General features: G+C 75.3%; 52 protein-coding genes, 2 tRNA genes and 1 other RNA gene (1 of these 55 cut by a window edge). 29 read left to right on the plus strand and 26 right to left on the minus strand.

Going from position 1 to position 55524, the window contains the following annotated elements; genetic code table 11:
• Positions 1-212 precede the first annotated feature (212 nt).
• Positions 213-1010 (plus strand): VOC family protein, encoded by a 798-nt coding sequence (locus ACIRS1_RS08990; protein ID WP_396317014.1) that lies wholly within the window; start codon positions 213-215, stop codon positions 1008-1010.
• Positions 1011-1100: 90 nt separating this feature from the next.
• On the opposite strand, the gene ACIRS1_RS08995 is transcribed toward ACIRS1_RS08990, so the two are convergent.
• The gene (locus ACIRS1_RS08995; RefSeq protein WP_402838039.1) at positions 1101-2108 is read right to left on the minus strand and encodes a MerR family transcriptional regulator; all 1008 of its coding nucleotides are present in this window, start codon (positions 2106-2108) and stop codon (positions 1101-1103) included.
• A 94-nt stretch (positions 2109-2202) separates the two neighbouring features.
• On the opposite strand from ACIRS1_RS08995, the gene ACIRS1_RS09000 reads away from it, so the two are divergent.
• The gene (locus tag ACIRS1_RS09000) at positions 2203-3711 is read left to right on the plus strand and encodes an alpha/beta fold hydrolase (protein WP_402838041.1); all 1509 of its coding nucleotides are present in this window, start codon (positions 2203-2205) and stop codon (positions 3709-3711) included.
• A gap of 175 nt (positions 3712-3886) precedes the next feature.
• Positions 3887-4609: a helix-turn-helix domain-containing protein gene (locus tag ACIRS1_RS09005; RefSeq protein ID WP_402838043.1), complete on the plus strand. Its 723-nt coding sequence runs from the start codon at positions 3887-3889 to the stop codon at positions 4607-4609.
• A 36-nt stretch (positions 4610-4645) separates the two neighbouring features.
• Here ACIRS1_RS09005 and ACIRS1_RS09010 read toward each other — a convergent pair whose 3' ends face one another.
• The 4 genes from ACIRS1_RS09010 to ACIRS1_RS09025 form a co-directional block, all read right to left on the minus strand.
• Positions 4646-5092 (minus strand): VOC family protein, encoded by a 447-nt coding sequence (locus ACIRS1_RS09010; protein WP_396317019.1) that lies wholly within the window; start codon positions 5090-5092, stop codon positions 4646-4648.
• Positions 5093-5211: 119 nt separating this feature from the next.
• Positions 5212-5658, minus strand: coding sequence for a DUF1772 domain-containing protein (locus ACIRS1_RS09015; RefSeq protein WP_360205617.1), 447 nt, complete (start codon positions 5656-5658; stop codon positions 5212-5214).
• Positions 5659-5957: 299 nt separating this feature from the next.
• Entirely contained in the window at positions 5958-8429 is a 2472-nt protein-coding gene (locus ACIRS1_RS09020; RefSeq protein WP_402838046.1) for an FtsX-like permease family protein, read from the minus strand.
• Positions 8426-9160 (minus strand): ABC transporter ATP-binding protein, encoded by a 735-nt coding sequence (locus tag ACIRS1_RS09025; protein ID WP_387900647.1) that lies wholly within the window; start codon positions 9158-9160, stop codon positions 8426-8428. The genes ACIRS1_RS09020 and ACIRS1_RS09025 overlap by 4 nt, the downstream gene beginning before the upstream one ends.
• Before the next feature lie 86 nt (positions 9161-9246).
• Between ACIRS1_RS09025 and ACIRS1_RS09030 the strand changes: the two genes are divergently transcribed.
• Entirely contained in the window at positions 9247-9855 is a 609-nt protein-coding gene (locus ACIRS1_RS09030) for a response regulator transcription factor (protein ID WP_360205612.1), read from the plus strand.
• Between the two features lie 63 nt (positions 9856-9918).
• Here ACIRS1_RS09030 and ACIRS1_RS09035 read toward each other — a convergent pair whose 3' ends face one another.
• The 3 genes from ACIRS1_RS09035 to ACIRS1_RS09045 form a co-directional block, all read right to left on the minus strand.
• A complete protein-coding gene (locus ACIRS1_RS09035) occupies positions 9919-11973 on the minus strand; it encodes a histidine kinase (RefSeq protein WP_402838049.1) in 2055 nt (684 codons plus the stop codon).
• Between the two features lie 220 nt (positions 11974-12193).
• Positions 12194-12598, minus strand: coding sequence for a carboxymuconolactone decarboxylase family protein (locus ACIRS1_RS09040; RefSeq protein ID WP_402838051.1), 405 nt, complete (start codon positions 12596-12598; stop codon positions 12194-12196).
• Entirely contained in the window at positions 12595-13260 is a 666-nt protein-coding gene (locus tag ACIRS1_RS09045) for a class II aldolase/adducin family protein (protein WP_402838052.1), read from the minus strand. Before ACIRS1_RS09045 ends, ACIRS1_RS09040 begins: the two co-directional genes overlap by 4 nt.
• A 146-nt stretch (positions 13261-13406) precedes the next feature.
• Between ACIRS1_RS09045 and ACIRS1_RS09050 the strand changes: the two genes are divergently transcribed.
• Entirely contained in the window at positions 13407-13784 is a 378-nt protein-coding gene (locus ACIRS1_RS09050; protein ID WP_402838208.1) for a MerR family transcriptional regulator, read from the plus strand.
• Between the two features lie 84 nt (positions 13785-13868).
• Here ACIRS1_RS09050 and ACIRS1_RS09055 read toward each other — a convergent pair.
• Positions 13869-13953 (minus strand) — tRNA-Ser (locus ACIRS1_RS09055).
• A gap of 110 nt (positions 13954-14063) precedes the next feature.
• Between ACIRS1_RS09055 and ffs the strand changes: the two genes are divergently transcribed.
• The 10 genes from ffs (at position 14064) to ACIRS1_RS09105 (ending at position 24186) form a co-directional block, all read left to right on the plus strand.
• Positions 14064-14154, plus strand: an RNA gene (gene ffs, locus ACIRS1_RS09060) — signal recognition particle sRNA small type.
• 71 nt (positions 14155-14225) lie between these two features.
• Positions 14226-16403: a DNA polymerase III subunit gamma and tau gene (locus ACIRS1_RS09065; RefSeq protein ID WP_402838054.1), complete on the plus strand. Its 2178-nt coding sequence runs from the start codon at positions 14226-14228 to the stop codon at positions 16401-16403.
• Positions 16404-16559: 156 nt separating this feature from the next.
• A complete protein-coding gene (locus ACIRS1_RS09070; protein ID WP_148644036.1) occupies positions 16560-16898 on the plus strand; it encodes a YbaB/EbfC family nucleoid-associated protein in 339 nt (112 codons plus the stop codon).
• Between the two features lie 168 nt (positions 16899-17066).
• Complete coding sequence (recR, locus tag ACIRS1_RS09075; RefSeq protein WP_218198914.1) at positions 17067-17666, plus strand: recombination mediator RecR; 600 nt, start codon at positions 17067-17069, stop codon at positions 17664-17666.
• Positions 17659-18375 (plus strand): DUF5063 domain-containing protein, encoded by a 717-nt coding sequence (locus ACIRS1_RS09080; RefSeq protein ID WP_360205576.1) that lies wholly within the window; start codon positions 17659-17661, stop codon positions 18373-18375. The genes recR and ACIRS1_RS09080 overlap by 8 nt, the downstream gene beginning before the upstream one ends.
• Before the next feature lie 327 nt (positions 18376-18702).
• Positions 18703-19983, plus strand: a complete 1281-nt coding sequence (locus tag ACIRS1_RS09085; RefSeq protein ID WP_360205574.1) for an aspartate kinase — start codon at positions 18703-18705, stop codon at positions 19981-19983.
• Positions 19980-21050 (plus strand): aspartate-semialdehyde dehydrogenase, encoded by a 1071-nt coding sequence (locus ACIRS1_RS09090; protein ID WP_402838057.1) that lies wholly within the window; start codon positions 19980-19982, stop codon positions 21048-21050. Before ACIRS1_RS09085 ends, ACIRS1_RS09090 begins: the two co-directional genes overlap by 4 nt.
• A 355-nt stretch (positions 21051-21405) precedes the next feature.
• Positions 21406-22044 (plus strand): SigE family RNA polymerase sigma factor, encoded by a 639-nt coding sequence (locus tag ACIRS1_RS09095; protein ID WP_387900768.1) that lies wholly within the window; start codon positions 21406-21408, stop codon positions 22042-22044.
• Complete coding sequence (locus ACIRS1_RS09100) at positions 22037-23227, plus strand: hypothetical protein (RefSeq protein ID WP_402838059.1); 1191 nt, start codon at positions 22037-22039, stop codon at positions 23225-23227. Before ACIRS1_RS09095 ends, ACIRS1_RS09100 begins: the two co-directional genes overlap by 8 nt.
• Before the next feature lie 167 nt (positions 23228-23394).
• The gene (locus ACIRS1_RS09105) at positions 23395-24186 is read left to right on the plus strand and encodes an SURF1 family protein (protein ID WP_402838060.1); all 792 of its coding nucleotides are present in this window, start codon (positions 23395-23397) and stop codon (positions 24184-24186) included.
• An 80-nt stretch (positions 24187-24266) separates the two neighbouring features.
• On the opposite strand, the gene ACIRS1_RS09110 is transcribed toward ACIRS1_RS09105, so the two are convergent.
• The 4 genes from ACIRS1_RS09110 to ACIRS1_RS09125 all read right to left on the minus strand — a co-directional run bounded on the left by ACIRS1_RS09110 (position 24267) and on the right by ACIRS1_RS09125 (position 28882).
• Positions 24267-24923 carry a hypothetical protein gene (locus tag ACIRS1_RS09110; RefSeq protein WP_402838062.1) on the minus strand — a complete coding sequence of 219 codons (657 nt, stop codon included), beginning with the start codon at positions 24921-24923 and terminating at the stop codon, positions 24267-24269.
• On the minus strand, positions 24920-26749 hold the full coding sequence (locus tag ACIRS1_RS09115; protein WP_402838064.1) for a prolyl oligopeptidase family serine peptidase: 1830 nt from the start codon (positions 26747-26749) through the stop codon (positions 24920-24922). The genes ACIRS1_RS09110 and ACIRS1_RS09115 overlap by 4 nt, the downstream gene beginning before the upstream one ends.
• Positions 26750-26863: 114 nt before the next feature.
• A complete protein-coding gene (locus tag ACIRS1_RS09120; RefSeq protein WP_402838066.1) occupies positions 26864-28318 on the minus strand; it encodes an MFS transporter in 1455 nt (484 codons plus the stop codon).
• 186 nt (positions 28319-28504) lie between these two features.
• Positions 28505-28882: a nuclear transport factor 2 family protein gene (locus ACIRS1_RS09125; protein ID WP_402838068.1), complete on the minus strand. Its 378-nt coding sequence runs from the start codon at positions 28880-28882 to the stop codon at positions 28505-28507.
• 267 nt (positions 28883-29149) lie between these two features.
• On the opposite strand from ACIRS1_RS09125, the gene ACIRS1_RS09130 reads away from it, so the two are divergent.
• Positions 29150-31924, plus strand: coding sequence for an ATP-binding protein (locus ACIRS1_RS09130; protein WP_402838070.1), 2775 nt, complete (start codon positions 29150-29152; stop codon positions 31922-31924).
• A gap of 131 nt (positions 31925-32055) precedes the next feature.
• Here the strand turns inward: ACIRS1_RS09130 and ACIRS1_RS09135 are convergent.
• The 3 genes from ACIRS1_RS09135 to ACIRS1_RS09145 form a co-directional block, all read right to left on the minus strand.
• A tRNA-Pro gene (locus ACIRS1_RS09135) sits at positions 32056-32129 on the minus strand.
• Positions 32130-32229: 100 nt separating this feature from the next.
• On the minus strand, positions 32230-33174 hold the full coding sequence (locus tag ACIRS1_RS09140; protein WP_402838072.1) for a metallophosphoesterase: 945 nt from the start codon (positions 33172-33174) through the stop codon (positions 32230-32232).
• Positions 33175-33256: 82 nt separating this feature from the next.
• A complete protein-coding gene (locus ACIRS1_RS09145; protein ID WP_402838074.1) occupies positions 33257-33868 on the minus strand; it encodes a CGNR zinc finger domain-containing protein in 612 nt (203 codons plus the stop codon).
• 122 nt (positions 33869-33990) lie between these two features.
• Between ACIRS1_RS09145 and ACIRS1_RS09150 the strand changes: the two genes are divergently transcribed.
• The gene (locus ACIRS1_RS09150) at positions 33991-34446 is read left to right on the plus strand and encodes a GatB/YqeY domain-containing protein (protein WP_360205537.1); all 456 of its coding nucleotides are present in this window, start codon (positions 33991-33993) and stop codon (positions 34444-34446) included.
• A 147-nt stretch (positions 34447-34593) separates the two neighbouring features.
• Here the strand turns inward: ACIRS1_RS09150 and ACIRS1_RS09155 are convergent, their stop codons facing one another.
• Complete coding sequence (locus ACIRS1_RS09155; RefSeq protein WP_402838076.1) at positions 34594-36978, minus strand: transglycosylase domain-containing protein; 2385 nt, start codon at positions 36976-36978, stop codon at positions 34594-34596.
• Between the two features lie 424 nt (positions 36979-37402).
• Here ACIRS1_RS09155 and ACIRS1_RS09160 point away from each other — a divergent pair, with 424 nt between their 5' ends.
• A complete protein-coding gene (locus ACIRS1_RS09160) occupies positions 37403-37726 on the plus strand; it encodes a WhiB family transcriptional regulator (RefSeq protein WP_030240986.1) in 324 nt (107 codons plus the stop codon).
• 46 nt (positions 37727-37772) lie between these two features.
• Here the strand turns inward: ACIRS1_RS09160 and ACIRS1_RS09165 are convergent, their stop codons facing one another.
• Entirely contained in the window at positions 37773-39023 is a 1251-nt protein-coding gene (locus tag ACIRS1_RS09165) for an ArsA family ATPase (protein WP_396317036.1), read from the minus strand.
• Entirely contained in the window at positions 39020-40090 is a 1071-nt protein-coding gene (locus ACIRS1_RS09170) for an ArsA-related P-loop ATPase (protein ID WP_360205532.1), read from the minus strand. The genes ACIRS1_RS09165 and ACIRS1_RS09170 overlap by 4 nt, the downstream gene beginning before the upstream one ends.
• Before the next feature lie 240 nt (positions 40091-40330).
• On the opposite strand from ACIRS1_RS09170, the gene ACIRS1_RS09175 reads away from it, so the two are divergent.
• From ACIRS1_RS09175 to ACIRS1_RS09195, 5 genes are all read left to right on the plus strand, one after another.
• Positions 40331-40489, plus strand: coding sequence for a hypothetical protein (locus ACIRS1_RS09175; protein WP_360205529.1), 159 nt, complete (start codon positions 40331-40333; stop codon positions 40487-40489).
• Entirely contained in the window at positions 40486-40953 is a 468-nt protein-coding gene (locus ACIRS1_RS09180) for a RidA family protein (protein WP_360205526.1), read from the plus strand. Before ACIRS1_RS09175 ends, ACIRS1_RS09180 begins: the two co-directional genes overlap by 4 nt.
• A gap of 63 nt (positions 40954-41016) precedes the next feature.
• Entirely contained in the window at positions 41017-41883 is an 867-nt protein-coding gene (locus tag ACIRS1_RS09185; protein WP_360205524.1) for an NUDIX hydrolase, read from the plus strand.
• 180 nt (positions 41884-42063) lie between these two features.
• On the plus strand, positions 42064-42237 hold the full coding sequence (locus ACIRS1_RS09190; protein WP_360205521.1) for a hypothetical protein: 174 nt from the start codon (positions 42064-42066) through the stop codon (positions 42235-42237).
• Positions 42234-43067 carry an MBL fold metallo-hydrolase gene (locus tag ACIRS1_RS09195; RefSeq protein ID WP_360205519.1) on the plus strand — a complete coding sequence of 278 codons (834 nt, stop codon included), beginning with the start codon at positions 42234-42236 and terminating at the stop codon, positions 43065-43067. Before ACIRS1_RS09190 ends, ACIRS1_RS09195 begins: the two co-directional genes overlap by 4 nt.
• A gap of 168 nt (positions 43068-43235) precedes the next feature.
• Here ACIRS1_RS09195 and ACIRS1_RS09200 read toward each other — a convergent pair whose 3' ends face one another.
• Both ACIRS1_RS09200 and ACIRS1_RS09205 read right to left on the minus strand, forming a co-directional pair.
• On the minus strand, positions 43236-43910 hold the full coding sequence (locus ACIRS1_RS09200) for a Crp/Fnr family transcriptional regulator (RefSeq protein ID WP_030240972.1): 675 nt from the start codon (positions 43908-43910) through the stop codon (positions 43236-43238).
• Between the two features lie 152 nt (positions 43911-44062).
• The gene (locus ACIRS1_RS09205; protein WP_402838080.1) at positions 44063-45121 is read right to left on the minus strand and encodes an ArsR/SmtB family transcription factor; all 1059 of its coding nucleotides are present in this window, start codon (positions 45119-45121) and stop codon (positions 44063-44065) included.
• Positions 45122-45242: 121 nt separating this feature from the next.
• Here ACIRS1_RS09205 and ACIRS1_RS09210 point away from each other — a divergent pair, with 121 nt between their 5' ends.
• A complete protein-coding gene (locus ACIRS1_RS09210) occupies positions 45243-46082 on the plus strand; it encodes an isocitrate lyase/phosphoenolpyruvate mutase family protein (protein WP_402838082.1) in 840 nt (279 codons plus the stop codon).
• Between the two features lie 63 nt (positions 46083-46145).
• Here the strand turns inward: ACIRS1_RS09210 and ACIRS1_RS09215 are convergent, their stop codons facing one another.
• Positions 46146-46763 (minus strand): RraA family protein, encoded by a 618-nt coding sequence (locus ACIRS1_RS09215; RefSeq protein WP_402838084.1) that lies wholly within the window; start codon positions 46761-46763, stop codon positions 46146-46148.
• A gap of 171 nt (positions 46764-46934) precedes the next feature.
• Here ACIRS1_RS09215 and nth point away from each other — a divergent pair, with 171 nt between their 5' ends.
• From nth to ACIRS1_RS09235, 4 genes are all read left to right on the plus strand, one after another.
• On the plus strand, positions 46935-47804 hold the full coding sequence (nth, locus tag ACIRS1_RS09220; RefSeq protein ID WP_360205508.1) for an endonuclease III: 870 nt from the start codon (positions 46935-46937) through the stop codon (positions 47802-47804).
• A 17-nt stretch (positions 47805-47821) separates the two neighbouring features.
• Positions 47822-48568 carry an NUDIX hydrolase gene (locus tag ACIRS1_RS09225; RefSeq protein ID WP_387900685.1) on the plus strand — a complete coding sequence of 249 codons (747 nt, stop codon included), beginning with the start codon at positions 47822-47824 and terminating at the stop codon, positions 48566-48568.
• Between the two features lie 46 nt (positions 48569-48614).
• On the plus strand, positions 48615-49799 hold the full coding sequence (locus ACIRS1_RS09230; protein ID WP_360205502.1) for a MarP family serine protease: 1185 nt from the start codon (positions 48615-48617) through the stop codon (positions 49797-49799).
• A 219-nt stretch (positions 49800-50018) separates the two neighbouring features.
• Complete coding sequence (locus ACIRS1_RS09235) at positions 50019-50720, plus strand: metal-dependent hydrolase (RefSeq protein ID WP_402838087.1); 702 nt, start codon at positions 50019-50021, stop codon at positions 50718-50720.
• 72 nt (positions 50721-50792) lie between these two features.
• Here the strand turns inward: ACIRS1_RS09235 and ACIRS1_RS09240 are convergent, their stop codons facing one another.
• The 4 genes from ACIRS1_RS09240 to nhaA form a co-directional block, all read right to left on the minus strand.
• Complete coding sequence (locus tag ACIRS1_RS09240) at positions 50793-51002, minus strand: hypothetical protein (protein WP_360205496.1); 210 nt, start codon at positions 51000-51002, stop codon at positions 50793-50795.
• Between the two features lie 144 nt (positions 51003-51146).
• Positions 51147-52166, minus strand: coding sequence for an alpha/beta hydrolase (locus ACIRS1_RS09245; RefSeq protein WP_360205493.1), 1020 nt, complete (start codon positions 52164-52166; stop codon positions 51147-51149).
• A gap of 163 nt (positions 52167-52329) precedes the next feature.
• A complete protein-coding gene (locus tag ACIRS1_RS09250; RefSeq protein WP_360205490.1) occupies positions 52330-52806 on the minus strand; it encodes a phage holin family protein in 477 nt (158 codons plus the stop codon).
• Positions 52807-52995: 189 nt separating this feature from the next.
• A complete protein-coding gene (nhaA, locus tag ACIRS1_RS09255) occupies positions 52996-54369 on the minus strand; it encodes a Na+/H+ antiporter NhaA (protein ID WP_396317040.1) in 1374 nt (457 codons plus the stop codon).
• Between the two features lie 404 nt (positions 54370-54773).
• On the opposite strand from nhaA, the gene ACIRS1_RS09260 reads away from it, so the two are divergent.
• Positions 54774-55524, plus strand: partial view of a serine hydrolase domain-containing protein gene (locus ACIRS1_RS09260; RefSeq protein WP_396317041.1) — the 5' portion only. The gene runs 500 nt beyond the window's last position; the window shows 751 of its 1251 coding nt (coding positions 1-751); the start codon lies at positions 54774-54776; the stop codon falls past the right edge of the window.

Here is a 55524-nt window from a genome sequence, read left to right on the forward strand (position 1 = left end):
GCGGGGCCCCACCGGCCTGGGCCGGGCCGGGTGGCGGCCGCCGCGGGCCGCGGGGGTGCCGGCCGGGGGCTGCCCGGGCCCGCCGGGGCTGGGCGGCGCCCCCGCGCGGACGCCCCCGCGGGGGTGCGCCGCCTTCTGGCTAGGGTGGCCCGGTGGGGGGCCGGTGCGCCGCACGCCGCGGGCGCACGTCTCCGCGTGAGAGGGCTGGAACGATGGCCGGATTCCCCGAGGGCGCCCCCTGCTGGGCCGACGCGATGTTCACCGACCTGGAGGGCGCCAAGGCGTTCTACGGCGACGTGCTGGGCTGGACCTTCGGCGAGAGCGCGTCGGAGTACGGCAACTACACGCAGGCGTACTCGGACGGCAAGGCGGTCGCCGCGATCGTGCCGCCGATGCCCGGGCAGCAGGCGCAGTCCGCCTGGTGCCTGTACCTCGCCTCGCCCGACGCCGCGGCCACCGCGCAGCGGATCGGCGCCAACGGCGGGGAGCTGGTGATGGGCCCGATGCAGGTCGGCGACTTCGGCACCATGGTGATCGCCAGGGACCCGGGCGGCGTGGTGTTCGGGGTCTGGCAGGCCGGTGCCCACCAGGGCTTCGAGAAGCAGGGCGAGCCCGGCGCGTACAGCTGGGCCGAGGTGGTGACCCGCGAGCCGGCGAAGGCGGACGCGTTCTTCCCCGCCGTCTTCCCGTACGGGGTCAGGAAGATGGACACCGAACAGGTCGACTACCGGATGTTCCGGGTCGGCGACCTGCCGGTGCTGGGCCGGATGGCGGCGGAGGGCGACTTCCTGCCGCCCGGGGTCCCTTCGTACGTGAGCGTCTACTTCGCGGTGGACGACACCGACGCGGCGATCGAGCGGCTGCGGGCGCGCGGCGGCACGGTGCACTTCGGGCCGATGGACAGCCCGTTCGGCCGGTTCGCGGCGGTCGGCGACCAGCAGGGGGCGGCCTTCGGGATCATCGACCTGGGCCGGACGGAGGGGGAGCAGCCGCCGACGGTGGAGGTCTGATCCGGCCGGTGGTCCGGTCTGCCCCGGGGGCCGGGCGTGCTCGGTGCCCCTGGCCGGCCCGGCCGGGCCCGGCTCACCCGCCGGGCCCGTTCACCCGGCCGGGCCCGCCTCCGCGGTCGCGGCCACCAGGGCGGGCGGCAACGGCATCCAGGACTCCGGGGCGGTCGGCCCCTCGCTGGTCACCTGCTCGTCCAGCGCCGTGCGCAGCCAGGTGTGGGCCGCGCCGAGCGTGGTCTCGCCGGGCCCGGTCAGCTCGCCCGCCAGCTCCCAGTAGCGGCCGATGACCGGATCGTCGGTGATGGTCAGCAGCGCGCTGAGCCGGGTGCGGAAGGCCGGGGTGTCCCGGGTGCTCCAGGAGGCGGCGTGGGCGTCGACGAAGCCGTCCAGCGCCTCGCCCCGGTGCGGCGCCCGCCCGGCCGACAGCTCAGCCGAGGCCAGCGCGTACGCCCCCTCGAGGCCCTGGTAGAGCACCGTCGGCCGGTGGTCCCGGTTCGTCCTGGCCTTCTCGTTCGGGCCGTGGCCCCGGCCCGAGCAGCCCCCGAGGGAGAGCGCGTGCAGCCGGGCGAAGGCCAGCACCTGGCCGGGCGTCGGGTCGGCCGGCGGCTGCGGGACGGCCGCGTCCAGGATCGACGCGGTCAGCCCGGCCGGCATCCGGGGCGGCAGCATCCGGCGCCAGAAGCGCGCCAGCGCGGTCGTGTCGGGCGGCGTGCTCAGCCCGCCGATCAGCGCCAACCGGTCGGCGCGCTCCTCCGGCGGGCAGTCGTGCAGCAGCCGCAGCGCCGCCTCCCGCCAGCGCAGCGCGGTCAGCTGCGAACCCAGCTCGCGCAGCTGCCGGGCCACCGCGTCCTCCAGGGCGTCCCCCAGCACCTCGTCCTGCTCCAGCAGCCGGCCGACCTCCGGGACGGGCAGGTCCAGCGTGCGCAGCGAACGGATCAGCCGCAGCCGTTCCAGCGCCTCCGGCCCGTACCTGCGGTGGCCGCCCGAACTGCGGCCGGCCTCCGGGAGCAGGCCGCGGTCGGAGTAGAAGCGCACGGTCTTGACGGTGACGCCCGCGTGCTCGGCGAGCTCACCGATGCTCCAGAACTCGGCTGGTGACACGACTTGAACCTCCCTCAGGGGGAGTTCCTACGGTACCGACGAACCCGGACGGCCGGTCGGCCGCCCCGGAGGCACTGACCGCGAGGAGTCGACCATGACCGCGTTCGTACTGGTACCGGGCCACTTCACCGGAGGCTGGATCTGGGGGGCGGTGGCCGACCGGCTGCGGGCGGCCGGAGCCGAGGTCCACGCGGCCACGCTCACCGGGCTGGGGGAGCGGCCCGCCCCGCACGCCTCCCTGGACACCCACGTCGCGGACGTGCTCGGCCTGATCGACGCCGTCGCCGACCCCGACCTCGTCCTGGTCGGCCACGACTACGGCATCCACCCGGTGCTCGGCGCCGCCGACCTCCGCGCCGACCGGATCGCCCGGATCGTCTACCTCGACGCGGGCCTGCCCACGGACGGCGACCGGGCCGTCCAGCTGGTCCCCGACCAGGCCGCCCGCGAACTGCTGCTCGACCCGGCTGCCATCCCCGCCGACGGGCTGCTCCCGGCCCCCGGACGCGGTGACTGGCACCGCTGGGGCAGCCCGGCCGGCCTCACCGACCAGGACCTCGACCGGCTCACCGCGCACGCCGCCGGCCAGCCGGTGGCCACCCTCACCGAACCGCTGCGGCTCACCGGCGCCGTCGCCGCCGTAGCGACCACCGGCGTCTTCGGCACCGCGGGCGGCATCAGCACCGCCACCGTCGAGGCCATGGTCGCGACCGGCATGCCGCAGTTCCGCCCGCTCGCCGACCCCCGGGTGACCTTCTTCGACCTGGACACCGGCCACTGGCCGATGCTCTCCCGCGCCGACGACCTCGCCGACGTGCTGCTGCGGGCCGCCGCCGGCGAGGGCCACCGGATCAGCCCGCCCGACACCGACGGGACGCCCGCCTTCCACCGCCCGCACGTCCTCGACACCCCCGAGCACCCGCTGCCGGACTGCCCGCGCGAGCGCATCGGCAACCTCGACCTCTACCTGCCGCGGGCCGACGGGCCGCAGCCCGCCGTCCTGTTCGTCCACGGCGGCCCCGTCCCCGCCGACGAGCGGCCGCAGGACTGGCCGATCTACACCGGCTACGGCCGCTGGGCGGCGAGCCTCGGCGTCGTCGGGGCCGTCGTCGGCCACGGGCTGCACGACCTCCTCGGATACCCGCAGGCCGCCGCGGAGATCGCCGCCGCCGTCGACGCGCTGCGCGCCGACCCCCGGGTCGACGGCGACCGGATCGCCCTCTGGTTCTTCTCCGGCGGCGGTCTGCTCACCACCGACTGGCTTGCCGCGCCGCCCGCCTGGCTGCGCTGCCTGGCCGCCAACTATCCGGTGCTGGCGCCGCTGCCCGGCTGGGAGGCCGTCGACCGGCGCTTCCGCCCGGCCGAGGCGGTCGCGGGCGCCGGCCGGCTGCCCGTCGTGCTCACCCGGGCCGGACTGGAGGGCGAGGCCATCGCGGCGACCGTCGAGCGCTTCGTCGTGGCGGCGCAGGACGCGAAGGTCGACCTGCAGCTGATCGACGTCCCGCACGGGCAGCACGGCTTCGAGGTCACGGACCACATCGACGAGGTCAGGGACGCGCTGGTCACGGCGGCCGGATCCGTCATCGGCCACCTGCGGGCCTGATCCCGCCGGGGGCCGATCCCGCCGGAGCGGCTCCGGGCGGGGGCGGAGCCGCTCGGGTTCCGTCCACGCCCGGCGGCCCGGGGACCGTTCCCCGCCGGAGCGGCTAGGGCCGCGCGCGGGAGCCCGTCCGGCAGCCACGGGGGTGTCGCCGGACGGGCCCGCGTAGCCTCGTGACATGGCCCCCGAGTACGCGGAGCGGACGTCCCGGCTGTCCGGCGCGGTGGTGTGGACGCGGCAGGCCGTCGGGCCGGACACGGCCGACGGCCCGGCCGGCCTGGTGCTGCCCGACGGTTGCATGGACCTGCTCTGGACCCCGGGCCGGCTCCTCGTCGCCGGCCCGGACAGCCACGCCTTCCGCCCCGGCCCCGGCCTGGCCGGCCCCTGGGCCGGCATCCGCCTCCCGCCCGGCGCGGCCCCCGCCCTGCTCGGCGTCCCCGCGCACGAACTGCGCGACCGGAGGGTCGAGTTGTCCGACGTCCTGGACGGCCCCAGGGTGCGCCGCCTCACCGGGCGGATCGACGCCGCGCCCGACCCGGCGGCCGTCCTGGAGGACCTCGCGCTGCGCCTGGCCGCCGATGCCGCACCCGTCGACCCGCTCGTCCGGGCCGTCGCCACCGCCCTCGCCGCCGGCCGGCCCGTCGCGGCGACGGCCGCCGCCGTCGGCCTCGGAGCCCGGCAGCTCCACCGGCGCTCGCTGACCGCCTTCGGGTACGGCCCCAAGACCCTCGCCCGGATCCTCCGGCTGCAGCGCGCCCTCGCGCTGGCCCGCGCCGGCGCTCCGCTCGCCGACACCGCCACCCGTGCGGGCTACGCCGACCAGGCCCACCTGGCCCGCGACGTCCGGGAGTTGGCCGGCACCCCGCTGACCGCGCTGCTGCCCCGCCGGGAGGCCCGTTGACCCGGCGGAGCACGGCCGGGCCGATCCCCGCCCGGGTCACTCCCCGGCGGGCGGCTCCCCGGCGGGTGGCTCCCCGGCCGACGGGAGGGGCGCGAGCAGGTCGACGCCGTTCCCGTCCGGATCGTGCACCACCGCGTAGCGCTGCCCCCAGAAGGCGTCCCACGGCTTCAACTCCCCGTGGTACCCGGCCCCGACCAGCTCCTCGTACACCGCGTCCACCTGCGCCGGGCTCGCGCACCGGAACGCCAGCGAGACGCGGCCGCCGCCCGACGGTGGCCGCCACTGCGGATGGAACGAGCGGATGGTCGACTCCGGATCGAGCGCCAGGAGCAACCCGCCCGGCAACTCGGCCTCCACGTGGGGCAGTTCCTCGGCCCCGTCGGGGAACTCCAGTCCGAGCCGCCGGTAGAACGCGATCGAGGCGGCCAGATCGGAGACGGCGAGACCCACGAACCCGAACCGCGGCGTTGATGTCCTCTTCATGCCCGCCACGGTAGGCACCCCCGGCGCGCCCGGTCTTGAACGAATCGGACACCGTCGTGCCGGTGCCGGTGCCGGTGCCGGTGCCGGTGCCGGTGTCGCGCACCGCGTCCGGACCGGCCTCACACGAGGGCGACGACGAGCAGCACGAACGCGGTCACGATGACGGCCACCCGGCCGTAGTGCAGGCGGTCCCAGCGGCCGAGCTGCTCCCGCCAGTCCGCGGGGGCGTTCTCCGGGGTCCACTGCGCGGCCCGGGAGTTGATCGGGACGAGCAGGGCGACGGACATCAGCACGCTGAGGACGAGCAGTCCGGCGGCGGTGGCGACCAGGCCCGCCCCGGTGCCGCCCCAGGACACCGCGGACCAGGCCACCCCGAGCACCAGCGAGCCGATGTACCAGAAGGGCATCACCCGCCCGAGCAGCCGGGCCCCGTTGCTGCGGGCCGCGAGGCCGCCGTTGTGCGGCAGCCCGTCGACGATCGGGTTGACGAAGACCGCCACCGCGAACTCCACGCCCACCAGCAGGCCGACGACCACGACGGTGACGACGGCGAGTGCGTTCTGCATGTCCCCTCCCAGGGTTCCGGTGCGGCGCGCGAGCTTGTCTAGCGCCGCTAGGTTCTGGCGCAATGCTAGATGTGTCGCCGCTTGAATGTCTAGCGGCGCTAGAAAGTCCTCGGCTCGGCTCGGCTCGGCCCGGCCCGGTCGGGGGGTGCGGGGCGCGGGCCGCGGGGCGCTCACGGCGAAGGCCCGGACCGCTCAGCGGTCCGGGCCTTCGGCCGGTGGAGGGCGCGCCCCGGGTGGGGCGCCGGCCGGGCGGTGCCGCCGACAGGCGGCGGTGGGGGCGGCGGGGGTGGCGGGAGCGGTCACGCCGGGCGGCGGAGGCCGCGCAGGGTGGTGCGGGCGGGGAGCCAGGTGCCGAGGGCGGCGAGCCCGGCGGCACCCAGCAGGACCAGGGCGAGTTCGCTGACGGGCACGGCGGCCCCCGCGGTGCCGCGGGTGATGCCCTCTGCGTAGGTGGTGAGCACCGCGAAGGCGACGGCGAGACCGAGCACACCGGCGAGGGCGACGGAGACCACGGTCTCCCAGCCGAGCATCCGCCGGATCTGACGGCGGGTGGCGCCGGTCAGGGCGAGCGCGGCGAACTCGTGGCGGCGGGCGGAGATGCTCATGGCCAGGGTGTTGAGGACGGCGATGGCCACGAAGGCGATGATCAGCCCGAGGGTGACGTAGCCGATCTGGACGCCGGTCCGGTTCTCCGAGGCCGCCGCGGCGGCGTGGTCGAGCACCCCGAGCCCGGGGTCGCCGTGCAGGGCGGCGGTGAGGGCCTGCCGGGTGAGGCCGTCGCCGCGGACCAGCAGTTCGTCGTCGAGCGGCACGTCGACGTGGGCGGCGACCAGGTGGTGCGCGAGGGTGAGGTCGCCGAATCCGAGGCCGCGGCCGTAGAGGGCGACCACCGTGACCTCGGTCGGGGTGCCGTCGGCGAGGGTGAGGCGGACGCGCTGGCCCAGCCGGTAGCCCAGCCCGTCGGCGGCCGCGGCGGTGTCGTCCTTCAGCGCGCCGAGGTCACCGGCGGTGACACCGAGGTCGAGGGTGTCGGTCAGGCGCTCGGGGGTGACCGCCTGCACGCTGCGCTTGGTCAGTCCGTCGCGGACCTGGCTGTGCAGGACGCGGGTCACGGTCCGGACGCCCGGGACGGCGGCGAGCGACCCGGCGGCGCCGGCCGGGGCGTGCGGGCCGACGACGAAGTCGGCGGTGTTGCCGCGCTCCCGCTGGGCGGCGGCCGCCTGCCCGGTGGTGGTCTGGGTGAACAGGATGGTGCAGGCCATGGCGATCAGCAGGGTCAGCGGGGTCACCACCGAGGCCAGCCGGTGCGCCCCGGCCCGGAGGTTGTGGACGGCGAGGTAGCCGCCGACCCGGGACGCCCTCAGCGGCAGACCGAGGAGGGCCGTGCCGACCCTGGCCACCAGGGGGCCCAGCAGGGAGAACGCGGTGCACCAGAGCAGGACGGCGATGAAGCAGGTCGGGGTCGAGGCCTGGTCGGAGTGCAGGACGGTCAGCAGGGCGGTGAGCACGACGGCCGCGGCGGTGGCGAGCACGCCGAACCCGATCCGGGTCCAGGCCGGCCGGGGCGGCTTGATCTCCGCCTCGCCGAGGGCCTCGACCGGCTTGATGGCGGTGGCGCGCCGGGCCGAGATCCGGGCCGCGCCCCAGCCGGCCAGCAGGGTGGCCGCGGCGGCGGCCAGCACCGGGAAGGGCGAGAGCACGACCGGCAGGTTCGCCGGGATCACGTCCAGGGCGACGAAGCGTCCGTGCAGCCAGCCGCCGAGGGGAAGGCCGGCGGCGGCACCGAGGGCTCCGGCGGCCAGGCCGACGACGAGCGCCTCACCGCCGATCATCCTGCGGACCTGCCGCCCGGTGGCGGCCACGGCCCGCAGGACGGCGATCTCCCGCTGCCGCTGCTGGATCGACAGGCCGAAGGTGCCGACCACGATCAGCAGCGCGACCAGCAGCGAGGTGCCGGCCAGGACGGCGCCCATGCTGACCAGGCGGACCTGGGCGCTGGCGGCGTCCGGGAACTCCACCAGCCCGCGGTCGTCGCCGGTGCGGGCCACGGCGGCCGGGACGGCGGGTGCGGCGGCGAGCAGCGCCCGGACGTCCGCCGCCGCGGAGGGGGCGGCCGGGAAGACGCCGATCGCGCTGACCAGGCCGTCGTGGCCGGCGAGCAGTCGGGCCCGGTCGGACGCGAAGAAGACCGCCGCCTGGCTGTCGAACCCCTGGGCGGTGACGCCGACGACGCGGAGGTTCAGCGTCCCCGCGGCCGTCCGGGCCGCCGTGGTGGCACCGGGCACCAGCCCGGCCCGGGCGGCGGTGGCCGCGTCGACGACGACCTCGTCGGGGGCGGCGGGCGCACGGCCGGCCGCGAGGGTGAGTCCGGCCAGCGGGGCGGACTCCCAACCGTGGCCCCAGGAGTTGCCGGTGGGCCCGGCGGGCAGCAGCACCGGGAAGGTCACCTCGGCGGCGACGGCCCGCACCGACGGCAGCGCGGCGATGCGGTCGGCGAGGGCGGCCGGCACCCAGGCGTGGTCGGCGATCGGCTTGGCCTTCTCCTTGACCTTCCCCTTGCCCTTGTCCACGAAGGAGTGCACGTCCTGGTCCCCGGACACGACGATCGGCGCGGCCGCGTAGCGTTCGGGCCGGACGGTGCCGGTCAGGCCGGTGACCAGGAGGGTCCCGCAGCCGCAGACCAGGGCCGCGGCGCAGAACAGGGCGACGAAGGCTCCGACGAACCCGGCCCGGCGGTGCCGGAGGGTGGTGAGGGCGAGGCTCAGCATCATCGGTTCCACGCTCCCAGGCGGATCATGCGGTCGGCGACCTTGGCGGCGGTCGGCCCGGACATGGTGTCGGCGACCCGGCCGTCGGCCAGGAACAGCACCTCGTCGGCGTAGGACGCGGCGACCGGGTCGTGGGTGACCATGACGATGGTCTGACCGAGCTCGTCGACGGTCTGCCGCAGCAGCGTCAGGACCTCGCGGGCCGTCATGGTGTCCAGCGCGCCGGTGGGTTCGTCGGCGAAGACCACCTCGGGGTTCGAGATCAACGCCCGGGCGATGGCCACGCGTTGCTGCTGGCCGCCGGAGAGCTGCCCGGGCCGGTGCCCGGTGCGCTCCTGCAGGCCCACCCGGCGGACCAGGTCGGCGAGGCGCCCGGCGTCGGCCCGGCGCCCGGCCAGCCGCAGCGGCAGCGTGACGTTCTGCTCGACCGTCAGCGAGGAGATCAGGTTGAACGACTGGAACACGAAACCGGCGCGCTCCCGCCGCAGTTCGGTCAGCTTGGTCTCGCTCAGCCGGGACAGGTCGGTGTCCCCGAGCCGGACGGTGCCGGCGGTCGGGCGGTCCAGCCCCGCCGCGCAGTGCAGGAAGGTGCTCTTGCCCGAACCGGACGGCCCCATCACGGCGGTGAAGCCGCCCTTGGGCAGCCGCACCGTCACCTCGCGCAGCGCGGCGACCGCACCCCGCCCCTTGCCGTAGACCTTGCTCACGGCGTCCAAAGTGATCGCTTCGCTCATGTGCTCCAGCCTGCCGACCCGTGAACCCCCCTCCCAGGGACGCGATCACGCGGCACCCGTGACATCGTCACGGGTAGGGTCGGGACATGATCAGACTCCTGTTGGCCGAGGACCAGCACGTGGTACGCGGGGCGTTGGTGGCGCTCCTCGAACTGGAGCCCGACCTGGAGGTCGTGGCGGAGACCGACTCGGCCGACGAGGTGGTGCCCCGGGCGATGGTCTTCCTGCCCGACGTGGCGGTGCTGGACATCGAGATGCCGGGCCGGCTGGACGGCCTGCAGGCGGCCGCGGCGCTGAAGGAGAAGCTGCCGGACTGCCGGACGCTGATGCTGACCTCGCTCGGCCGCCCCGGGCTGCTCCGCAAGGCCCTGGACGCCAAGGTGGACGGCTTCCTGCTGAAGACCGTCCCGCCGGCGGAGCTGGTCGCGGCCATCCGTCAGGTGGCCGCGGGCGGAAGGGTGTTGGACCCGGGGCTGGCCGTCGCCGCCTGGGACCTGGCGGACAACCCGCTCACCCCGCGCGAGAACCACGTGCTGCGGGAGCTCGCCGAGGGCGCCGAGCCGCCCGAGATCGCCACCCGGCTGCACCTGTCGACCGGCACCGTGCGCAACGTGCTGACCGCGGTCGTCGGCAAGCTGAACGCCCGCAACCGGACGGACGCGGTGCGGATCGCCCGGGAGGCCGGCTGGCTGTGACGGGGGCCGCCCGCCGGCGGTGATACCGGGCCGGCCGCGGGCGGTGCTCCGGGGCCCGGCGGGTCAGTCCAGCGGTACCTCGGCGCGCAGCAGGTACCACCCGTCGTCCGGCCCGGCGGCCAGGGTGCCGCCCGCCTCGGCGAGGCGGACCGTCAGACCGCCGATCCCGGAACCCGGCACGGTGACACCGTCCGGGACGCCGTCGTTCTCCACCTCCAGGCGCGCCGAGCCGCCGGCCACCGAGGTGGCGATCCGGGCGTGCCGGGCGCGACTGTGCCGCAGGATGTTGGTCACGGCCTCCCGCAGGACCACGCCCAGCACGGCGCCCGCCGCGGCCGGCACCGGTTCGTCGTCCAGCTCCACCGTGATGGCGGCGGCTTCCAGGACACCTGCCGCCGAGGCCAGTTCGGTGGTGAAGGACAGCCTGGGGCTGTCGTCGGCCAGCGCCCCGAGCTCGACCTGCCCGCGCCCGGCCAGGTGCACGATGTCCGCCAGCTCGGCCCGGCAGCGGTCGGGGTCGGCGTCCGTCAGACGCCGGGCGAGTTCGGCCTTGAGCAGGATCGCGGCCAGGCCGTGCCCGAGCAGGTCGTGCAGGTCCCGGGCGGCGCGCAGGCGCTCGGTGACGACGACGGCCCGGGCCAGCCCGGCCGCCGCCCGTTGCAGCTCCCGCACCAACCGGACCAGGCGCAGTACCGCGTACACCACCACGCAGGTGATCAGCACGTTGACGGCGGTCATCAGCACGGCCGCCGGACCGGAGCCGCCGATCGCCCCGGCGGCCACCACCAGCGCGCCGGCCAGGGCCGCGCCCGCGCGCAGCGGCAGGGCGATCAGCAGCGAGCCCGCGAGGATGCCGGCCGCGCCGATCCAGTTCCGGCCCAGCCAGGGCAGCGGCAGCAGGGCGAGCACCGCCGACGCGAGCAGGGCGCGGCGGGCGTGGCGGGTCGCGTCCTGGATGGAGAACCGGACCTGGAAGGCGCAGAAGGCCGCCGCGCACCCCACCCCGAGGGCGAGCCGGGGCGTGGGGACGAACAGCAGCGCCTTGGCGCAGAACACGGCGAGCAGGAAGTAGTACAGGCCGAGCGCGGTGCGCAGCTCGGGCGGATCGGCGGCGGGCGGGGCGGCGGCGGCCGCCACCGACGCCTCCACGGCGAAGCGCCCGTCCGGCTCCAGCCCCGCGGTCAGGCTGCCGCCGGCCTCGCGGACCCGGTCGGCGAGGCCGGCCAGGACGTCCGCGCCGAGCGCCGCCGTCCGCACGCCGTCGCTGACCACGCGCAGCTTCACCGTCCCGGCCCGCTCGTCGGTGGAGACCTCGCACCGGCGGGCGTCGCCCACCCGGACCACGCCGGTGACCGCCTCGCGCAGCACCGTCGCCAGCACCGTCCCGGCCGGTCCGAGCGGCTCGCGGTGCCCGATCCGGATGTCGGCCGCGACCCCGGCCGAGGCCAGCAGGGCGCGGGCGCTCGCCGCCTCCGGGGCCAGCGAGAGGTTGCGCAGCTCGGCGGCGGTGGCCCGGGCGGCCGCCAGCGTCCGGCGGGCCGCCGCGATCAGGGCGTCCAGGGCGGACGGCTCCCGCCGGGCGGCCAGGTCGTGGATCTCGGCCAGCCCCGCGGACAGCCCGCTGCCCAGGCGGGACGCGATGCGCAGCCGCTCGTCGGTGACCGCCGAGGCCGCGAGGGTGAGCCGTGCGGCGTGGACCCGGGTCGCCAGCAGGGCGAGCGTGGTGACGGCGTAGAGCATGGTGCCGCCGAGCGCGACGGTCAGCAGCATGTCGACGGTGTCCCGGACCCCGGCGGCCCGGGTCGCCTCGACCAGCACCGCACCGGCCGCCAGCAGGGGCAGCAGCAGTCGGCGGCGCTCCAGCAGCAGCGAGGCGGCGGGCAGGCAGAGCAGGCCGATCGAGACGTCGAGCGCGCCCACCGCCACGAAGGCGACCGCCAGCTCCACGGCCGTCCAGCACGCCCGGGCCGGGTCCCGTACGGGGTCGGGCCGGGTGTGCCGGAGCTGGAGGGCCACCAGCGCGAGGCAGCCGACCACGATCGCCACCCCCGCGACCGGCTCCGCCGGCACCCGCCCGAACCCCTTCAGCAGGTGCGCCGCGGCCAGCGCCGCAGCCACCGAAACCACCAACGCCCGCGCCGTGCGCGGCCCGACACCCCGCCCCCGTGCTGCCTCCACGCGCGCATCGTACGCCGGGACGATCACCGGCCCCGGCCCGTCCGCGACCCCGGAGAACGACGAAGGCCCGGACCGCTTCGCAGCGGTCCGGGCCTTCGATCACGGCGGAGGACACGGAGGACGGCGACTTCGCGCGCCCTGCGTCACCCGCGTTCGGTGGTCAGCGGGCCTTGCCGTCCTCGTCCTGCCGGAGTTCGGCGATGATCTCGATGCCGAGCGCGTAGGCCGGCGTGCCCGAGGTGATGAGCGCGGTCTCGGCGACCCCGATGAGGTCGGCGATGCCGGCGCCCGCGTGGAGTGCTCCCCGGGCGTGGATCCGGGCCGGTTCCGCCCGCCCGAGAGCCAGCAGCTGCCCGAAGTGGACCAACTGTTGCACTCGACCACCGAGCGGGCTGTCGGCCAGCACGATGTGGCGCAGGGCCGCGAACGCCTCCTCCGTGGGGAGCCGGTCGAAGGCCTGGGCCACCCGCAGACGGTCCTCCACCGCGCCCGGGACGGCTCCGAGCGTCGTGCGGTAGCGGTCCCGCAGGGCTTCGGAACGCTCGGCGAAGGTGTGGTCGGTCATGACGAGACCCGTGCGACCGAGGCCCGGACGGCCTCCAGAGCGCCCTCGGGGAAGTCCACGGCCCCGCCGATCGCCGCGGCGGCGATCTCGGCCTCGGCGCTCTCCTCGATCGCCACCACGAGGTGGCCGGCGGCCGCCGCGTCAGGGCCGAACACCAGCAGCCCGTGGTTGGCCAGGAGGACCGCGGCCGTCGTCGGGCGCCGTTCCAGGACGTCGGCGATGCCCCGGACGGACACGTCCGACCCGCGCGGCCCCCAGGGCACCACCGGTACGTCCTCGGGCTGTCCGAAGCGGAGCATCGGTTCGGTGCGGCACGGCAGCGGCCGGTGGGCCACCGCGAAGGCCGTCGCGGCGGGGGAGTGGGTGTGGATGATCGCGCCCACGTCCGGGCGGGCGCGGTAGACGGCGCTGTGCATGGTGATGATCTCGACGCTGACGGAGCGCAATTCTCCTTCCAGGACCTGCCCGTCGAGACCGACGGTCGCCAGCTGGTGGGGTTCCAGGTCGCGGACGAACCCCGGGGTCAGCAGGAAGCGGTCGGCGTCGAGCCTGACGCTCAGATTGGCGTGTCCGGAGTGCGACATCACCCCCGCCACGAAGAGCTGCCGGGCAGCCTCGACGAGCTGGTGGGCCCGGCTCGTCACTTCAGGTGCGGCTGTCATCTCTTCATCTCCCAATTCTCTGTCGGCGGCGGCCGGTTCGCCGCCGCTGCACGTGCCGGCCACTCTGCGACTTGAACTAAGGTTCAAGTCAAGCGTCGGGCCGGTCCGACGGGATGACAGGAGAAAGGGGAGGGCGAAGCGTGCTCATGACGATCGGTCAGCTAGCCGAGATCGCCGACGTTCCCGCGTCGGCCATCCGGTTCTGGGAACGCCAGGGCCTGCTGCCTCCGCCCGAACGGCGGAGTGGGCAGCGGCGCTATCCGCCGCAGGCCGCGGAGCGGATCGTGCTGTTGCGCAAGTTCCAGCAGGCCGGGCTGAGCCTGGCCGAGGTCGGGGAGTTCCAGCAGGACCAGCCGCGCAGGCAGGCGATGATCCGCGCCAAGGTCGCCGAGATCGAGCAGCGCATGGTCGATCTCGACCACGCCCACCAGCTCCTGACCCATGCCCTCCGGTGCAGCAGGACGGACATCGTCAGCTGCCCGACCTTCCGGGAACAGATGGCGACGTGGAGCCGGTCCGGCTGACGGCAAGGACCGCGACCACGAAACGACGAAGGCCCGGACCGCGTGACGCGGTCCGGGCCTTCGTGCTGCCCTGGCGGGCAGAGGCGGAGGATACGAGATTCGAACTCGTGAGGGGTTGCCCCCAACACGCTTTCCAAGCGTGCGCCCTAGGCCTCTAGGCGAATCCTCCGTGGGAGAGCTTAGTACATGTTTTGGGGTGGTCGCGACCAGCTATCCCGGAGGCTCGGAGGCGGGGTGGCCTGTGGATCGTCGGGGCGGGGATCCGGTACTGTGGGTGTCAGCCCCTCGTGTGGCGTTATCTCTCTGAACCCCCCCAGGGCCGGAAGGCAGCAAGGGTAGGAGGGCTCTGGCGGGTGCACGGGGGGTCTTTGCGTTCCCGGGGCCGGTGGGCGGGGGCGAGGGGCGACGCGTTTGTCCGTGCGTCCCGATATCGTCGGGGGTGTGTCCCTAGCCCTGTACCGCCGCTACCGCCCCGAGACCTTCGCGGAGGTCATCGGGCAGGAGCACGTGACCGCTCCGCTCCAGCAGGCCCTGCGCAACAACAGGGTCAACCACGCGTACCTGTTCAGCGGGCCGCGCGGCTGTGGCAAGACCACGAGCGCACGCATCCTGGCCCGCTGTCTGAACTGTGAGCAGGGGCCGACGCCGACGCCCTGCGGCGAGTGCCAGTCCTGTCGCGACCTCGCGACCGGCGGGCCCGGCTCGATCGACGTGATCGAGATCGACGCGGCCTCGCACGGTGGCGTCGACGACGCGCGCGAGCTGCGGGAGCGGGCCTTCTTCGCGCCGGTGCACAGCCGGTACAAGATCTTCATCCTGGACGAGGCCCACATGGTGACCTCGGCGGGGTTCAACGCGCTGCTCAAGGTGGTGGAGGAGCCGCCGGAGCACCTGAAGTTCATCTTCGCGACCACCGAGCCGGAGAAGGTCATCGGGACGATCCGGTCCCGGACGCACCACTACCCGTTCCGGCTGGTGCCGCCGGGCACCCTGCGCGATTACCTGGCGGAGGTCTGCGGCCGGGAGGGCATCCAGGTCGAGGACTCGGTGTTTCCGCTGGTGGTCCGCGCCGGCGCGGGTTCGGTGCGTGACTCGATGTCCGTCATGGACCAGCTGCTGGCCGGTGCCGCCGAGGGCGGCGTGACGTACCAGATGGCGACGGCGCTGCTCGGGTACACCGACTCGGCGCTGCTGGACGAGGTGGTGGACGCCTTCGCCGCGCAGGACGGGGCGACGGTGTTCCAGGTGATCGACCGGGTGGTCGAGGGCGGGCACGATCCGCGGCGCTTCGTCACCGACCTGCTGGAGCGGCTGCGCGACCTGGTCATCCTCGCCACCGTTCCGGAGGCGGGGGAGAAGGGGCTGATCGACGCCCCGGCGGACCGGGTCGCGGTCATGCAGGCGCAGGCGGACGCCTTCGGTGCGGCCGAGCTGAGCCGCGCGGCGGACCTCGTCAACACCGGGCTGACCGAGATGCGCGGCAACGCGGCGCCCCGGCTGCAGCTGGAGCTGATCTGCGCCCGGGTGATGCTGCCGGGCGCGTACAGCGACGAGCTGTCGCTGCAGGCGCGGCTGGACAAGCTGGAGCGCCGGGCGGCCGCCGGCGGGTTCGCCGCTCCGGCGGGCCTGGTACCGGCGGGCCTGGTACCGGCGGGCCCGGCCCCCGTGGCGGCTCCCGCGGCCGTTCCGGTCGCGGCCCCCGCGGCCGCGCCCGTCCCGGGGCCCGCCCCGGTGGCGGAGGCCGCTCCGGTGCAGGCCCCGCCCGTCCAGGCGGCCCCGGCTTCGGTGCCGGTGGCGCCCGCGCCCGCCGGGCCGGCGCCCGGTGCCTGGCCGATCCCGCGCAGCTTCCCCCCGGCCGGTGCCCCCGCGCCGCAGGCGCCGGCTCCGGCGGCGGAGGCCGCCCCGGCGCCCGCCCCCGCCGCGCCCGCCCCCGTGGCCGCCCCCGCGCCCCCGGCCCCCGCGTCCGCGCCCGGCGCGCAGCCGTCGGCCGCGGCGCAGCAGGGTGCCGCGCAGGTCCGGCAGCTGTGGCCGCAGATCCTGGAGGCGGTGAAGAACCGCCGCCGTTTCACCTGGATCCTGCTCAGCCAGAACGGTCAGGTGGCCGGGTTCGACGGCAGCGTGCTCCAGGTGTCGTTCATCAACGCCGGTGCCCGGGACAGCTTCGTCGGCAGCAACAGCGACGACGTGCTGCGCCAGGCGCTGGGCGACGCGCTGGGCGTGGACTGGCGGATCGAGTGCATCGTCGACCCGTCCGGCGGCGGCAGCCTCGGTGGCGGTGGCGGCGTCCCGGCCGGTGGCGGTGCCCCGGCCGGGGGCGGCTGGGGGGCTCCGGCCCGTCCGGCGGCCGCCGCGCCGCCGGTGGCGGCCCCGGTGCCCGCGCCGGTGCAGCCGCAGTCCTCGCCGCAGCCGCAGGCCGCCCCGGTGGCGTCCCCGCCGGTCCAGGCCGCGCCGCCGGTGGCGGCCGTGCCGGCCCGCCCGGTGCAGTCCGTGCGGCCGGAGGACGACGTCCCGGAGGAGGACGACCCGGACCTCAACGAGGACGCGTTCTCCGGTCAGGACCTGATCATCCGCGAGCTGGGGGCGACGGTCCTGGAGGAGATCCACCACCGCGGCAACTGAGCGACGGGCCGCCCCGGCAGCACGTAGGCTCGGCCGTGACGACGCGAGCTGGACCGCGGACGGGCGACGCGCCCCGTCCCGCACGCCGATGGCGCGAGCGGGGCGGGCACGTGGACGACGGGGCGGGCCAGCAGGCACGACAGCGAGGAGTGAGCCGTGTTTCCCGGTGGTGGCCAGCCCAACATGCAGCAGCTGCTGAAGCAGGCGCAGAAGATGCAGCAGGATCTCGCGAAGGCGCAGCAGGAGCTGGCCGAGGCGAAGGTGAACGGTTCGGCGGGCGGTGGCCTGGTCGAGGCCACGGTGACCGGTGCCGGTGAGCTGGTGGCGCTGACCATCGCCCCGGCCGCCGTCGACCCGGAGGACACCGAGACCCTGGCCGACCTGATCCTGGCGGCCGTGCGGGACGCCAACCAGACGGCGCAGAAGATGCAGGCCGAGCGCATGGGCCCGCTGACCCAGGGCCTGGGCGGCGGGATCCCCGGTCTGCCGTTCTGACCCTTCCGGACCCGCCGGCCCCGGAGGCCCGGAGCCCGGGATTCTGGAGTTCAGACAGCGGACCCATGTGATTTATGTGGGAGTCGGGCGTCGGGCGGTGTGTCCGGCGCCCGATTCGTTGGATGATGGCACCGGAGCACCACCGACCATCCGAAGGAAGGCGCGACGTTGTACGAGGGCGTGGTTCAGGACCTGATCGACGAGCTGGGCAGGCTGCCCGGTGTCGGTCCCAAGAGCGCCCAGCGGATCGCCTTCCACGTCCTGCAGGCCGACCCGACCGACGTGCGCCGTCTCGCGCACGCGCTGCTGGAGGTCAAGGACAAGGTCCGTTTCTGCGCGGTCTGCGGGAACGTCGCGGAGGCCGAGCAGTGCCGGGTCTGTCTGGACCCGCGCCGCGACCTCGCCGTCATCTGCGTGGTGGAGGAGCCCAAGGACGTCGTCGCCATCGAGCGCACCCGTGAGTTCCGCGGCCGCTACCACGTGCTGGGCGGCGCGATCAGCCCCATCGAGGGCGTCGGCCCGGACGACCTGCGGATCCGCGAGCTGCTGTCGCGCCTCGCGGACGGCACGGTCACCGAGCTGATCCTGGCCACCGACCCCAACCTGGAGGGGGAGGCGACCGCCACCTATCTGGCCCGGCTCTGCAAGCCGATGGGCCTGAAGGTGACCCGGCTGGCGAGCGGTCTGCCCGTCGGCGGGGATCTGGAGTACGCGGACGAGGTCACCCTCGGCCGCGCCTTCGAAGGGAGACGACTGCTCGATGTCTGACCGGACGCTCAACCAGCAGCCCCACACGCCCCACCAGCCGTCCCACGGACAGCCGCACGGGGACCACGCGCCGCACACCCACGCGCACGGCTCGGAGCCGGACGACTTCGCCGTGCAGATCGCCGACTCGGTGGAGAGCTTCGTGCTCGCCGTCACCGAGGTCGCCAAGGGCGACGAGCCGGGCAGCGCGGTCTCGCTGCTGCTCCTGGAGGTCTCGCAGCTGCTGCTGGCCGGCGGCCGGCTGGGCGCCATCGAGGACGTCGTCCCCGAGGACCGCTTCGAGCCCGACGCGGGGCCCGAGCCGGACGGCGAGCAGCTCCGCGAGCGGCTGGCCGTGCTGCTCGCCCCGATCGACGTGTACCACGAGGTCTTCGACCCGTACGGGCCGCCGGAGAAGCCGAACGCCTTCCGGATCTCGGACGACCTGGCGGGGGTGGTCAGCGAGCTGCAGCACGGGCTGACGCACTACCGCGAGGGCCGGGTCAGCGAGGCACTGTGGTGGTGGCAGTTCTCGTACCTCTCCAACTGGGGCACGACCTGCACGGCGGTGCTGCGCGCGCTGCAGTCGCTGATCGCGCACGTGCGGCTGGACAGCCCGATCGGGGCGGTGCCGGACGGCGCCGACACGGACGACGACGGGCTCACCGACGAGCAGCTGGAGCAGCAGGCCGGCGACCTGATGGCGGCCGAGCTGGGGCTCGGGCGGTAGCGGCGCCCGGCGCGGCCGGCCGTGGCGGACGGTGACCGGCTCCGGCGGAGTGTGACGGATGCCTCAGCGGTCCGGGCGGGGAGGGAAACCCGCCGGATCGCCGTCCGTCCGTCCGCCGATTCTTCGGGGCACCGCCGGATCGCCCGCAGACCTGCCGGTGGCGCGGCCCGGCGGGCCGACCACCTGGTGAAACAGTCGTCTCATCATGTGGAAGGCGCCGGTCGGGGCACCCCTGCTCGGTAGACTGGCGCCGACCGCATGCCCCCGTTCCCCCGGGGGTGCGGGGGCCCGGAGCCCCCGGAAGACGACACAAGTCGAGGAGCGCACGTGGGCCTTGTCGTGCAGAAGTACGGCGGCTCATCCGTTGCGGATGCCGAGGGCATCAAGCGCGTGGCCCGCCGAATCGTTGACGCCAAGAAGGCCGGCCATGAGGTCGTCGTCGTGGTGTCCGCGATGGGCGACACGACGGACGAGCTCATCGAACTCGCGGAGCAGGTGTCACCGCTCCCTGCCGGCCGTGAGTTCGACATGCTGCTGACCGCTGGAGAGCGCATCTCCATGGCGCTGCTGGCCATGGCGATCAAATCCCTGGGTCACGAGGCCCAGTCCTTCACGGGCAGCCAGGCCGGTGTCATCACCGACTCCGTCCACAACAAGGCGCGCATCATCGACGTGACGCCGGGCCGCATCCGCACCGCCCTGGACGAGGGCAACATCGCGATCGTGGCCGGGTTCCAGGGCGTCTCGCAGAGCAGCAAGGACATCACCACGCTGGGCCGCGGAGGGTCGGACACCACCGCCGTCGCGCTCGCCGCCGCGCTCAAGGCCGAGGTCTGCGAGATCTACACCGACGTGGACGGCGTCTTCACCGCCGACCCGCGCGTGGTGAAGAAGGCCCGCAAGATCGACTGGATCGCGTACGAGGACATGCTGGAGCTGGCGTCGTCCGGCTCCAAGGTGCTGCTCGACCGCTGCGTGGAGTACGCGCGGCGCTACAACATCCCGATTCACGTACGCTCGTCCTTCTCGGGTCTCCCCGGGACGATCGTCAGCAACGACAACCCGAACAAGCCCGAAGGGGGCGAGATGGAGCAGGCCATCATCTCCGGAGTCGCCCACGACACCTCGGAGGCCAAGGTCACGGTCGTCGGGGTGCCCGACAAGCCGGGCGAGGCGGCCCGCATCTTCCGCGCCATCGCGGACGCCGAGGTCAACATCGACATGGTGGTGCAGAACGTCTCCGCCGCGTCGACCGGGCTGACCGACATCTCCTTCACCCTGCCGAAGACCGAGGGCCAGAAGGCCATCGACGCGCTCGGCCGGGTCAAGGAGGGCATCGGCTTCGAGTCGCTCCGCTACGACGACGCGATCGGCAAGATCTCCCTGGTCGGCGCCGGCATGCGCTCCAACCCGGGCGTCACGGCGACCTTCTTCGAGGCGCTCTCGGCGGCCGGCGTCAACATCGAGCTGATCTCCACCTCGGAGATCCGCATCTCGGTCGTCACCCGCGCCGACGACGTGCCGGAGGCCGTCCGCGCCGTGCACAGCGCCTTCGGACTGGACAGCGAGTCGGACGAGGCCGTCGTCTACGGGGGCACCGGGCGATGACCCGGCGGCCGAACCTCGCCGTCGTCGGCGCCACCGGCGCGGTCGGCGAGGTGCTGCTCGGCCTGCTCTCGCTCCGCCAGGACGTCTGGGGCGAGGTCCGACTCGTCGCCTCCCCGCGCTCGGCCGGCCGCAAGCCGGTCGTGCGCGGGGAGCCCGTCGAGGTCGTGCCGCTGACGGAGGAGGCCTTCGCGGGGATCGACGTCGCCGTGTTCGCCGTCCCCGACGCGGTCTCCGCCCAGTGGGCGCCGATCGCCGCGGCCAAGGGCGTCGTGGTGGTCGACGACTCCGCGGCCTTCCGCACGGCCGGGGACGTGCCGCTGGTCGTCCCCGAGGTCAACGCGGCCGCGCTGCGGATGCGGGCCCGCGGCATCGTCGCCAGCCCCGCCAGCACCACCCTCGCGATGATCGCCGCCGTCGGCGCCCTGCACGCCGAGTACGGGCTGGTGCAGCTCGTCGTCGCCTCCTACCAGGCCGCCTCCGGCGAGGGCCGCGACGGCGAGGCGGCGCTGCGCGAACAGATCGTCCTGGTGGCCGGCGCGGAGCTCGGCCGGCAGACCGGCGACCTGCGCGCGGTGATCGCCGACAACGGGCCGTTCGCGGCCCCGCTCGCCCTCAACGCGGTGCCCTGGACGGGCTTCCTGCGGGACGGCGGGTGGTCCTCGGAGGAGATGGGCATCCGCGACGAGGCCCGCAAGATCCTCGGCCTGCCCGCCCTCAAGGTCTCGGCGACCTGCGTCCGCATCCCCGTCGTGCGCACGCACGCGCTGGCCGTGCACGCGCTGTTCGAACGCGAGGTCACCCAGGAGCACGCGCAGCAGATCCTCCGGGACGCCCCCGGCGTGGTGCTCTACGACGATCCGGCGGCCGGGGAGTTCCCCACCCCCAACGACGTGGTCGGCACCGACCCGGTCTGGGTCGGCCGGGTGCGCCGGGCCCTGGACGAGCCGGACGCGCTCGACCTCTTCCTCTGCGGCGACAACCTGCGCAAGGGCGCGGCGCTGAACCTGCTGCAGATCGCGGAACTGGTGGCCGGTGAGCTGACGGCCGGACAGGCCGCCGAGGACTGACCGGGGCTCAGCGGGGGGTGGCGGAACCGCAACCCCCGCCGGGCGGTGGCGGGAACCGCAACCCCGGCCCGGAGCGGCGGAACCCTCGCCGGAGCGGTGGAGCCCTCGCCGGAGCGGCGGAACCCTCGCCGGAGCGCGCCGGCCTCCGCCGCGTCCGGTCCTCCCCGCCCGCCCGGCACAGCACCTGACGGTCCGGACGGCATCCGGAAGGCGGGCGCGTGTCCGCTCCTCGACACAATCTGTCCGGAATCCCGCTGGAATCCCCTGGAGGCCTCTTCGGCCGATGCGGAAGAATGGCCCCCGGGCTGGGCAACCATGACAGGGGATCGAGTGTCCAACGGGCGTGGCGAACGTGATGGTGGGAGCAGGGGCGGGCATCCCGGCGAGGGCCGTGGTGACCTTCCCCTCGCGTACCCCGCGGCCGGCGAGTAGGCCGGAAGACGACCAGATGACCGCGGTCGCACCCGGTGCGGCGGGCTCCGGCGCAGGCACCGACGCCGGTACCAGCGAGGACCTGCTCACCGAGACCTACCAAGCCCACTACCGCTCCCTGCTGCGGCTCGCCGCCCTGCTCCTGGACGACCTGTCGACCTGTGAGGACGTCGTCCAGGAGGCGTTCATCCGGGTGCACGCCGCCCGCCGCCGGGTCCGCGAACCGGAGAAGACCCTCGCCTACCTGCGGCAGACCGTCGTCAACCTGTCGCGCTCCACGCTGCGCCGGCGGATCCTCGGTCTGCGGCTCCTGCCAAAGCCCATGCCTGACATGGCCAGTGCAGAAGAAGGCGCCTACGATGCGCTGGAGCGCGACCAGTTGAAGGCCGCGCTGCGTGGTCTGCAACGCCGTCAGCGGGAGGTTCTGGTGCTGCGTTACTTCGTGGACATGACGGAGGCGCAGGTCGCTGACACCCTCGGCATCTCGCTCGGGTCCGTGAAGGCCTACGGCTCCCGCGGACTCGCCGCCCTGCGGTCCCAGATGGAGGCCGGACATGGCTGACGGTGCCAGGCAACGGCCCTCCGGCGGCGCCGACGACGGGTTCTCCGCCGAGGAGCGGGCCGTCCGGGACCTGATGCGGCGGGCCGTCGCGGACATCCAGCCCGAACCCGGCGGCCTGCCGCGGATCCGGTACGCCGTACCCCGCCGGCGCGCCGCCCGGCGCGGAGCCTGGACCGGCGCCGCCGCCCTCGCCCTCGCCGTCGCGATCGCCCTGCCCGCCCTGCACGACGGGGAACACCTCGGCCTCTCCGGCGGCCCCGGCTCCGCCGACGCCAAGAGTCCGGCCGCCACCGCCCCCACCGGCACCAGGACCGGCGGCACCACCGGCTCCGGCACACCCCCGCGCACCGGCCCCGGCAGCGGCACCAGCGACACCGCACCACCGTCCGGGACCCCCACCGCCTCGCCCAGCCCCGGCAGCAGCACCACCCGCGCCGACGGCACCACCGCCGCCCCGGCCCCCGCCACCAGCACCGGCGACAGCCCGATCACCCCGCTCTGCACCCGTGCCGACCTCGGCCAGGGCAGCGCCCAGACCGGCCCCGCCGACGCCGACGGCCGGATCACCGGCTCCTTCACCGTGCTCAACGTCTCCGACCACAGCTGCCGGCTCGGCGGCCCCGGCGCCGTCGCCGTCACCTCCGTGACCGGGATCGACCGCGGCCGGGTCCGCACCGCCGACCGCACCGCCGGCGACCCGGCCGTGACCCTCCCCGCGATGGACGCCGAGCCGCCCGTGCTCGCCCCGCAGGCCGGCTACCGGGTGCCCTTCACCTGGATCCCCGACCGGACCGGCTGCCCCACCCGTGGGAGCGGCACCGCCACCACCACGCCCGCCGGCCAGGGCGGCGCCAACCCCGTCGCCGCCGGCACCCCGGCCCCCGCCGCCACCGGGGCGGCACCCGGCTCCGGCGCCTCGGGGGCCCCCAGCGTCGGGCCCCCGGCCAGTTCGTCCCCCAGTGCCGGGCCGACCACCGTGCCCAGCCCCACCGCCACCCCGACGGCCGGTCCGACCACGGCGCCCGCCGGCGCCACCATCGCCCACACCCCCGCCCCCGGCAGCCCCGCCGCCGCCACCGTCACCCTCCCGGTCGGCTGTGGGGGGACGTTCTACCGCGGCGGGGTGCAGGCGGCGGGCGGCGCGGCCGCCCCGCAGCCCTCGGGATCGCCCGCGGCGGGGTGAACCGGCGGCGGCCCGGGGCCGCCGCCTCCGCGCCGTCGGTCCGGGCGCGGCACGCCCCCGCCGTGGCCCCGCCCGTCCGGTCGCCGGGGCCGGCTCCGCCCCGCCGCGGTCCGTGCCGCGGACCCCTGTGGTCGGAGCGGGTGTGAGGACTGGTTACCGTGGGGGGTGTGTACCGGTTCCTCCTGACCCCGCGCTGGCTCGGCGGCACCGCGCTGGCCGTGGCGGCCGTGGCGGTGTGCGTCTGGCTGGGCTCCTGGCAGCTCGGCCGGTTCGAGGACCGGTTCTCCTCCCACCGGGAGGCCGAGCGGACCGTCGCCGCCGCTGGTGATCCCAGGCCGATCGGGACCCTGCTCAACCAGGCCGCCCCGCAGGTGACCACCGAGACCGTCGGCCAGCCCGTCACGCTGACCGGCGACTACGACCCGGAGCACCAACTGCTCGTCCCGGACCGGGTGGTGGACGGCAAGCAGGGCTACTACGTGCTCACCCCGCTGCGCACCGCCGACGGCCACGTCGCCGCGGTGGTCCGCGGCTGGGCCCCCGGCGAGCCCGCCGGGGGCGCGTCCGCGATCGCGCCGCCGCCGGCCGGGCAGGTGACCGTCACCGGCCGGCTCCAGGCCGGCGAGACCAGCGGCAGCAACGGTGCGGTGGCCGGCGGCCTGCCGGCCGGCCAGCTCGGCACCGTCAACCGGGCGGCACTGCTGAACGCGCTGGCGTACGACGGCTGGTACGACGGCTGGGTGGCGGCGGACGCCGCACCGGCCGGGCTGACCCCGGTGCCCACCGTCCAGCCGCAGGGCGGCGACGGGCTCAGCCTGCGGGCCTTCCAGAACCTGGGCTACACCCTGGAGTGGTTCGTCTTCGGCGGGTTCGTGGTCTTCATGTGGTTCCGCCTGCTGCGTCGCGAGGCGGAGGCGGAGCAGGACCGGGCCCTCGGTTTGGACCCGGTCCTGGACTGACCGCCGCGATCGGCCGCGGGCCGGCCGGTTCGGCGCTCCGACGCGCTCGATGCATCGGCCGGCTCGGCGCTCCGGCCCGCTCAGCGCTTCGGCGCTCCCGGCACGGTGGGTGCTCCCGGCACGGCCGGCGCCGTCGGCACGGGCACGGCGGGGGCGCTGCCCGGCTTGGCCGGGACGCCCGGCACCGCCCCGGGGGAGCCCGGCACCGCACTCGGGGACTCGGTGAACGCCGGCGCGACGTCGCCGCAGCGGCCGCGGCCGCCGTTCACGGTGCCGTCCGAGTCGTAGTGGTCGATGTGGTGGTGCACCGTGCGCCCCGTCTTCGACCCCTTCGAGCCGCTGGACCCGCTGGACCCGCTCGACCCGCTGGAGCCCTTCGACCCGGACGAGCCCTTGGACCCGCTCGACCCCTTGCCGCTCCTGGCGGGCAGGACCACCGGGGCGTCCCCCTCGGACGGCCGGTAGACCGCCGGCCACACGACCGTGCCCGCGCCCGGCCCGGCCGCCCCCCACGCGCCCGAGCGGGTCGCGGTGGCGGCCGGTGCCTTCGGCACCGCCGCGGTCGGCGGGGCCGAGGGCGCCGACGGGACCGCGGGCGTCACCGTGCCCGACGGGCCGGGCGCCGCCGGTGCGGCCGGCGGCGGGCAGGACGCCAGGTCGTCGGACCGGCCGGAACAGCCGGTGAGCACCAGGGCCCCGACCGCCGCCACCCCCGCGACCACCAGCAGGCGTCTCACGCCGTCCCCCCGCCACCGAGGTGCCGCCGGACGAAGTCCATCTCCAGCCGCAGCTGCTTGATCCGCTCCTCCACCACCAGCGACCCGTGCCCGGCGTCGTACCGGTAGACCTCGTGCGGCGTGCCCAGCCGCTCCAGCCGCTCGACGTAGTTCTCGATCTGCCGGATCGGGCATCGCGGGTCGTTGACCCCGGCGCTGATGTAGACCGGCACCCGCACCCGGTCGACGTAGGTGAGCGGCGAGGAGGCGGTGAAACGCTCCGGGACCTCCTCGGGGGTGCCGCCGAAGAGGGTGCGGTCCAGCGACTTCAGCGCCTCCATCTCGTCGGCGTACGCGGTGTGGTAGTCCGCGACGGGCACCGCGGCCACGCCCAGCGCCCAGGCGTCCGGCTGGACCCCGAGGCCGAGCAGGGTGAGGTAGCCGCCCCAGCTGCCGCCGGTGAGCACGAGCCGCTGAGGGTCGGCGAGGCCGCTGGCGACGGCCCACTCGCGGACGGCCGCGATGTCCTCCAGCTCGATCAGGCCGACCCGTTCGCGCAGGGCGTCCGTCCAGGCCTGGCCGTAGCCGGTGGAGCCGCGGTAGTTGACCCGGACGACCGCGAAGCCGTGGTCCAGCCAGGCCGCCGGCCCGGCGGCGAAGGAGTCGCTGTCGTGGTGGGTGGGGCCGCCGTGGATCTCGAACACCGTCGGGTGGGGGCCGTCGCCCGCGCCGGCCGGCCGCTGCACGAGCGCGTGCACCCGCCCGCCGGGCCCGTCCACCCAGACGTCCTCGACCGGGACGGAGCCGGGCGGCACCGCGCCGGGCGCCCGCAGCACGACCGCCCCGGCGGTGGAGCGGACGGCGGAGGGCTCGGCAGCGGAGGACCACAGGTACTCGACGGTGCCGTCCGGACGGGCGGTGGCGCCGCCGACCGTGCCGCGCGGGGTCTCCAGGCGGGTCAGCCGGCCGTCCGCCAGCGCGTACGAGAACAGCTCGCTGCGCGCCTCGTACTCGTGCTCGACGAGCAGCTCCGCCGCGCCGGGCCGCCACTGGGCGGAGACGTCGCCGGGCAGCTCGCGCCCCTGCTCGTCGCGCAGCGGCAGCGCGGTCTCGGCGCCGGTGGCGACGTCCCAGATCATCGGCTCCCAGCGGCCGGTGCGCTGGTGCGCGACCAGCAGCCGGGTGTCGCCCTCGACGGGGGCGAAGCCGAGGCAGGCCACACCGCGCGGCTCGTCGCGGCCGGTGACCTCGTCGAGCTCGGCGACAGTCGCGCCGTCGGCGAGGCGGACGACGCGGATCGCCGAGTGCATCGCGTCGCCGTGCTCGGTGTGGTCGATGGCCAGCAGCGCGCTGTCGTGGCTGAGGTCGCCGACGCCGCCGTACTCCTCGTGCCGGTAGATCTCGACGGCCGCGGCCGCGCCGGGGCGCCACAGGTGCAGGGTGGTGCCGTCCTCGTCGGTGGACCGGCCCACCACCACGGTGCCGTCACGGCCGAGCGCCAGGCCCGCCGAGTAGGAGGCGGCGAGGCCGGGCACGGCCTCCTCGTCGGGGCCGCCGGCGAAGGACTGGCGGCGCCAGACGCCGAACTCGTCCCCGTCGTGGTCGTCGAACCACCACACCGACTCGCCGTCGGGGGCCAGCTCGGCGTCGGTGGTGCCGTTCGGACGGTCGGTGACCTGGCGGTGGGTGCCGGTGGCACGGTCCCAGGCGTAGACCTCGTAGGTGCCGGTCGCGTTGGACACGTACAGCGCCCGGTCGGGGGCGTCCTCCGCCCAGTCGGGCAGGGACACGCGTGCCGCCCTGAACCGCTGCTCCCATGCCGGGACGGCGCTCTTCTCCTCGCTCATCCGACCATCCAACCCGATCGGGGGGACGGAACGGAACGGGCGGGTGGCTCCCGCCCGCCCGCCCGTACCGTTCCGCCCTCCTCGGCGCCCCGCCGCCGGGGCTCGCCCGCGCGCTCACGCCCGGCGCGGCAGCAGCCTGACCAGGCCCACCAGCACCAGCTCCAGCACCGCCAGCGCCGTCACGCTGCGGCCGAACGCCGCCACCGGATCCCCCGCCCCGTAGTACAGGAGTCCGATCAGGGCGATGCCGAGCGCCCCGCCGACCTGCTGCACGGTGGCCAGCACCCCGGCGGCCGACCCCGCCAGCCCGGGCTCCACCCCGGCCAGCACCACGGAGGTCACCGGCGCGATCACCAGGCCCATCCCGAGGCCGTCCACGAAGAGCCCCGGCGCCAGCCACCACACCCCGGCCGCCGGGGCCCCGTACACCGCGAGGGCGAGCAGGCCCAGGCCGGCGGCCATCGACAGCCCGCCGAGGGTGATCGTCCGCGGCCCGCCGAGCCGCTCCGCCACCCGGTGCACGGCGTTGGACGTGATCAGGTAGCCGACGCCGATCGCCGTGAACACCAGCCCGGCGCCGAACGCGTCCAGGCCGCGGCCCAGCTGCAGGTGCAGGGCGAGCACCAGGAAGAACGAGGCCTGGCCGAGCCAGAAGGCCAGCTGGGCGAGCAGCCCGGCGCCGAACGCCCTGCTCCGGAACAGCCCGGTGTCGACCAGCGGGGAGCCGGTCGCCCGGGTGCGGTGCTGGTGCACGGCGAAACCGGCCAGCAGGGCCGCCGAACCGGCCAGGCAGAGCAGCGTCCACGACGGCCAGCCCAGCTGCGGGCCCTGGATCAGCGGCAGCACCAGGCCGGTCAGCGCGGCGGTGACCAGCAGCACGCCGACCGGATCCAGACCCGGCCGCTGCGGCGCCCGTGACTCCGGCAGGCACCGGCGCACCAGGACGAGGGCGGCCAGGCCGACCGGCAGGTTGATCAGGAAGCAGCTGCGCCAGCCGAGGCCGAGCACGTCGGCCCGGATCAGCAGCCCGCCGATCAGCTGGCCGAACACCGCGCCGACGCCCATCGTCAGCCCGTACCGGGCGAACGCCCGGGCCTGCGCGGTGCCGCTGAACGCCGTCCGCAGGATCGCCAGCACCTGCGGGCCCATCAGGGCCGCCGCCAGCCCCTGCGCGACCCGGGCGCCGACCAGCGCGGCGGCGGTCGGGGCGAAGCCGCAGCCCGCGGAGGCGAGGGTGAACAGGGCCAGCCCGAGGCCGAACACCCGGCGGCGGCCGTAGCGGTCGCCGAGCCGGCCGGCGGTGACCAGGCCGGCCGCGAGGGCCAGGCTGAACCCGGCCATCACCCACTGGACGACGGCCGGTCCGGCGCCCAGGTCGGCCTGGAGGGACGGGACGGCGACGTTGACGACGAAGACGTCGAGGGAGGTCATGAAGGTGGCGGCCAGGACGACCGGCAGCAGGCCGGGCGGGGCGCCGGGGCGGCTCGCGGCGGGTCGGGCCTCGGCGTGCCTGCTCCCGGCGGATCGCCTGGCGGCGGGTCGGTGGGCGAGGTCGGGGGCGGTGCTCATCGGGCTCTCCTCGGTGGGGCGGGGCCAGGGGCAGGGCCAGGGGCGGCGGCGGGGGCGGGGCGTGGCGCCCGGGGGCGGTGGGGGGCGCCCCCGGGAGCCCCCGGCCGGGGTGGGGTGCCCGGGGCGGTCGGGGCGCGGCCGGCGTCGGGTGCGCGGGCCGGCGTCCGTCAGGAGTCCGGGTCGGCGTCAGGCACCCGGGACGCGGTCCAGGAAGCCGTACACCGCGCCGATCCGGCCGTCCGGCGTGGCGACCAGCACGTCGAAGCCGATCACCACCGGCTCGGCGCCGGCCGGTCCGAGCAGCCAGGTGAACCGGGCGACGTCGTGGTGCGCGTCCACCGGGCCCAGGGTGAACTCCAGCCCGGGGAACTGCGCCTGGGCCGCGCCGATCAGCGCGTCGACGGCGTCCCGGCCGGTCACGGCGGCCAGCGGGTCGGTGTAGCCGCCGTCCTCGGCCCACGCCTCGTCGACCAGCTTGCGGCGGGCGGCCGGGTCGGTCTCGTTCCAGACGGCCAGGTAGCGCTCGGCGAGCTGCTGGAGGGTGCCGGCGGTGATCTCGGTCATGATCATCTCCCGTGTTCCGGTGGGGTGTTGGGCGGTCGTTCCCGCTGCACACCACGGTAGGGGCGGGTCGGCGCGGGCGAATCGGTCACGGATCGGCAAGGGGGTGCGTAACCCGGCGCTGCGGGGTACGTAGGTGTGCGGCCCGTCGCCGTCCGCCCGCGCCGCCCGTCGCGATCCCGGTCCCCGCCCGCGCCGCCCGTCGCGATCCCGTCCACACCGTCGCCGTCCGCCGGCGCCGGCCCGGTCCCCGCTCGGTAGGGTCGGGGGATGCTGTACGGGAGGGAACACGAACAGGCTGCCGTGGACGGGCTGTTGGCCACGGCGCGCGGCGGCGGCAGCGGAGTGCTGCTGTTCCGCGGGGAGCCGGGCATCGGCAAGACCGCGCTGCTGGAGCACGCCGTCGCCCGGGCGGGGGAGGCGTTCCGGGTGGTCCGGGCGGCCGGCGTCGAGTACGAGGCCGAGCTGCCCTTCGCCGGCCTGAGCCTGCTGCTGGCGCCCGGTCTGGACCGGCTGGAGGTCCTGCCGGCCCCCCAACGACGCGCGCTGGAGGCGGCGTTCGGGCTCGGCGACGGGCACGCCCCGGCGCCGGCCGACCGGCTGCTGACCGGGCTCGCCACCCTCGGCCTGCTCGCCGAACTCGCCTCCGAACGGCCGCTGCTGTGCGTCGTCGACGACCTGCAGTGGCTGGACCGCGCCTCCCTGGACGCCCTGCTGCTGGCGGCCCGCCGGCTCCAGGCCGAGGGGGTGGCCCTGCTGCTCGCCGCCCGCACCGGCGGCACCGCGCCGGACCTCCCGGCCACCGGCTTCCCCGAGGTCCACCTGGCCGGCCTGCCCGCGCCCGACGCCGTGCGGCTGCTGGAGCACCGGGCCGGCCCCGGCCTGCCCGCCGCCGTCCGCGGCCGGCTGCTCGACGAGGCGGCCGGCAACCCGCTCGCCCTCACCGAACTCCCCGTCGCCCTGGCCGCGCAGACGCCCGCCGCCGGGACGGCCGGAGCGGGCTCCCCGGCGCCGGCCCCGGGCGGCCTGCCGCTCACCAGCCGGCTGCTGATCGCCTTCCACGGCCAGGTGACCGGACTTCCCCCGGCCACCCAGACCCTGCTGCTGGTCGCCGCCGCCGAGGAGAGCGGCGAACTGGACGTCGTGCTGCCGGCCGCGGCCGCCCTCGGCGTCCCCGCCGAACACCTGGGCCCTGCCGAGGAGTCGGGCCTGGTGACGGTCGCGCCCGACCGGCGGATCGCCTTCCGGCACCCGCTCCTGCGCGCCGCCATCCTGCAACGCGCCCCGCACCACCAGCGACTGACCGCCCACCGGGCCGTCGCCGGGGCGCTCCCGGACGGCGACCGCCGCACCTGGCACCTCGCCCTCGCCGCCACCGCCCCCGACGCTGCCCTCGCCGACGCCCTGGAACGCACCGCCGTCCGCGCCGGGGCCCGCGGCGCCCACGGCGCGGCCGCGGCGTACGAGCGGGCCGCCCGGCTCACCCCGGACCGCGACGGAGCCACCCGCCGCCTCGTCCTGGCCGCCGAAGCCGCCACCGAGGAGGGGAGGCTGGCGCAGGCCGAGGCGCTCGCCGAGGAGGCCGGCGGACGCACCGACAGCGCCCTGGCGCACGCCCTGCTGGACCAGGTCCGGGCCACCGCGCACTTCTGGCGCGGCTCCTACCCGACGGCCCACCGGCTGCTGCTGGACGCCGCCACCGGGGTCGCGGCGCCGCACGCCGCCCGGATGCTGTTCCAGGCCTTCCACGCCGCCTGGTACGCGGGGGAGGAGCCGGTGGTCGCCGTCCTCGACCGGCTGGCCGCGCTACCGCTCGCCGAGGACGACCCGCTCACCCCGCTCGCCCGCCACCTGCCCGCCGCCGTGCTCCCCGCCCTCGGCCACCCGGGCCCCGGCCACCCGGCCCCCGCCCGCCGGCAGCCGCCCACCGCCCGCGACACCGCCGCGGCCGCCCGCGGAGCCGGTGCCGAGTCCCCCGCCGACCTCGTCCAGCTCTGTGGCGCCACCCTGATCCTCGGCCGCGACGAGGAGACCGCCGAACTCGGCGGCGAGCTCGTCGCCGAGGCCCGCGCCAAGGGCGCCGTCGGCGTGATGCCGACCCTCCAGTTCTTCCTCGCCGAGGCCGAACTCTTCCACGGCCGGCACCGCGACGCCGAGCTCACCGCCACCGAGGCGCTCGCCCTCGCCCGGGACACCGGGCAGCACCAGTGGGTGAGCCAACTCACCGCGCTGCTCGCCTACCTGGCCGCCCTGGACGGCGCCGAGGACCGCTGCACCGGGCTCGTCGCCGAGTCCCTGGCCACCACCGGCCCGCAGACCGCCGCCCCCGCCGCCGGCCTCCCCTGGGCGCACTGGGCGCTCGCCCTGCTCGACCTCGGCCACGGCCGGGCCGGAGCCGCCGCAGACCGACTGCACACCCTCACCAGCGGGCCGCACCGGCACCACGTCAGCGCCACCCGCGCCGTCCCCGACCTCGTCGAGGCCGCCGTCCGGCTCGGCGCCCCGGAGCGGGCGGCCGAAGCCTACGAGCGCTTCGCCCGCTGGAGCGCCGCCGCCGACCGCCCCTGGACGGAGGCCCTCCGGCTCCGCTGCCAGGCGCTCCTGGGCCCCGACGAGCTCGCCGAGTCCGCCTACCGAGCCGCCCTCGACCTGCACGGGTCCGCGAACCGGCCCTTCGAACAGGCCCGCACCGCCCTCCTCTACGGCGAGTGGCTGCGCCGCTCCCGCCGCCGCACCGACGCCCGCCCCCACCTGCGCGCCGCCCTGGAGACCTTCGAACGCCTCGCCGCCCACCCCTGGGCCGCCCGCGCCCGCACCGAACTCACCGCCACCGGCACCCCGGCCCCCGCCCCGGCCGACACCCCGCACGCCTCGCCGCTGACCCCGCAGGAGCTCCAGATCGCCCGCCTGGCCGCCCGCGGCCTCACCAACCGGGAGATCGCCGCCCAACTCTTCCTCAGCCCCCGTACCGTCGCCCACCACCTCTACAAGGCCTACCCCAAACTCGGCATCACCTCGCGCGCCGAGCTCCCCGCCGCGCTCTGACCCGGCCCCACCCACGCCGAGGGCCCCCGCCGGATCCGTCCGGCGGGGGCCCTGAGCCACAGTCATGCTGTCGGTCGCGCAACGACGACAGAGGCCCTGCCGGATTTCTCCGGCAGGGCCTCTGCATTGGGTCGGGGTGGCGGGATTTGAACCCACGGCCTCTTCGTCCCGAACGAAGCGCGCTACCAAGCTGCGCCACACCCCGGTCCTGCGTTTCGTTGCTCTGTCTCCGTCGCAACGAGTAGAACTCTACCGGACGCTCGCCGAGACACGAAATCCGGTTCTCGGCGGGCGTCCGCCGCAGGTCAGCGGGGGGCCGGGGTGAGGGTGAGGAGGGTGGCCTCCGGGGGGCAGGCGAAGCGGACGGGGGTGTAGCGGTTGGTGCCGCAGCCGGCCGAGACGTGCAGGTAGGAGCGGCGTCCGCCGGCCTGGTGGGTGGAGAGGCCCTTGACCCGCCGGGTGTCGATGTCGCAGTTGGTGACGAGGGCGCCGTAGAAGGGGATGCAGAGCTGGCCGCCGTGGGTGTGCCCGGCGAGGATCAGCGGGTAGCGGTCGGCGGTGAAGGCGTCGAGCACGCGCAGGTAGGGCGCGTGGACGACGGCGAGCGAGAGGTCGGCGTCGGCGGAGGGGCCGCCGGCGACCTCGCTGTAGCGGTCGCGCCGGATGTGCGGGTCGTCGAGTCCGGTGAACTCGAGGTCGAGGCCACCGACGGTGAGCCGGCCGCGGGTGTTGGTGAGGTCGAGCCAGCCGGCCGAGCCGAAGCCGTCGCGGAGCTTCTCCCACGGGTTGTGGACGGCGCCGGTGATGCCGCGCCGGGCGCTGCCGTCGGCGTTGTTCAGGCCGTGGTCGCCGCTGCGCATCGCCTGGAGGTAGCGGGCGGGGTTCTTGCGGGCCGGGCCGTAGTAGTCGTTGGAGCCGAAGACGTAGACGCCGGGGAACTCCATGAGCGGCCCGAGCGCGTCGAGGGTGGCGGGGACGCCGAGCGGGTCGGAGAGGTTGTCCCCGGTGTTGACGACGAGGTCGGGGCGGAGCCCGGCGAGGCTCTTCAGCCAGCGCTGCTTCTTGCCCTGTCCGGTGACCATGTGGATGTCGGAGACCTGCAGTACCCGGATGGGCCGGGCGCCGTGGGGCAGGACGGGGACCTCGACCCGGCGGAGCCGGAAGGAACGGACCTCGTACCCGACGGAGTAGGCGAGGCAGGCGGCGCCGGCGGCGGCGAAGCCGAGGGGAACGGAGTACAGCGGTCGCATCGCCCCATGCTCTCAGACGGTGGATCAGCCGGTGAACGTCCGGTGGCCGGTGGGAGGCCCGGGCCGGCCCGTCGGGCGCGGGTCAGTCCCGGGTGCGCCGGACCCGCAGGGCCCGGACCTTGTGCCGGTTGCCGCAGCGTTCCATCGAGCACCAGCGGCGCCGGCCGGGGCGCGAGGTGTCGACGAAGACCAGCCGGCAGTCGGGGGCTGCGCACGCGCGGATCCGGTCCGCGTGGGGGCCGGTGAGCAGGGCGATGGCGTCCCGGGCGAAGGTGGCGGCGAGCTGGTGCCCGTCGGCGGGCAGCGGGGCGGCGGCGGTGCCGTCGGGGGCGATCTGGGGGGCGAGCGGCGGGTGGGCGGCGGCCCGGTTGAGGACGGCGTAGTCGTCGGCGGCGCCGGGGCGGGCGTGGGCGCGGGCGGCGGTGAGGCGCCAGAGCGCGTCGCGCAGGGTGCGGGTGGCGGCGAGCTGGTCGGGGTCGATCCGGACGGCCCCGGCGGGCAGCCGCAGCCGGGAGCGGGGCAGCCACCGGGCGAGGTCGGACGGCTGGTGCAGGGCCTCGTGCCGGGCGTACGGGCCGGGGCCTCCGGTGGTGAGCAGTTCGAGGCAGAGGGCGCCCGCGTCGAAGCGGAAGGCGGTGCCCCGGGCGGTGGTCAGGGTCAGTCCGGCGGGGGTGGTCCGGTCTCCGTCCGTCATGTAACCAGGCTAGGCGGTTACGCCCGGGCGCCGGGTCCGGATCCGGCGCCCGGGCCCGCCCGCGACCAGCGATCCCGGTTAATGGCAAGCGGGTGAACTCCGCAGGTGGGAGACTCGGGGCCATGACCACGCTCAAGGCGCAGCTGCAGGAGGACCTCACGGCTGCCATCAGGGACCGGGACGAGCTGCGCTCGTCCACCATCCGGCTCACGCTGTCCGCCGTCACCAGCGAGGAGGTGGCGGGCAAGGAGAAGCGCGAGCTGTCCGACGCCGAGGTGCTCAAGGTGATCGGCCGTGAGACGAAGAAGCGCCGGGAGGCCGCCGAGGCGTTCGACGCCGCCGGCCGTGCCGACCAGGCCGCCCGGGAGCGGGCGGAGGGCGAGCTGCTGGCGGGGTACCTGCCCAAGCAGCTCTCCGACGAGGAGCTGACGGCGATCGTGGCGGCCGCCGTGGCCGAGAGCGGCGCGACCGGTCCGCAGGCGATGGGCGCCGTGATGAAGCTGGTGAAGCCGAAGGTGGACGGCCTGGCCGAGGGCGGCCGGGTGGCCGCCGCGGTGAAGGCCGCGCTGACGGGCTGATCCCCGCCGGGCCGCCCGGTGCCGCCCGGGCCGTCCCGGGCGGCCGCCGGAACCACGAGGGGCGCCCTCCGAGAGTGATCTCGGAGGGCGCCCCTTCACCGTGCGGCGCCTTCACCGGGCCGGGCCGTTCGGCCGCCCGGTCGGCACTCAGCCGTTGTTGCCGCCGTGCTTGCCGCCGTTGCCGCCGTTCCCGCCGATGACGCCCGGCGGGAAGGTGAACCCGCCGCCGATCATCCCGCCGGCGTTGTTGCCCCCGCCGGGGCCGCCGCCGGGGCCGCCGCCGTTGTTCCCGCCGGGGTTCCCGGCCGGCGGCGGCGGGTTGCCGCCGGGCTGGGCGTTCGGGTCGGCCGGCGGGGTGGCCCCGCCGGTCGGCGTGGCGTTCGGGTCCGGCTTGGGCGCCGGGTCCGGGATGTTGATGGTCTGCAGCTGGTCCTTGGGCGTGCCGCGCAGGGCCTGGTCCATGGCGAGCTTCCAGATCGGGCCCGGCCCGGTGGCGCCGAAGACGCCGTCGCTGCCGTAGTAGGTGTCACCGATCTTGATGTTCTTCATCTTGACGCCGCCGGCCGGGCCGCCGAGCCAGACCGAGGTGGCGAGGGACGGGGTGTAGCCGCTGAACCAGGCGGCCTTCTTCTCGTCCGTGGTACCGGTCTTGCCGGCGATCTGGCGGCCGTCCTCCAGGCCGAGGGAGGCGCCGGTGCCCTTCTCCGTCACGTTGAGCAGGACGGTGTTGAGCGCGTCCGCGGTGTTCTCGGAGAAGGCCTGGCTGCAGCTGGACTGCGGGACCTTGACGTCCTTGCCGTCGACCGTGGAGATCTTGGTGATCGCGACCGGGGTGCAGTACTTGCCGCGGGCGGCGAAGGTCGCGTAGACGTTCGCCATGGTCAGCGGGCTGAGCTCCAGGGTGCCGAGGACCATCGAGGGGACCTCCTGGAAGGGGTCGCCCTTGGCGGACTGGGTGATGCCCAGCTTGTTGGCCATCTGCTTCATCGCGCAGAGGCCGACCTGCTGCTCCATCTGGACGAAGTAGGTGTTGACCGAGCGGGCCATCGCCTCCTTCAGCTCGTACGGGCCGACCTCGCTGGGCGACTCGTTCTTCACCGTGGCCTTGGGCTTGTCGGTGTTCTTCCAGGTGCCCGAGCAGGTGGACATGTTCGGGTAGTCGATCTTGTTCTCGGACGGGAACGGCTGGGTGGGCTGCATGCCCGACTCCAGGGCCGCCGCGGCGAGGATCGGCTTGAAGGTCGAGCCGGTCTGGAAGCCGTTGCCGCCGCCCATCGAGGCGTCGACGTTGAGGTTGACGACGGTCTGGTTCTTGTTCGGGTCCAGGCCGTACGGGCGGGTCTGGGCCATCGCCAGGATCTTGCCGGTGCCGGGCTCCATCATGGTCGCCGCGGCCGACACCGGGTCGGTCACGAGGACCTTCTTCGGGTTGGTCACGGCGGCCTGGGCGGCGGCCTGCTTGTCCGGGTCCAGCGTGGTGTAGATGTTCAGGCCGCCGGTGTCCCACAGCTTCTTGCGGTCCGCGGCGTTCTTGCCGAACACCGGGTCCTGCTTGACGACGTGGCGCACGTAGTCGCAGAAGAAGCCCATGCCGGCCTGGGCGGTGATGCAGCCGTTCTGCGGGTCCTTGTACTTCAGGCCCAGCGGGGCGGCCTTCGCCTCCTTGGCCTGGTCCGCGGTGATGTGCTTGTTCTCGAGCATCTTGTCGATCACGACGTTGCGGCGCTTGACCGTGTTGTCGGGGTAGCGCACCGGGTCGAAGGACGACGGGTTCTGCACCATGCCGGCCAGGGTTGCGGCCTCGGCGACGGTCAGGTCCTTGTTGCTCTTGCTGAAGTAGCGCTGGGAGGCGGCCTCGACCCCGTAGGCCTGGTGGCCGTAGAAGGTGATGTTGAGGTAGTTGGTGAGGATCTGGTCCTTCGTCAGGTCCTCCTCCAGCTTGATCGCGACCTTGAGCTCCTGGATCTTGCGGCCCAGGGTCTTGCGCTGGGCCTCCAGGACGGCGGCCTGGTCGTCGCCGGCCTTCTCGACGTTGACGTTCTTCACGTACTGCTGGGTCAGCGTCGAGGCGCCCTGGGAGGCGGTGCCGCTCTCGGCGTTCTTGCTGATGGCGCGCAGCACGCCCTTGAGGTCGACGGCGCCGTGCTCGTAGAACCGGGCGTCCTCGATGTCGACCTGGGCGTGCCGCATGAACGGCGACATCTGGTCGGCGGTGATGACGGTGCGGTCGCGCTCGTACACCTTGGCGATCAGCCCGCCCTTGGCGTCGAAGATCTGGGTCGCCTGGGTGAGCGGCGGGGTCTTGAAGTCGTCGGGGATGTTCTCGAAGCTCTCCGCCGTGTCCTTGGCGGTCAGCCCGATGGCGCCGACGGCGGGCAGGGCGAGGCCTGCCAGCAGGACTCCGGAGAGCACGCTGACGCCCAGGAACTTCACTCCGTGCCCCGCGAAGTCCAGCGGTGATCCGCTGCGCTTGCCGCGCGGAGCTCCGGGGTTGCCTGGGGGCTGGGGTGCCTGGGGGCGCTTCGGTGCCATGAGGAGAACCCTACGTCCCCGAATCCCGCACATAGGGGCAGGTGTTCGCCTAGGCTTGTCACAAGCTTGCGACAGCTTCGGTGCGTCAACATCATTCACTCTTGTGAGTGCGGAGACTTGCCCGAATTGCCCTTTCTTGGGTGGGTTTTGAGGCAGCTGTGGCCTGCTGTGCACCTGTGGGCGGTAGCGCTCCGTAGCGACGCGCGTGGCGAGAGTGGCCTCGGCGTGTTTGGCAAGGCTTGCGACCTGCGATCACTCCAACGAGTGAGCTGACCGATACCCATAGTCCAATCGGGTCATTCGAGATTGAGCCCGAAGGGGCTGTTGCAAGCTGTCGTTCTTCCGTAACGTCCTCAACTGGCAACGGTGAATATGCCGTTGCCGCCGTGGGGGAGCCTCGAATACGGGAGAGGACGGCGCCGGGATGGGCTGGGTTGACGACTGGAGTGCGCAGGCCGCCTGCCGCACGAGTGATCCGGACGAGTTGTTCGTCCAGGGGGCCGCGCAGAACCGCGCGAAGGCGGTGTGCAGCGGCTGCCCCGTCCGCACGGAGTGCCTCGCGGACGCGCTGGACAACCGGGTCGAGTTCGGAGTCTGGGGCGGGATGACGGAACGCGAGCGCCGGGCACTGCTGCGCCGCCGCCCGACGGTCATCTCGTGGCGGAGGCTGCTGGAGACGGCCCGCACCGAGTACGAGGAGTCCCTCGCCACCGGTGTGATACTGACCGACTACGCCCAGGCGGGCTGACCGCCCGACCGGGGCGGTTGCCCGGCCGGGCCGGCCGGACCGGCGCCTACGCGGCGCCGCTGAGCCGGTCCCCGATCGCCCGCAGGCCGTCCAGGTCGTGCACGTCGCCCGGCAGCGCGGCGACCTCCACGATCGGCACGTCCGGGTAGACCGAGACGAAGCGGTCCCTGGTGCGCCGTTCCCGCCCCATGATCTGCATCCGCTCGGCGTGCAGCCGCAGCAGTCCCGCCGCGAGCTGTTCGGCCTCGGGCGAGGAGTGCTCCGAGCCGTTCTCCTCCAGTGCCTCGGCAGCCGCCAGCGCCCGCTCCGCGGTGAGCTGCGGCGCGCCGGAACCGTGCACCCGGTTGAGCACCAGCCCGGCCAGCGGCATCCGGTCGGCGGCGAGCCGGTCCACGAAGTACGCCGCCTCGCGCAGCGCGTCCCGCTCCGGCGCGGCCACCACCAGGAACGCCGTGCCCGGCGCCTTGAGCAGCTGGTACGTGCGGTCGGCGCGCTCGCGGAAGCCGCCGAACATCGAGTCCATCGCGCTGACGAAGGTCTGGACGTCCGTCAGCAGCTGGGCGCCGAAGATCTTCCCCAGGGTGCCCGTGAGCAGGCCCATGCCGGCGTTGAGGAACCTCATCGCGCTGCGGCCGCCGACCTTGGCCGGGGCGGTCAGGATGCGGATCACCCGGCCGTCGAGGAAGGACCCGAGCCGGTTGGGCGCGTCCAGGAAGTCCAGCGCCGAGCGGGACGGCGGGGTGTCGACGACGATCAGGTCCCACTCTTCGGCGTCGCGCAGCTGCCCGAGCTTCTCCATCGCCATGTACTCCTGCGTGCCCGCGAAGCCGGCCGACAGGGACTGGTAGAACGGGTTCTCCATGATCGCCCTGGCCCGCTCGGGCTCGGCGTGGGCGAGCACGACCTCGTCGAAGGTCCGCTTCATGTCGAGCATCATGGCCTGCAGCTCGCCGTCCCCGGCGACGCCCTTGACCACCCGCGGGGTGTTGTCCAGTTCGGTCAGGCCCATGGACTGGGCGAGGCGCCGGGCCGGGTCGATGGTGAGCACCACGACCTTGCGGCCGCGCTCGGCGGCGCGCAGTCCGATCGCCGCGGCGGTGGTGGTCTTGCCGACGCCGCCGGAACCGCAGCAGACGATGATCCGCGTCCCCGGGTCGTCGATCAGGGCGTCCACGGCGAGCCGGCTGCCGGTGGCCCGGACACCGCCGCCTCCGCCGGCCGCTCCGCCGTTCGTCGCCGCACCGCCGGTCGCCCCGCCGCCGCGCGTTCCGCTGCCGGTCGTTCCGCCGTTCGTCACGCCGCCCCCTGCCGCTTCAGTTCGGCCGCCAGCCGGTACAGCCCCCCGAGGTCCACGCCCTCGCCCAGCAGCGGCAGTTCGTACGTGGGCAGCCGCAGCTGCTGCAGGTCGGCGCGCTGTTCGCGCTCCAGCTCGACGCGTTCGGCGTGCTCCCGGGCCTGTTCCAGCAGCGGGTCCAGCAGCGGCTCCACGGCGGCCCGGACGGTCTCCGGGCGGCGCGAGCGCCCTCCGAGCCCGGCCTCGCCGAGCGCCAGGGCGACCTCCTCGCGGTGGTCCCCGTCGACCGCGGCCACGGCGGCGGCGTCCAGCACCGGCGGCCGGACCATGTTGACCAGCACCCCGCCCACCGGGAGCCCGGCCTCGCGCAGCTCGGCGAAGCCGTCGACCGTCTCCTGCACCGGCATCTCCTCCAACAGGGTGACCAGGTGCACCGCCGTCTCCGGCGACTTCAGCACCCGCATCACGGCCTGCGCCTGGGTGTGTATCGGGCCGATCCGGGCCAGCCCGGCGACCTCGGCGTTGACGTTCAGGAAGCGGGTGAGCCGCCCGGTCGGCGGCGCGTCCATCACGACGGCGTCGTACCGTCGGCGGCCGTCGGGGCCCTTGCGCCGGGCCGCCTCGCAGGCCTTCCCGGTGAGCAGGACGTCCCGCACGCCGGGCGCGATGGTGGTGGCGAAGTCGACGAAGCCGACCTTCTGCAGCGCCTTTCCGGCCCGGCCGAGCTTGTAGAACATCTCCAGGTACTCCAGCAGCGCCAGCTCGGTGTCGATGGCCAGCGCGAACACCTCGCCCGCCCCGCCACCGGCCGGCAGGCCCAGCTGGGTCCGGGAGACCGAGGCGATCCGGCGCTCCTCGTACGGGAGTGCGGCGATCCCGAACAGCTCGGCGACGCCCTGCCGCCCCTCGACCTCGATCAGGAGCACCCGCCCGCCGTCGGCGGCGAGCGCCAGTGCCAGCGCCGCGGCCAGCGTGGTCTTCCCGGTGCCGCCCTTGCCGCTGACCACGTGCAGCCGGACGCCCTCCCAGTCGGGGTCGCGCCGGGCCGCCTGGCCGGGGGTGCGTGCCACGCTCCTTCTCCGTCCGTCTCCGTGGGCCGGAGGCCGCTCCGTCGGCCGGCCCGTCCTGCGGTGCCCTCTCGCGGGGCGCCCCGTGACCAGGGTGCCCTCTCGCGAGGGTAACCAGGGACCGCGCCGGATGCCCGGAGCACCAGGGGGGCCGGGCCTGAATCATGCCCCCTTTGTGGGCCACCTCACACGCCGGTCCGCCGGCGGCGCCGATCGCCGCGGCCGCTCGTCTAGAGTCTGGCCATGACCAAGTGGGAATACATGACGGCGCCCCTGCTGGTGCACGCCACCAAGCAGATCCTGGACAACTTCGGCATGGACGGCTGGGAGCTCGTCCAGGTCGTGCCGGGCCCGAACCCGGAGCAGCTGGTGGCCTACTTCAAGCGGGAGAAGAGCGCATGAGCAAGGTCGAGGCGAAGCTCGCCGACCTGGGCCTGACCCTGCCGCCGGTGGCGGCTCCGGTCGCCGCGTACGTCCCGGCCCTGCGCTCGGGCGAGTTCGTGTTCACCTCCGGCCAGCTGCCGGTCGTCGGCGGCAAGCTGCCGAGCACCGGCAAGGTCGGTGCCGAGGTGTCCCCGGAGGAGGCCAAGGAGCTCGCGCAGACCTGTGCGCTGAACGCGCTGGCCGCGATCAAGTCGGTGATCGGCGACCTGGACCAGATCGAGCGGGTCGTGAAGGTGGTCGGCTTCGTCGCCTCCGCCCCCGACTTCACCGGCCAGCCCGGCGTGATCAACGGCGCCAGCGAGCTGCTCGGCAAGGTGCTGGGCGAGGCCGGGGTGCACGCCCGCAGCGCGGTCGGCGTCGCGGTGCTGCCGCTGGACGCCCCGGTCGAGGTCGAGCTCCAGGTGCGCGTCAAGACCGCCTGAGGTGATCACGAAAGGCGGGGTTGGGCCTGTCCAACCCCGCCTTCGTGCGCTTAGCATCCGGGCATGGACCATCGAGCGACGACGCTCCCGATGCCGCCCGGTTGGCCTGCCCGGATCCGGGCGGTCGACTCCGGCGTGCTGACCCCGCCGGTGCCCCGGCCCGCCGCGACCGTCGTGCTGCTGCGCGACGCCCCCGACGGCCCGGAGGCCTACCTGCTGCGCCGGCGCACCTCGATGGCCTTCGCGGCCGGCATGTACGCCTACCCGGGCGGCGGGGTGGACCCTCGCGACGCCGAGGTGGAGACCGGCTGGGCCGGCCCCTCCCCCGAGGAGTGGGCCCGGCGGCTCGGGGTGGACGCCCGGACGGCGCGGGCGGTGGTCTGCGCGGCCGTCCGCGAGACCTTCGAGGAGGCCGGCGTGCTGCTGGCCGGGCCGGACGCCGACAGCGTCGCCGCGCCGCGCGACTGGTCCGCCGAGCGGGCCGCGCTGGAGGCGCACGAGCTGTCCTTCGCCGAATTCCTCCGCGACCACGGCCTGGTCCTGCGCAGCGACCTGCTGGCCGGCTGGGCCCGCTGGGTCACTCCGGAGTTCGAGGAGCGCCGCTACGACACCTGGTTCTTCGTGGCCGTGCTGCCGGCCGGCCAGCGCGCCGCCCTGGAGGTCGGCGAGGCGGACCGGGTGGCCTGGCTGACGCCGGCCGAGGCGGTCCGCGGCCACCGGGAGGGCCGGTTCGGCATGCTGCCGCCGACCGTGACGGTGTTGCGCGAGCTGTCGCCGGTGCGCTCGGCCGCCGAGGCGCTGACCGCGGCCGCCGGGCGCTCGCTGGAGCCGGTGCTGGGCCGGGCCGAGGTCCGGGGCGACCGGATGACGGTCCGCTGGCCCGGGTACGACGAACTGACCATCGACGGGGACTTCCCCGAGGACGCCTGACCGCACCGGGCGCCGGACCGGTCACCCCACCGGCACCCCGGTCACCCGGGCGGCACCCCACCGAGCACCGGACCCGGCGTCGCACCGCCCGCCGGCCGGACCCCGCACCACCCGACACACCGCACCACCCGACACACCGCACCACCCGACGCACCGTCGCAGAGAGAGGACCGACGCCCGATGACCCACAACGACGTGGCTCGCCGGACGGCACCCGAGATGCCCGCCCGCCGCCTGACCCCCCGCACCACGGCCTGTGACGGCCCGGTCCCGTTCACCGACCTGGCCCAGCGCGCCATCGTCCGGATGCTGCCGCTGAGGGCCCTGTACCGCGACGGCGGGGGCGGCCGGTGAGCGGACTCCTGCCGGGTGACCCCGCCGCCGCCATCGGCGGCGAGGCCACCCCCCGGGCGCTGTGCGTACTGGCGCCGAACCCGTCGCCGATGACGCTGGACGGCACCAACACCTGGCTGCTCTCCGAGCCCGGCTCGGACCTCGCGGTGGTGATCGACCCGGGCCCGCTGCACGAGGGCCACCTGCGCCGGGTGATCGACCACGCGGAACGGCTGGGCAAGCGCGTCGCGCTCACCCTGCTCACCCACGGCCACGCCGACCACTCCGAGGGCGCGGCCCGCTTCGCCGAACTCACCGGCACCGAGGTGCGTGCCCTGGACCCCGCCCACCGGCTGGGCTCGGAGGGACTGGTCGACGGCCAGCGCCTCGACGTCGGCGGCCTCGACCTGCGGGTGGTCGCCACCCCCGGTCACACCTCGGACTCGCTGACCTTCCACCTGCCCGCCGACGGCGCCGTCCTCACCGGTGACACCGTGCTCGGACGCGGCACCACGATGGTCGCCCACCCGGACGGCCGGCTCGGCGACTACCTGGACTCGCTGCGCCACCTGCACACGATGGCCTCGGAGCACGGCGTGCGGACGGTGCTGCCCGGCCACGGGCCGGTGCTCGCCGACGCCCTTGGCGCGGTCGACTACTACCTGGCGCACCGGGCCACCCGGCTCGCCCAGGTGGAGACCGCGGTCGAGGCAGGCTGCCGGACGGCGCCCGAGGTGGTGGCCCGGGTCTACGCCGACGTGGACCGGGCGCTCTGGCCGGCCGCGGAGCTGTCCGTGCGGGCGCAGCTGGAGTACCTGGCGGACCACGGGCTGATCCCCGACCAGGGCTGATCCCGACCGGGGCCGAGGCCGCGCCGGTTCCTCCGGCGCCCGCCCGTGTGCCCCCGCCGGCACCTGCGCCCGCGCGGGCCCGCGCCGCCCCGCCCGCGCGGCGGGGTGCGCCCTGGAACCGCCGAAGGGCCCGTCCGTCCGGACGGGCCCTTCGCGGCGTGGGGAGCGTCAGCGCGAGCGGCGCGACAGCCGCTCGACGTCCATCAGGACCACCGCGCGCGCCTCCAGCTTCAGCCAGCCGCGGCCGGCGAAGTCGGCGAGCGCCTTGTTGACCGTCTCGCGGGAGGCGCCGACCAGCTGGGCCAGCTCCTCCTGGGTGAGGTCGTGGGCCACGTGGATGCCCTCCTCGGACTGCACGCCGAACCGGCGGGAGAGGTCCAGCAGGGCCTTGGCGACGCGGCCGGGCACGTCGGAGAAGACCAGGTCGGACATCACGTCGTTGGTCCGGCGCAGTCGGCGGGCGATGGCCCGCAGCAGCGCGATGGAGACCTCGGGGCGGGCGTGCAGCCAGGGCTGCAGGTCGCCGTGGCCCAGGCCCAGCAGCTTGACCTCGGTCAGCGCGCTGGCGGTGGCGGTGCGCGGGCCCGGGTCGAACAGCGACAGCTCGCCGATCATCTCGCTGGGGCCGAGGACGGCGAGCATGTTCTCGCGGCCGTCCGGGGAGGCGCGGTGCAGCTTGACCTTGCCCTCCGCGACGACGTACAGCCGGTCACCCGGGTCGCCCTCGTGGAACAGCGACTCACCACGGGCGAGGGTGACCTCGGTCATGGAAGCGCGCAGCTCGCCGGCCTGTTCGTCGTCGAGTGCCGCGAAGAGTGCGGCGCGCCGCAGAACGTCGTCCACGTGCTTCCTCCTTCTCGGCCGTCCGGCGGGTGGGCCGTCCGGCGCAAGTTCCGTACAGTGCTCTGCATCACCAAGCATGGCGCATGTCGCTCCGATCATATGAGGAGGGGGTGCGCCGAGGTGTGCTGCGCGGGGCCATTCGTACCGCCGGGTCACCGGGCGGCCGGGCCCCCGGTCACCGCCGGGTCGAACGCCTCGCCGGGCCGGTCGAACCCGCTGTCGGCCGGATCGAACAGCGCGTCGCCCACCGCCGTCCGGGCGTAGAGGACGCTGTGGCCGGCCCGGTGGGCGCTGGTCAGACCGGCCGCGCGCAGGGCGGTCAGGTGCTGCGAGACGCCGGCGGCGGACAGCCCGGTGCGACGGGCCAGCTCGGTGGTCGAGGCCGGGGAGTCCAGTTCCGCGAGCAGCCGGGCCCGGGACCGGCCGAGCACCGCGGCCAGCGCGTCCGAGCGCTCGGCCGTCCCCGGCCGGGACTCCCACAGGGCGGCGGCGCCGCGCGCCGGGTAGCTCAGCTGCGGGGGATCCGGTGGCAGCACCCTGGTCAGCACCCGCGGCCAGACGAAGGCGGACGGCAGGAGCAGCAGCCCGGCCCCGGCGTTCAGCCGGGTGACCGCGCAGTGCCGCCGGTCCAGGAGCAGCGCCGTGCCGTCCCAGCGGACCGTCTCGTGCAGGTCGTCCAGCATCCGCGCGGTGCCCTGCGCGGCGGCCTGCCGGGAGCGGTGGAACACGTCCGCCTCCAGCAGCGTGCGGATGCGCGCCCAGTACGGGGCGAGGGCGAGCTGCCAGTACGCCTCGATCTCGGCGGTGAGCCGGGGCAGCTGTGCCGCCGGGTCGCGGTACAGCGGCTCCAGGACGGGCGGCAGGCGGCCGCCGGCCTCGGCGGCCAGGAGGTCGAGGTCGGCCCGGACCTGGGCGGCTCCGGTGGCCGCGATCGCCGTCAGCTCCTCGGCCAGGGTGGGGGAGGACCCCGCCGGGGCGGGGTTGAGGAAGTCCGGCAGGTGGCCGGTGTGCGGGACCATCCCGGCCAGCCGGCCGCGGTCCAGCCCGGTGGCGGCCAGCCGCCCGCGGACCTGCTCGGCCCAGCGGCGGTGCGGCTCGGGGACGGCGGCCCCGGCGAGGGCGCGCAGACCGCCGACCACCTCCTGCATCGGGGAGACCGCGAAGCGGGTCAGCGCCACGTCGTTCGCGGAGAAGTGCAGTGCTGTGCGCATACGGGCCCCTCCCCGGAGATTCGGCCCCAGCTTAATCACTGGTGGGTGCCCCGGGCCGGGCCGCACGATGCGGGGGACGGACGCACCACCGGACGGCACCGAAAGACGACGGAGATCCCGCATGTCCACTGGCACCACCACCCACGCCCACCCGGCCCGCGAGCGGGCGCTGCGGCTGCGCGAGCTCCTCGCGGACGGCGTCCTCGTCCTGCCCAACGCCTGGGACGCCGGCAGCGCCGCCGTCATCGCCTCGGCCGGCGCCCCGGCGATCGCCACCACCAGCGGTGGCGTGTCCTGGTCGCTCGGCCGCGGGGACGGCCACCGGCTGGCCCGGGGGGAGGCCGTCGAGGCGGCCCGCCGGATCGTCGCGGCCGTGGACGTGCCGGTCACCGTCGACGCCGAGGGCGGGTACGGTCCGCTGCCCGCCGACGTGGCCGCGACCGTGACGGCCCTGGTCGGGGCCGGTGCGGTCGGCGTCAACCTGGAGGACTCGACCGCCGTCGGCGGCCCGCTGCACCCGGTGGCCGAACAGGCCGGGCGGCTGCGCGCGGCCCGGGCGGCGGCGGTCGCCGCCGGCCTCCCCGAGCTGGTGCTGAACGCCCGCACGGACGTCTTCCTGTTCGGGCTGGGCGGACTCGACGACGTGCTGGCCCGGGCCGGGGCCTACGCCGCGGCGGGCGCCGACGGCCTCTTCGTCCCCGGGCTGCTGGACCTCGACCTGCTCGCCGAGCTGTGCCGGCGCTCCCCGCTGCCGGTGAACGCGATGGCCGTCGCCGGGGGGCTGGGCGTCGCCGAACTCGCCGCCGCGGGGGTGCGGCGGGTCACCGTCGGCACCGGCCTCGCCCAGCTCGCCTACACCGCCGCCCGGCGCGCCGCCGCCGAACTGCTCGGGCCCGGGACGGTGCGGGAGCTGGACGGCGCGCTCGGGTTCGGCGAGCTGAACGGGCTGTACGGGGGCTGAACGGGCCGTACCGGGGCTGACCGGCGACGGCCCGGGTGCCCGGGCCGTCGCCCCGCCGGTCCGTCAGCAGGTGAAGCCCAGCTCGCCGAGGCTCTGCTCGATCCGGGCGCGGTGCGCGGCCTCCCAGTCGTCCAGCGACTCGGCGGCCTCCTTGGCCAGCTTGGCCCGGGCCGCGGCCAGCGTCGGCGCGCGCCCGGCGGCGGGGACCACCACCACGCCCTCCTCGTCGGCCACCACCACGTCCCCGGCCGCGACCAGGACGCCGCCGCAGCGCACCGGGCCGCCGTGCGCACCGAGGGCCCGCTTCGCCCCCGGGATCGGGATCACCCCCCGGGCGAAGACCGGGAAGCCGAGCTCCCGCACCTCGCCGAGGTCGCGGATCAGGCCGTCGGCCACGAACGCGGCGACGCCCCGGCGCTGCGCCACCGCGCACACGTTGCCCCCGGCCAGCGCGTGGTCCGGGTCGCCCGACTCGACGACGATCACGGCGCCCGGCTCGGCCCGGTAGATCGCCGCGTGCAGCATCAGGTTGTCGCCCGGCGGGCACCGCACGGTGAACGCCGGACCGGCCACCCGGGGCGCCCCCGACCAGAGCGGGCGGATGCCGGCGTCCATGACCCGCTCGCGCCCGAGCACGTCGGCCAGGGTGGTGGTGGGGATGTCCTTGAAGTCCTCGTCCATGGTTCCTCGTCCTCCGGGTGGGGATGCCGTCGAGCGATGGTTCCACGGCCCGTCCGCGACGCTCCCGGACGGGCGCCCGCACGCACCGGGGCCTGCCGGGGCGCGGCCCCTCCGGGCACCGGTCGGGCTGATCCGCCCCGACGGGTCGGCCGGTCGAAGTAGCCTTCGTGCATGGCAGAGAGCAAGGTCCGGAAGGCCGCGGCACCGAAGGCCCGGCCGGCCGTGAGGGCGAGGAAGCCGGAGTCGCACCTGGCGATGGTGCGGCGGGCGCGGCGGATCAACCGGGAGCTGGCGGAGCTGTACCCGTACGCGCACCCGGAGCTGGACTTCGAGAACCCGTTCCAGTTGCTGGTGGCCACGGTGCTGTCGGCGCAGACCACGGACCTGCGGGTGAACCAGACGACGCCCGCACTGTTCGCGAAGTACCCGACGCCGGAGGACATGGCGGCGGCGAACCCGGAGGAGCTGGAGGAGGTCATCCGCCCGACCGGCTTCTTCCGGAACAAGGCGAAGGCGCTGATCGGCCTCTCGGTCGCGCTGCGCGACGGGTTCGGCGGCGAGGTGCCGGGGCGCCTGGAGGACCTGGTGACGCTGCCGGGCGTGGGCCGCAAGACCGCCAACGTGGTCCTCGGCAACGTCTTCGGAGTGCCCGGGATCACCGTGGACACCCACTTCGGGCGGCTGGCCCGGCGGTTCGCCTGGACGGCCGAGGAGGACCCGGTGAAGGTCGAGGCGGTGGTCGCCGAGATCTTCCCGAAGTCGGAGTGGACGATGCTGTCGCACCGGGTGGTCTTCCACGGCCGCCGGATCTGCCACTCCCGCAACCCTGCCTGCGGGGCCTGCCCGATCGCCCCGCTCTGCCCGGCGTACGGGGAGGGCGAGACGGACCCGGAGAAGGCGCGCAAGCTGCTCAAGTACGAGATGGGCGGTCGGCCCGGCCAGCGGTTGAAGCCGCCGGCGGACTTCCCCGGCGAGGCCGCCGCACGGGCCGACGCCGACGCCCACCTGGGCCGGGTCGCGGACCTGGCGGTGGGCGAGTGACGCGCGGGGCGCAGGAGATGCCGGAGGCGCGGGAGGCCCGGGTGATCGAGCGGGACGGCCTGCCGGCCTGGCTGGAGCCGGTGCGGGAGGCGGCCGAGCGGGTCCTGCCGGAGCAGCTGAGCCGCTTCCTGCCGCCGGCCGAGGGCGGCCGGGCGGCGGCGGTGCTGATGCTCTTCGGCGAGGGGCCGGACGGGCCGGACCTCCTGTTGATCGAGCGGGCCCGCTCGCTGCGCTCGCACGCCGGCCAGCCGTCCTTCCCGGGCGGCGCGCTGGATCCGGAGGACGGCGACCCGCAGGGCCCGGGCCCGGTCGCGGCTGCGCTTCGGGAGGCCTGGGAGGAGACCGGGCTGGACCCGGCCGGGGTGCAGGTGTTCGCGGCGCTGCCCGCGCTGTACATCCCGGTGAGCCGCTTCGTGGTGACCCCGGTGCTCGGCTGGTGGCGGGTGGAGTCGCCGGTGCGGCCGGTGGACCGCGGGGAGACGGGGGCGGTGTTCCGGGTGCCGGTCGCCGAGCTCGCCGACCCGGCGAACCGGGTGCGGCTGCGGCACCCCTCCGGGCACGTCGGGCCGGCCTTCGCGGTCGCCGGCCGGCTGGTCTGGGGGTTCACGGCGGGGGTGATCGACCGGGTGCTGCACCACAGCGGCCTGGAGCGGCCCTGGGACCCGTCCCGGGTCGTCGACCTCTCGGACGAGGCGCTGGCCCTGGTCCAGGGAGACCTCGACCACTCCAGCGCGCTGCCGGGCGGCGACGCCGGCTCCTCGTGAGGGGCCGTCGGTACGGCCGGGCCGGGGGCCGTGGGAGGGTGTCGGGGTGAACGTCCTGGATGTGCTGCTGATCGCCGCTGCCGTGGGATTCGCCGTGTCGGGCTACCGGCAGGGCTTCGTGGTGGGTGTGTTGTCCCTGGTCGGGTTCCTGGGCGGCGGGCTGCTGGCCGTCCAGTTGCTGCCGCTGCTGCTGGACCACCTCAGCCCGGGCACCACGGCCTCGGTGGTGGCCGTGGTGGTGGTGATCGTGTTCGCCGCCATCGGCCAGGCGGTCACCGCGCACTTCGGCTGGAAGCTCCGCGGGCACATCGACCGCCGTCCGGCACGGGTGCTGGACGCGCTGGGCGGCTCGGCCGTGAACGTGGTCTCGATGCTGCTGGTGGCCTGGCTGATCGGTTCGGCGCTGGCCGGGGCGTCGCTGCCGACGGTGTCCAAGCAGGTCCGCTCCTCGGCGATCCTCGGGGGCGTGCAGAACGCGCTGCCCGACGACGCGCCGAACTGGTTCTCGGACTTCTCCAAGGTGCTCGCCCGCAACGGCTTCCCGCAGGTCTTCAACCCGTTCGAGCACGAGCCGATCACCCAGGTCGACACGCCGGACCCGGCGCTGGCGGGCACCCCGGCGGTGGCGCGGGCGAAGCAGAGCCTGGTCAAGGTGGTCGGCACCGCCACCTCCTGCGGCAAGACCCTGGAGGGCAGCGGGTTCGTCTTCGCCCCGCACCGGGTGATGACCAACGCCCACGTGGTGGGCGGGGTCGACGAGCCCACCGTGCAGATCGGCGGGACGGGCCAGCTGTACGACGCGACGGTGGTCCGCTACGACTGGCAGCGCGACATCGCGGTGCTGGACGTCCCCAAGCTGAACGCGCCCCCGCTGACCTTCGCGGGCGAGGCGAAGACCAACGACAGCGCGATCGTGGCGGGCTTCCCGGAGAACGGCGCCTTCAACGTCCAGCCGGCCCGCATCCGGGGCCGGATCCAGGCCAACGGCCCGGACATCTACCACCGCGGCCAGGTGGTGCGCGACGTCTACTCGGTCCGCTCGCTGGTCCGCCAGGGCAACAGCGGCGGCCCGCTGCTCACCCCGGACGGCCAGGTGTACGGCGTGGTGTTCGCCAAGTCGCTGGACAGCGCGGACACCGGGTACGTGCTGACCGCGGCCGAGGTGCGGGAGGACGCGGAGAAGGGCAGCACCGCGAGCAGCCGGGTGGACACCCAGGGCTGCGCGCTCTGACCGCGGCCGGCGGGCCGCGCCCGCCGGCCGGGCCCCCGACCCGGTCGGCTCCGCCCTCCGGCGGGGAAGCACTGGGGAAGCACCGGGGACGCGCCGGGGGCACTCCGCCGGATGTCCGTCGGATCGTCAGTCCCCCCTGGTAGCCTCTGCCGCGCTCACCCGTTCGGCTCAACCGGGCGCCGTCCCGGAGTGAGTCGCACGGGAGGTCGGGGAAGTCCGATGATGGGTCACTCGCACGCGGTCAGCGGGGCGATGCTGTACGCGGCCTCGGCGCCGTTCCTGCCCCCGCTGCTGCTGCACACCACGCTGCAGCCCGCGGACATACTGATGGGCACCGTGCTGTGCGCGGGTGCCGCCCTGCTGCCGGACCTCGACCACCACGACGGCTCGATCGCCAACTTCCTCGGCCCGCTCTCCAAGGCCCTCTGCCGCTTCGTGGCCTGGGCCTCGGGCGGGCACCGGCACGCCACCCACTCGCTGCTCTTCGTCGCGCTGACGGGCGGCGGCACCTGGGCCGGGGTCACCTTCCTGGGCCGGAACTTCACCCTCGCGCTGACGTTCTTCCTGCTCGCGCTGGCGATCCGGGCGCTGCGGCTCTGCCCGCCGGGGGACGGTCCGCAGACCTGGATCACCATCGTCGGGCTGTCCGCGCTCGGCACCTTCGGGATGAACACCTGGATGCCGAACTCGCCCGGCTGGCTGCCCTACGCGGTGGCGCTGGGCACGCTGGCGCACCTGCTGGGCGACTGCCTGACCAAGAAGGGCGCGCCGCTGCTGTGGCCGCACAAGGAACGCTACGAGGTGGTGCTGATCAAGCGCAGCGGCAACAGCGTGGAGACCAAGGTGCTGGTGCCGATCATGTCGGTGGCGACCTTCGTCCTGCTCTGGTTCACGGCGCTGTCGCCCACGATCGTGAACTGACCGGCCGGGCGCCGGGGCCGCCGGGCCGCCGGCCGGTCGGGCCGGTGACGCCGGGCGGTGCGGCGCGGGGCCTCAGGTCTCGCGCCGCAGTCGTGCGCCGACCCAGCGGGCGCGCCGGCCCAGGATGCGCGGGATGCCGAGCTGGCGCTGCGCCGGCCGCTGGCGGCGGTCGAGGCCGTCGAAGCCGAGGTCGTCCGCCCGGTCGGGGCGGTGGGCGGAGCGCTGGGAGCTGTTCTGGCGTTGGGCGCGCGGGGCACCGCCGCGATCGGGCATCCAGGTCATACCGGAATGGATGCCCCTGGGCCGGTGGGGGTAATCGCCCGGGTCGCGTCGAAGTTGTCCTATGCGCTTGTCATATGAGCTCAGCGTCAAGGGAGTTGGGGTCCGAAGGCCCTTCCCGCGGGACCCGCCGAAAGGGCCCGTGCCTCACTCCTTGTGGTGGCCGATCCAGTCCAGCAGCTCGGCGGTGAACTGCTCCGGGACCTCCTCGTGCGGGAAGTGCCCCACCCCGGGCAGCAGCCGCCAGCGGTACGGCGCCGCCACGTACTCGCCGCCGCCGAGCGCGGTGCGCGACAGCAGCACCGGGTCCGCCGCGCCCTGGACGTGCAGGGTCGGCGCCGTGATCGGCTTCTTCATCCGCCGGGCGAACTGGATGCCGTCCGGGCGGGCCATCGAACGCAGCAGCCAGCGGTACGGCTCGATCGAGCAGTGCGCCGTGCTCGGGATCTGGATCGCCTGCCGGTACGCGTGCTTGGCCGCCCCGTCGAGCTGGTTCGGCCCGGTCCAGGCGTCCAGGTAGTGGCCGACCAGCGCGGCGTCGTCGGCCACCAGGCGGCGTTCCGGTATCCACGGCCGCTGGAAGCCCAGCACGTGCTCGAAGGCGGCCGCCTGGCGGCGGTCGGTCAGCAGGGCCCGGCGCAGGTCCCGGGGGTGTGCGGCGGAGACGACGGTGAGGCTCTGGATCACCGACGGGCGCATCACCGCCGCGACCCAGGCCAGCGTCCCGCCGGAGGCGTGGCCGACCAGGTGCGCCCGGCGTTCGCCGAGCGAGCGGATCACCCCGGTGATGTCCAGTGCCAGGTTGCCCGGGTCGTACCCGCGCGGGGTGCGGTCGCTGCCGCCGATGCCCCGCAGGTCGAGGGCCACCGCCCGGTAGCCGGCCTCGGCCAGCGCGGTCAGCTGGTGGCGCCAGGCCCACCAGTACTCGGGCCAGCCGTGCACCAGCAGTACCAGCGGGCCCGCGCCGAGCTCGGCGATGTGGAACCGGGCGCCGTTGGCCGCCAGGTCGCGGTGCGTCCACGGGCCGGCCTGCCGGACGCTCCAGGCCTCGGCGGCGTCGTCGACGGCACCGCCGGCGGCCTCCTCGGCGGGCTCCCGTCCGGGGGCCGGGGCGGGGCCGGATGCGGCGGACGGCTGCGCGGGTACGGGCTTCTGGTCAAGCGGCATACCGAGAGCGTGTCACATCCGTGCGCCGGACACGTGCCCGGCACTCGCTCCCGGCGGGTCCGGGAGCGCCCGGCGGGCCGCCGTCCGACGGGCCGGCGCGCCGCCACCGGGGAGGGGCGGGCGGGCCGCCGGACCGGCCGTCACCGGACGGGCGGGCGGGCGGTTACGGGATGCGGCCCAGGCCCCGGTCGATCTCCTCCTGGGTGGCCGGGCGCGGCCGGGCGTTCTTCAGCACGTCGGCGGTCCTCTGCGCGCCCTCGATGGTGCGGTGCGGCTTCTCGATCTTCTTGAACGAGCGCCAGGCCAGCAGCCCGAGCACCACCGCGAGCAGCACGTAGGCGGCCGCCACGATCAGGAAGGACCAGCCGAGCGAGAGGCCCAGCGCGTGGATGCCGAACGCGGCGGCGGCGCTGAACATCGGGACGGAGGCCAGCAGCACCACGCCGGCGACGGCCAGTGAGACGCCCCCGGACACGCCGCGCTTGACGTCCGCCCGGATCTCGGCCTTGGCGAGCGCGATCTCGTCGTGGACGAGCGCGGACAGGTCGGCGGTGGCCGCCGCGAACAGCTGCCCCACCGAACGCTCGCCCTCGTAGGGCGCCCGGCCGTAGCTGGACGGGTCTGCGGCTCCTGCGGGCATCAGCGGTTCTCCTCTGCGGCTGTGCGGCGTGACGCCGCCGTGTGGTGCGGTTCCGGAGGCCGGTGGGGGCCCGGAGGCGTCCGTGGACTGTCGACAGCTCAGAATCATGCCCCTACCGGTCAGTCGCACACCACTCCGGGGCCCCGCCGGGGGGACGTGTCCCGGGCCGGGGAGGGCCGCCGGAGGGCCTCAGGGCGCCTTCCCGGGCCCCTCCTCGCGGGGGTGCCGGGTGAGGTCGGCGACCCGGGCGCGCCAGGCCGGGTCGTCCTGCTGGTAGACGTCCGGGACGCCGTCGCCGTCCACGTCCCGGTCCTCCTCCTCGCACAGCGCGCGGTAGTGCCGGTTGCGCAGCTTGAGCAGCACGGTGGCGATCGTCGCGCAGAACAGCGAGCCGACCAGGACGGCGGTCTTGGCCAGGTCGGCGAGGGCCGGGTCGCCGGGGAAGGCCAGCTCGCTGATGAGCAGCGAGACCGTGAAGCCGATGCCGGCGAGCACCGAGACCGCGAAGAGGTCGGCCCAGCTGAGCCGGGGGTTCAGTTCGGCCCGGGTGAAGCGGGCGGCCAGCCAGGTGCCGCCGAAGATGCCGACCGTCTTGCCGACCAGCAGGCCGATGACGATGCCGAGCGGCATGGCCTGGGTGAACACCTCGCGCAGCGCCGGCCCGGAGATCGTCACCCCGGCCGCGAACAGCGCGAAGACCGGGACGGCCAGGCCGGCCGAGAGCGGGCGGACCAGGTGCTCGATGTGCTCGCCGGGGGACTGCTGCTCGTCGCCCTCGCGGTGGCAGCGCAGCATCAGGCCCATCGCGACGCCGGCGACCGTGGCGTGGACGCCGCTCTCGTGCATCAGCGCCCAGGTCAGGAAGGCCAGCGGCACGAACAGGTACCAGCCGTGCACCCCGCGCCGGTGCAGGAACCAGAACAGCACCAGGCCGGCCAGCGCCAGTCCGAGCGCCCAGAACTTGATGCCGGAGCTGTAGAAGACCGCGATGATCAGGATCGCGATCAGGTCGTCCACCACGGCGAGGGTCAGCAGGAAGGCGCGCAGGGCGGACGGCAGGTGGCTGCCGACCACGGCCAGCACGCCGAGCGCGAAGGCGATGTCGGTGGCGGTCGGGATCGCCCAGCCGCCGGGGTGGCCGCCGCCGCCCGAGTTGACGAGCGTGAAGAGGACGGCGGGCAGGGCCACGCCGCAGACCGCGGCGACCACCGGCAGCAGCGCGGCGCTCGGGGTGCGCAGCTCGCCCGCGACGAACTCGCGCTTGAGCTCGATGCCGGCCACGAAGAAGAAGATCGTCAGCAGGCCGTCCTTGGCCCAGTTGCCGAGGGTGAGGTCGAGGTGGAGCGGGCCGGACGGGCCGACGGTGTGGTCGAGGACGCTCTGGTAGGCCTCCGGCCAGACGTTGGCCCAGATCAGGGCCACCACGGCGGCGACGAGCAGCAGCACGCCGCCGACCGTCTCGGTCCGCAGGGCGTCGGTGATGAAGGTCCGCTCGGGCAGGGACAGCCGGCCGAGGAACTGCCGGCGGGTCGTCGGCTCGGGGACGGGCGGCTGGTCGGTCACGCGGGACCTCCTGGGGCTGGGAGCGGCAACGGATGCACGGGTGGTGCAGTTGCCGACCAGACTTCCCGGCGCGCCCTGTGACGCCCGGTCTCCTGCTCGGGGACCTTGATGCGTCCTTACCAGTCTAGCGGGATCTTTCGGGTGACGACCGGATCGTCCTACTGAAGGACTTAAGCCCTGCCGACGGCTTCCGCACCCCCGGGGAGCACCCGCCCTGCACCCGGATGGCCCCGGCCGCATGCAGTCGGGTGAACCCGTCCCTATCGTCGGTCGCAGGCGCCGCCCGACCCGGGGCGGCGCGCCCCCCCCGGTGGGGAACGGCCGGGACCGACCGGAGGCACGACCATGCCCAGACCACCCCTCTTACCGCCGTCGCGGCGACTCCCCCGGTGGAGCGCCGACCGATGAACACCGCGCTGTACCCCCCGGTCGGTACCGACGTCCCCGAGGACCTCGACCACCTGCTCCGCCCGCTGTTCCACGCCGCGGGCCCCGGCGGCGGCATCGCCGTCGCCGTGATCCGGGGCGCCGAGCGGACGGTCGCCTGCCGGGGCCACTCCGACCGCTCCGCCGAACGCCCCGTCCGGGCCGACACCCGGTTCGAGCTCGGCTCCGTCACCAAGACCTTCACCGGCCTGCTGCTGGCCGAGATGGCCGCCCGGGGGGACGTCCGCTACGACGACCCGATCGACCGCTACCTCCCCGCGCACGCCGCCCCCGGCTACCCGCACGAGCGGCCGATCACCCTGCTCCACCTGGCCACCCACACCTCGGGCCTGCCCCGGTCGCCGGTCGGTCTGCTGCCGGCCGTGGCCCCCCGGTGGTTCACCCGCCCGTACGCCACGTTCGGCCCCGCCCACCTGCTCGGGGCACTGCCGCGGACCCCCGTCCGGGGGACTCCGGGCACGCAGGTGCGCTACTCCAACCTCGGCTGCGGACTGCTCGGGATGCTGCTGGCCAACGCGGCCGGACAGCGTTACGACGACCTGCTGGCCGCCCGGGTCTGCGGGCCGCTCGGCCTGGTGGACACCTCCTGCGGGCCCGGCCCGGAGGACGTCGCCCGGTACCGGCGCGGCCGCCGGGTGCCGTCGTTCCGGCTGCCGGCCCTGCCCGGCGCGGCGGCCCTGCGCTCGACCGCCGACGACATGCTCCGCT

This window comes from Kitasatospora sp. NPDC101176, from assembly GCF_044768035.1.
Classification (GTDB): Bacteria; Actinomycetota; Actinomycetes; order Streptomycetales; family Streptomycetaceae; genus Kitasatospora.

Bases quoted from the DNA above. Each gene is read 5' to 3' on its own strand.
- ACIRS1_RS08990 (WP_396317014.1), top strand. From the start codon at position 213: ATGGCCGGATTCCCCGAGGGCGCCCCCTGCTGGGCCGACGCGATGTTC.
- ACIRS1_RS09000 (WP_402838041.1), top strand. From the start codon at position 2,203: ATGACCGCGTTCGTACTGGTACCGGGCCACTTCACCGGAGGCTGGATC.
- ACIRS1_RS09005 (WP_402838043.1), top strand. From the start codon at position 3,887: ATGGCCCCCGAGTACGCGGAGCGGACGTCCCGGCTGTCCGGCGCGGTG.
- ACIRS1_RS09010 (WP_396317019.1), bottom strand. From the start codon at position 5,092: ATGAAGAGGACATCAACGCCGCGGTTCGGGTTCGTGGGTCTCGCCGTC.
- ACIRS1_RS09015 (WP_360205617.1), bottom strand. From the start codon at position 5,658: ATGCAGAACGCACTCGCCGTCGTCACCGTCGTGGTCGTCGGCCTGCTG.
- ACIRS1_RS09020 (WP_402838046.1), bottom strand. From the start codon at position 8,429: ATGATGCTGAGCCTCGCCCTCACCACCCTCCGGCACCGCCGGGCCGGG.
- ACIRS1_RS09025 (WP_387900647.1), bottom strand. From the start codon at position 9,160: ATGAGCGAAGCGATCACTTTGGACGCCGTGAGCAAGGTCTACGGCAAG.
- ACIRS1_RS09030 (WP_360205612.1), top strand. From the start codon at position 9,247: ATGATCAGACTCCTGTTGGCCGAGGACCAGCACGTGGTACGCGGGGCG.
- ACIRS1_RS09040 (WP_402838051.1), bottom strand. From the start codon at position 12,598: ATGACCGACCACACCTTCGCCGAGCGTTCCGAAGCCCTGCGGGACCGC.
- ACIRS1_RS09045 (WP_402838052.1), bottom strand. From the start codon at position 13,260: ATGACAGCCGCACCTGAAGTGACGAGCCGGGCCCACCAGCTCGTCGAG.
- ACIRS1_RS09050 (WP_402838208.1), top strand. From the start codon at position 13,407: ATGACGATCGGTCAGCTAGCCGAGATCGCCGACGTTCCCGCGTCGGCC.
- ACIRS1_RS09080 (WP_360205576.1), top strand. From the start codon at position 17,659: ATGTCTGACCGGACGCTCAACCAGCAGCCCCACACGCCCCACCAGCCG.
- ACIRS1_RS09090 (WP_402838057.1), top strand. From the start codon at position 19,980: ATGACCCGGCGGCCGAACCTCGCCGTCGTCGGCGCCACCGGCGCGGTC.
- ACIRS1_RS09095 (WP_387900768.1), top strand. From the start codon at position 21,406: ATGGTGGGAGCAGGGGCGGGCATCCCGGCGAGGGCCGTGGTGACCTTC.
- ACIRS1_RS09100 (WP_402838059.1), top strand. From the start codon at position 22,037: ATGGCTGACGGTGCCAGGCAACGGCCCTCCGGCGGCGCCGACGACGGG.
- ACIRS1_RS09115 (WP_402838064.1), bottom strand. From the start codon at position 26,749: ATGAGCGAGGAGAAGAGCGCCGTCCCGGCATGGGAGCAGCGGTTCAGG.
- ACIRS1_RS09120 (WP_402838066.1), bottom strand. From the start codon at position 28,318: ATGAGCACCGCCCCCGACCTCGCCCACCGACCCGCCGCCAGGCGATCC.
- ACIRS1_RS09125 (WP_402838068.1), bottom strand. From the start codon at position 28,882: ATGACCGAGATCACCGCCGGCACCCTCCAGCAGCTCGCCGAGCGCTAC.
- ACIRS1_RS09130 (WP_402838070.1), top strand. From the start codon at position 29,150: ATGCTGTACGGGAGGGAACACGAACAGGCTGCCGTGGACGGGCTGTTG.
- ACIRS1_RS09140 (WP_402838072.1), bottom strand. From the start codon at position 33,174: ATGCGACCGCTGTACTCCGTTCCCCTCGGCTTCGCCGCCGCCGGCGCC.
- ACIRS1_RS09145 (WP_402838074.1), bottom strand. From the start codon at position 33,868: ATGACGGACGGAGACCGGACCACCCCCGCCGGACTGACCCTGACCACC.
- ACIRS1_RS09150 (WP_360205537.1), top strand. From the start codon at position 33,991: ATGACCACGCTCAAGGCGCAGCTGCAGGAGGACCTCACGGCTGCCATC.
- ACIRS1_RS09155 (WP_402838076.1), bottom strand. From the start codon at position 36,978: ATGGCACCGAAGCGCCCCCAGGCACCCCAGCCCCCAGGCAACCCCGGA.
- ACIRS1_RS09160 (WP_030240986.1), top strand. From the start codon at position 37,403: ATGGGCTGGGTTGACGACTGGAGTGCGCAGGCCGCCTGCCGCACGAGT.
- ACIRS1_RS09175 (WP_360205529.1), top strand. From the start codon at position 40,331: ATGACCAAGTGGGAATACATGACGGCGCCCCTGCTGGTGCACGCCACC.
- ACIRS1_RS09180 (WP_360205526.1), top strand. From the start codon at position 40,486: ATGAGCAAGGTCGAGGCGAAGCTCGCCGACCTGGGCCTGACCCTGCCG.
- ACIRS1_RS09185 (WP_360205524.1), top strand. From the start codon at position 41,017: ATGGACCATCGAGCGACGACGCTCCCGATGCCGCCCGGTTGGCCTGCC.
- ACIRS1_RS09190 (WP_360205521.1), top strand. From the start codon at position 42,064: ATGACCCACAACGACGTGGCTCGCCGGACGGCACCCGAGATGCCCGCC.
- ACIRS1_RS09205 (WP_402838080.1), bottom strand. From the start codon at position 45,121: ATGCGCACAGCACTGCACTTCTCCGCGAACGACGTGGCGCTGACCCGC.
- ACIRS1_RS09210 (WP_402838082.1), top strand. From the start codon at position 45,243: ATGTCCACTGGCACCACCACCCACGCCCACCCGGCCCGCGAGCGGGCG.
- ACIRS1_RS09215 (WP_402838084.1), bottom strand. From the start codon at position 46,763: ATGGACGAGGACTTCAAGGACATCCCCACCACCACCCTGGCCGACGTG.
- nth (WP_360205508.1), top strand. From the start codon at position 46,935: ATGGCAGAGAGCAAGGTCCGGAAGGCCGCGGCACCGAAGGCCCGGCCG.
- ACIRS1_RS09225 (WP_387900685.1), top strand. From the start codon at position 47,822: ATGCCGGAGGCGCGGGAGGCCCGGGTGATCGAGCGGGACGGCCTGCCG.
- ACIRS1_RS09235 (WP_402838087.1), top strand. From the start codon at position 50,019: ATGATGGGTCACTCGCACGCGGTCAGCGGGGCGATGCTGTACGCGGCC.
- ACIRS1_RS09240 (WP_360205496.1), bottom strand. From the start codon at position 51,002: ATGACCTGGATGCCCGATCGCGGCGGTGCCCCGCGCGCCCAACGCCAG.
- ACIRS1_RS09245 (WP_360205493.1), bottom strand. From the start codon at position 52,166: ATGCCGCTTGACCAGAAGCCCGTACCCGCGCAGCCGTCCGCCGCATCC.
- ACIRS1_RS09250 (WP_360205490.1), bottom strand. From the start codon at position 52,806: ATGCCCGCAGGAGCCGCAGACCCGTCCAGCTACGGCCGGGCGCCCTAC.